The sequence below is a fragment of the Paraconexibacter sp. genome, from assembly GCF_059438195.1.
In genome coordinates, this window is sequence record NZ_JBLKKY010000001.1 from 1 (window position 1) to 55538 (window position 55538).

At 73.8% G+C, this 55538-nt stretch carries 55 protein-coding genes; 34 read left to right on the top strand and 21 right to left on the bottom strand.

Annotation, left to right across the window (positions count from 1 at the left end):
* Positions 1-183 precede the first annotated feature (183 nt).
* Positions 184-951 (top strand): enoyl-CoA hydratase/isomerase family protein, encoded by a 768-nt coding sequence (locus ACME2J_RS00005; protein WP_495542797.1) that lies wholly within the window; start codon positions 184-186, stop codon positions 949-951.
* A 22-nt stretch (positions 952-973) separates the two neighbouring features.
* On the opposite strand, the gene ACME2J_RS00010 is transcribed toward ACME2J_RS00005, so the two are convergent.
* Genes ACME2J_RS00010 through ACME2J_RS00020 form a run of 3 tightly spaced genes read right to left on the bottom strand, consistent with a single transcriptional unit; the run spans position 974 to position 4086 of the window.
* Entirely contained in the window at positions 974-1387 is a 414-nt protein-coding gene (locus tag ACME2J_RS00010; RefSeq protein WP_495542798.1) for a type II toxin-antitoxin system VapC family toxin, read from the bottom strand.
* A 7-nt stretch (positions 1388-1394) separates the two neighbouring features.
* Positions 1395-1667 carry a type II toxin-antitoxin system Phd/YefM family antitoxin gene (locus ACME2J_RS00015; RefSeq protein WP_495542799.1) on the bottom strand — a complete coding sequence of 91 codons (273 nt, stop codon included), beginning with the start codon at positions 1665-1667 and terminating at the stop codon, positions 1395-1397.
* 31 nt (positions 1668-1698) lie between these two features.
* Positions 1699-4086, bottom strand: a complete 2388-nt coding sequence (locus ACME2J_RS00020; RefSeq protein ID WP_495542800.1) for a glycoside hydrolase family 31 protein — start codon at positions 4084-4086, stop codon at positions 1699-1701.
* 215 nt (positions 4087-4301) lie between these two features.
* Between ACME2J_RS00020 and ACME2J_RS00025 the strand changes: the two genes are divergently transcribed.
* From ACME2J_RS00025 to ACME2J_RS00045, 5 genes are all read left to right on the top strand, one after another.
* Positions 4302-5468, top strand: a complete 1167-nt coding sequence (locus ACME2J_RS00025; protein ID WP_495542801.1) for a LuxR C-terminal-related transcriptional regulator — start codon at positions 4302-4304, stop codon at positions 5466-5468.
* A gap of 36 nt (positions 5469-5504) precedes the next feature.
* Positions 5505-7169: a ferritin family protein gene (locus ACME2J_RS00030; RefSeq protein WP_495542802.1), complete on the top strand. Its 1665-nt coding sequence runs from the start codon at positions 5505-5507 to the stop codon at positions 7167-7169.
* Positions 7166-8251, top strand: coding sequence for a ferritin family protein (locus tag ACME2J_RS00035; protein ID WP_495542803.1), 1086 nt, complete (start codon positions 7166-7168; stop codon positions 8249-8251). Before ACME2J_RS00030 ends, ACME2J_RS00035 begins: the two co-directional genes overlap by 4 nt.
* A 40-nt stretch (positions 8252-8291) precedes the next feature.
* The gene (locus ACME2J_RS00040; protein WP_495542804.1) at positions 8292-9872 is read left to right on the top strand and encodes a GMC family oxidoreductase; all 1581 of its coding nucleotides are present in this window, start codon (positions 8292-8294) and stop codon (positions 9870-9872) included.
* A gap of 83 nt (positions 9873-9955) precedes the next feature.
* Positions 9956-11188, top strand: a complete 1233-nt coding sequence (locus tag ACME2J_RS00045; RefSeq protein ID WP_495542805.1) for a PucR family transcriptional regulator — start codon at positions 9956-9958, stop codon at positions 11186-11188.
* A gap of 16 nt (positions 11189-11204) precedes the next feature.
* On the opposite strand, the gene ACME2J_RS00050 is transcribed toward ACME2J_RS00045, so the two are convergent.
* Both ACME2J_RS00050 and ACME2J_RS00055 read right to left on the bottom strand, forming a co-directional pair.
* Entirely contained in the window at positions 11205-11516 is a 312-nt protein-coding gene (locus ACME2J_RS00050; protein ID WP_495542806.1) for a hypothetical protein, read from the bottom strand.
* Between the two features lie 155 nt (positions 11517-11671).
* Positions 11672-12916 (bottom strand): cytochrome P450, encoded by a 1245-nt coding sequence (locus ACME2J_RS00055; RefSeq protein WP_495542807.1) that lies wholly within the window; start codon positions 12914-12916, stop codon positions 11672-11674.
* Between the two features lie 206 nt (positions 12917-13122).
* On the opposite strand from ACME2J_RS00055, the gene ACME2J_RS00060 reads away from it, so the two are divergent.
* Together ACME2J_RS00060 and ACME2J_RS00065 are read left to right on the top strand one after the other, a co-directional pair.
* The gene (locus tag ACME2J_RS00060; protein ID WP_495542808.1) at positions 13123-14001 is read left to right on the top strand and encodes an SDR family oxidoreductase; all 879 of its coding nucleotides are present in this window, start codon (positions 13123-13125) and stop codon (positions 13999-14001) included.
* Entirely contained in the window at positions 13998-15233 is a 1236-nt protein-coding gene (locus ACME2J_RS00065; protein ID WP_495542809.1) for a cytochrome P450, read from the top strand. The genes ACME2J_RS00060 and ACME2J_RS00065 overlap by 4 nt, the downstream gene beginning before the upstream one ends.
* A 39-nt stretch (positions 15234-15272) precedes the next feature.
* On the opposite strand, the gene ACME2J_RS00070 is transcribed toward ACME2J_RS00065, so the two are convergent.
* On the bottom strand, positions 15273-15956 hold the full coding sequence (locus ACME2J_RS00070; protein ID WP_495542810.1) for a TetR/AcrR family transcriptional regulator: 684 nt from the start codon (positions 15954-15956) through the stop codon (positions 15273-15275).
* A gap of 99 nt (positions 15957-16055) precedes the next feature.
* Here ACME2J_RS00070 and ACME2J_RS00075 point away from each other — a divergent pair, with 99 nt between their 5' ends.
* The 13 genes from ACME2J_RS00075 (at position 16056) to ACME2J_RS00135 (ending at position 30420) form a co-directional block, all read left to right on the top strand.
* Entirely contained in the window at positions 16056-16688 is a 633-nt protein-coding gene (locus ACME2J_RS00075) for a TetR/AcrR family transcriptional regulator (protein WP_495542811.1), read from the top strand.
* A gap of 172 nt (positions 16689-16860) precedes the next feature.
* Positions 16861-17538: a TetR/AcrR family transcriptional regulator gene (locus tag ACME2J_RS00080; RefSeq protein WP_495542812.1), complete on the top strand. Its 678-nt coding sequence runs from the start codon at positions 16861-16863 to the stop codon at positions 17536-17538.
* Complete coding sequence (locus ACME2J_RS00085) at positions 17535-18416, top strand: MlaE family ABC transporter permease (RefSeq protein WP_495542813.1); 882 nt, start codon at positions 17535-17537, stop codon at positions 18414-18416. Before ACME2J_RS00080 ends, ACME2J_RS00085 begins: the two co-directional genes overlap by 4 nt.
* Positions 18416-19216 (top strand): MlaE family ABC transporter permease, encoded by an 801-nt coding sequence (locus tag ACME2J_RS00090; RefSeq protein WP_495542814.1) that lies wholly within the window; start codon positions 18416-18418, stop codon positions 19214-19216. Before ACME2J_RS00085 ends, ACME2J_RS00090 begins: the two co-directional genes overlap by 1 nt.
* Positions 19213-20532, top strand: a complete 1320-nt coding sequence (locus tag ACME2J_RS00095) for an MlaD family protein (RefSeq protein WP_495542815.1) — start codon at positions 19213-19215, stop codon at positions 20530-20532. Before ACME2J_RS00090 ends, ACME2J_RS00095 begins: the two co-directional genes overlap by 4 nt.
* Positions 20529-21938 (top strand): MlaD family protein, encoded by a 1410-nt coding sequence (locus tag ACME2J_RS00100; protein WP_495542816.1) that lies wholly within the window; start codon positions 20529-20531, stop codon positions 21936-21938. The genes ACME2J_RS00095 and ACME2J_RS00100 overlap by 4 nt, the downstream gene beginning before the upstream one ends.
* Complete coding sequence (locus ACME2J_RS00105; protein WP_495542817.1) at positions 21935-23233, top strand: MlaD family protein; 1299 nt, start codon at positions 21935-21937, stop codon at positions 23231-23233. The genes ACME2J_RS00100 and ACME2J_RS00105 overlap by 4 nt, the downstream gene beginning before the upstream one ends.
* Positions 23230-24552, top strand: coding sequence for an MlaD family protein (locus ACME2J_RS00110; RefSeq protein ID WP_495542818.1), 1323 nt, complete (start codon positions 23230-23232; stop codon positions 24550-24552). Before ACME2J_RS00105 ends, ACME2J_RS00110 begins: the two co-directional genes overlap by 4 nt.
* Positions 24549-25814, top strand: coding sequence for an MlaD family protein (locus ACME2J_RS00115; RefSeq protein ID WP_495542819.1), 1266 nt, complete (start codon positions 24549-24551; stop codon positions 25812-25814). Before ACME2J_RS00110 ends, ACME2J_RS00115 begins: the two co-directional genes overlap by 4 nt.
* Positions 25815-25852: 38 nt before the next feature.
* Entirely contained in the window at positions 25853-27145 is a 1293-nt protein-coding gene (locus ACME2J_RS00120; RefSeq protein WP_495542820.1) for an MlaD family protein, read from the top strand.
* Between the two features lie 42 nt (positions 27146-27187).
* Positions 27188-28378: an acyl-CoA dehydrogenase family protein gene (locus ACME2J_RS00125; protein WP_495542821.1), complete on the top strand. Its 1191-nt coding sequence runs from the start codon at positions 27188-27190 to the stop codon at positions 28376-28378.
* 3 nt (positions 28379-28381) lie between these two features.
* Entirely contained in the window at positions 28382-29245 is an 864-nt protein-coding gene (locus ACME2J_RS00130) for an SDR family oxidoreductase (RefSeq protein ID WP_495542822.1), read from the top strand.
* The gene (locus ACME2J_RS00135; protein ID WP_495542823.1) at positions 29242-30420 is read left to right on the top strand and encodes an acyl-CoA dehydrogenase family protein; all 1179 of its coding nucleotides are present in this window, start codon (positions 29242-29244) and stop codon (positions 30418-30420) included. The genes ACME2J_RS00130 and ACME2J_RS00135 overlap by 4 nt, the downstream gene beginning before the upstream one ends.
* A gap of 58 nt (positions 30421-30478) precedes the next feature.
* Here the strand turns inward: ACME2J_RS00135 and ACME2J_RS00140 are convergent, their stop codons facing one another.
* The gene (locus tag ACME2J_RS00140; protein WP_495542824.1) at positions 30479-32422 is read right to left on the bottom strand and encodes an acetyl/propionyl/methylcrotonyl-CoA carboxylase subunit alpha; all 1944 of its coding nucleotides are present in this window, start codon (positions 32420-32422) and stop codon (positions 30479-30481) included.
* 11 nt (positions 32423-32433) lie between these two features.
* Positions 32434-34044 carry an acyl-CoA carboxylase subunit beta gene (locus ACME2J_RS00145; RefSeq protein WP_495542825.1) on the bottom strand — a complete coding sequence of 537 codons (1611 nt, stop codon included), beginning with the start codon at positions 34042-34044 and terminating at the stop codon, positions 32434-32436.
* A gap of 114 nt (positions 34045-34158) precedes the next feature.
* On the opposite strand from ACME2J_RS00145, the gene ACME2J_RS00150 reads away from it, so the two are divergent.
* Complete coding sequence (locus ACME2J_RS00150) at positions 34159-35340, top strand: acyl-CoA dehydrogenase family protein (RefSeq protein ID WP_495542826.1); 1182 nt, start codon at positions 34159-34161, stop codon at positions 35338-35340.
* The gene (locus ACME2J_RS00155; protein WP_495542827.1) at positions 35340-37154 is read left to right on the top strand and encodes an acyclic terpene utilization AtuA family protein; all 1815 of its coding nucleotides are present in this window, start codon (positions 35340-35342) and stop codon (positions 37152-37154) included. Before ACME2J_RS00150 ends, ACME2J_RS00155 begins: the two co-directional genes overlap by 1 nt.
* Positions 37155-37240: 86 nt before the next feature.
* Here the strand turns inward: ACME2J_RS00155 and ACME2J_RS00160 are convergent, their stop codons facing one another.
* Complete coding sequence (locus ACME2J_RS00160; RefSeq protein WP_495542828.1) at positions 37241-37672, bottom strand: hypothetical protein; 432 nt, start codon at positions 37670-37672, stop codon at positions 37241-37243.
* Between the two features lie 136 nt (positions 37673-37808).
* On the opposite strand from ACME2J_RS00160, the gene ACME2J_RS00165 reads away from it, so the two are divergent.
* From ACME2J_RS00165 to ACME2J_RS00175, 3 genes are read left to right on the top strand one after another with little or no spacing between them, the layout of a single operon-like run.
* Positions 37809-39239 (top strand): diguanylate cyclase, encoded by a 1431-nt coding sequence (locus ACME2J_RS00165; RefSeq protein WP_495542829.1) that lies wholly within the window; start codon positions 37809-37811, stop codon positions 39237-39239.
* Between the two features lie 33 nt (positions 39240-39272).
* On the top strand, positions 39273-39539 hold the full coding sequence (locus ACME2J_RS00170) for a GlsB/YeaQ/YmgE family stress response membrane protein (protein WP_495542830.1): 267 nt from the start codon (positions 39273-39275) through the stop codon (positions 39537-39539).
* A gap of 24 nt (positions 39540-39563) precedes the next feature.
* The gene (locus tag ACME2J_RS00175) at positions 39564-40769 is read left to right on the top strand and encodes an acyl-CoA dehydrogenase family protein (protein ID WP_495542831.1); all 1206 of its coding nucleotides are present in this window, start codon (positions 39564-39566) and stop codon (positions 40767-40769) included.
* Positions 40770-40771: 2 nt separating this feature from the next.
* Here the strand turns inward: ACME2J_RS00175 and ACME2J_RS00180 are convergent, their stop codons facing one another.
* Positions 40772-42322 carry a hypothetical protein gene (locus ACME2J_RS00180; protein ID WP_495542832.1) on the bottom strand — a complete coding sequence of 517 codons (1551 nt, stop codon included), beginning with the start codon at positions 42320-42322 and terminating at the stop codon, positions 40772-40774.
* Positions 42323-42796: 474 nt separating this feature from the next.
* Between ACME2J_RS00180 and ACME2J_RS00185 the strand changes: the two genes are divergently transcribed.
* Both ACME2J_RS00185 and ACME2J_RS00190 read left to right on the top strand, forming a co-directional pair.
* The gene (locus ACME2J_RS00185; RefSeq protein ID WP_495542833.1) at positions 42797-43192 is read left to right on the top strand and encodes an ATP-binding protein; all 396 of its coding nucleotides are present in this window, start codon (positions 42797-42799) and stop codon (positions 43190-43192) included.
* Positions 43193-43215: 23 nt separating this feature from the next.
* Positions 43216-43608, top strand: coding sequence for a hypothetical protein (locus ACME2J_RS00190; protein ID WP_495542834.1), 393 nt, complete (start codon positions 43216-43218; stop codon positions 43606-43608).
* 8 nt (positions 43609-43616) lie between these two features.
* On the opposite strand, the gene ACME2J_RS00195 is transcribed toward ACME2J_RS00190, so the two are convergent.
* From ACME2J_RS00195 to ACME2J_RS00205, 3 genes are all read right to left on the bottom strand, one after another.
* A complete protein-coding gene (locus ACME2J_RS00195; protein WP_495542938.1) occupies positions 43617-43790 on the bottom strand; it encodes a hypothetical protein in 174 nt (57 codons plus the stop codon).
* Positions 43720-43935, bottom strand: coding sequence for a Na-translocating system protein MpsC family protein (locus tag ACME2J_RS00200; RefSeq protein WP_495542835.1), 216 nt, complete (start codon positions 43933-43935; stop codon positions 43720-43722). The genes ACME2J_RS00195 and ACME2J_RS00200 overlap by 71 nt, the downstream gene beginning before the upstream one ends.
* A 79-nt stretch (positions 43936-44014) precedes the next feature.
* Positions 44015-44608, bottom strand: a complete 594-nt coding sequence (locus ACME2J_RS00205; protein ID WP_495542836.1) for an STAS domain-containing protein — start codon at positions 44606-44608, stop codon at positions 44015-44017.
* On the opposite strand from ACME2J_RS00205, the gene ACME2J_RS00210 reads away from it, so the two are divergent.
* Positions 44520-45704 carry a zinc-dependent alcohol dehydrogenase gene (locus ACME2J_RS00210; protein ID WP_495542837.1) on the top strand — a complete coding sequence of 395 codons (1185 nt, stop codon included), beginning with the start codon at positions 44520-44522 and terminating at the stop codon, positions 45702-45704. The genes ACME2J_RS00205 and ACME2J_RS00210 overlap by 89 nt on opposite strands.
* A gap of 4 nt (positions 45705-45708) precedes the next feature.
* On the opposite strand, the gene ACME2J_RS00215 is transcribed toward ACME2J_RS00210, so the two are convergent.
* Positions 45709-46098 carry an STAS domain-containing protein gene (locus tag ACME2J_RS00215; RefSeq protein ID WP_495542838.1) on the bottom strand — a complete coding sequence of 130 codons (390 nt, stop codon included), beginning with the start codon at positions 46096-46098 and terminating at the stop codon, positions 45709-45711.
* Positions 46099-46248: 150 nt separating this feature from the next.
* Between ACME2J_RS00215 and ACME2J_RS00220 the strand changes: the two genes are divergently transcribed.
* Positions 46249-46629, top strand: coding sequence for a hypothetical protein (locus ACME2J_RS00220; protein ID WP_495542839.1), 381 nt, complete (start codon positions 46249-46251; stop codon positions 46627-46629).
* Positions 46630-46730: 101 nt separating this feature from the next.
* Here ACME2J_RS00220 and ACME2J_RS00225 read toward each other — a convergent pair whose 3' ends face one another.
* Entirely contained in the window at positions 46731-47150 is a 420-nt protein-coding gene (locus ACME2J_RS00225; protein ID WP_495542840.1) for a hypothetical protein, read from the bottom strand.
* 99 nt (positions 47151-47249) lie between these two features.
* On the opposite strand from ACME2J_RS00225, the gene ACME2J_RS00230 reads away from it, so the two are divergent.
* The 3 genes from ACME2J_RS00230 to ACME2J_RS00240 are packed head-to-tail and all read left to right on the top strand — an operon-like array spanning position 47250 to position 49413.
* A complete protein-coding gene (locus ACME2J_RS00230; protein WP_495542841.1) occupies positions 47250-48377 on the top strand; it encodes an iron-containing redox enzyme family protein in 1128 nt (375 codons plus the stop codon).
* The gene (locus ACME2J_RS00235) at positions 48374-48712 is read left to right on the top strand and encodes a Rieske (2Fe-2S) protein (protein ID WP_495542842.1); all 339 of its coding nucleotides are present in this window, start codon (positions 48374-48376) and stop codon (positions 48710-48712) included. The genes ACME2J_RS00230 and ACME2J_RS00235 overlap by 4 nt, the downstream gene beginning before the upstream one ends.
* Complete coding sequence (locus tag ACME2J_RS00240) at positions 48709-49413, top strand: methyltransferase (RefSeq protein ID WP_495542843.1); 705 nt, start codon at positions 48709-48711, stop codon at positions 49411-49413. Before ACME2J_RS00235 ends, ACME2J_RS00240 begins: the two co-directional genes overlap by 4 nt.
* Here the strand turns inward: ACME2J_RS00240 and ACME2J_RS00245 are convergent.
* The 5 genes from ACME2J_RS00245 to ACME2J_RS00265 form a co-directional block, all read right to left on the bottom strand.
* Positions 49410-49631, bottom strand: a complete 222-nt coding sequence (locus ACME2J_RS00245) for a hypothetical protein (protein ID WP_495542844.1) — start codon at positions 49629-49631, stop codon at positions 49410-49412. The genes ACME2J_RS00240 and ACME2J_RS00245 overlap by 4 nt on opposite strands.
* A 27-nt stretch (positions 49632-49658) precedes the next feature.
* Positions 49659-51275, bottom strand: coding sequence for an FAD-dependent oxidoreductase (locus ACME2J_RS00250; RefSeq protein WP_495542845.1), 1617 nt, complete (start codon positions 51273-51275; stop codon positions 49659-49661).
* Complete coding sequence (locus tag ACME2J_RS00255; protein WP_495542846.1) at positions 51272-52087, bottom strand: SigB/SigF/SigG family RNA polymerase sigma factor; 816 nt, start codon at positions 52085-52087, stop codon at positions 51272-51274. Before ACME2J_RS00255 ends, ACME2J_RS00250 begins: the two co-directional genes overlap by 4 nt.
* A gap of 145 nt (positions 52088-52232) precedes the next feature.
* A complete protein-coding gene (locus ACME2J_RS00260; protein ID WP_495542847.1) occupies positions 52233-52904 on the bottom strand; it encodes an HAD family hydrolase in 672 nt (223 codons plus the stop codon).
* The gene (locus tag ACME2J_RS00265) at positions 52901-54121 is read right to left on the bottom strand and encodes a carboxylate-amine ligase (RefSeq protein ID WP_495542848.1); all 1221 of its coding nucleotides are present in this window, start codon (positions 54119-54121) and stop codon (positions 52901-52903) included. Before ACME2J_RS00265 ends, ACME2J_RS00260 begins: the two co-directional genes overlap by 4 nt.
* A gap of 87 nt (positions 54122-54208) precedes the next feature.
* On the opposite strand from ACME2J_RS00265, the gene ACME2J_RS00270 reads away from it, so the two are divergent.
* A complete protein-coding gene (locus tag ACME2J_RS00270; protein ID WP_495542849.1) occupies positions 54209-54412 on the top strand; it encodes a hypothetical protein in 204 nt (67 codons plus the stop codon).
* Between the two features lie 33 nt (positions 54413-54445).
* On the opposite strand, the gene ACME2J_RS00275 is transcribed toward ACME2J_RS00270, so the two are convergent.
* Positions 54446-55492: an NAD-dependent epimerase/dehydratase family protein gene (locus ACME2J_RS00275; protein WP_495542850.1), complete on the bottom strand. Its 1047-nt coding sequence runs from the start codon at positions 55490-55492 to the stop codon at positions 54446-54448.
* Positions 55493-55538 lie beyond the last annotated feature (46 nt).

A 55538-nucleotide genomic window follows, 5' to 3' on the forward strand; every position in this document is an offset into this window, starting at 1 on the left:
CGGCCGACAACCACCCGTCCAACGGCTGAACAACCTGCTCGGGACTTACACCTAGACGAGCTCGACCACGCAGCGGATCCCGGGGGCGCGGGGCCGTCTCGACCGGCCGCGGGTTGTCCATCTCTCCGACCCGCCCGCCGCGCGCGGTTGTCGCCGCCCGCCGCGCCGAGGACGATCGGCTGCATGCCTGCGCCACGTCTCGCCGACTACGCCGACCGCTTCGAGACGATCCGCCTCGAGCGCGAGGAGGGGATCCTCCAGATCACGCTGCACAGCGACGGCGCCTCGCTGCAGTGGGGCATGCTGCCCCACGAGGAGCTCGGCTACTGCTTCGAGGCGGTGGCCGCCGACCGCGAGAACGAGGTGGTGATCCTCACCGGCAGCGGCGAGGACTTCATCGCCGAGATGGCGCCGGGCAACCTCGGCGAGGTGACGCCGCAGGGCTGGGACCACGTGCTCGCCGACGGCCGCCGGCTGCTCATGCGGCTGCTCGACATCGACGTGCCGGTGATCGGCGCGGTCAACGGGCCGGCGCTCATCCACAACGAGCTCGCGGTTCTCAGCGATCTCGTCATCGCCGCCGAGCACGCGACGTTCCAAGACCTGCCGCACTACCCGTCGGGGCTCGTCCCCGGCGACGGCATGCAGGTCGTCTGGCAGGAGCTGCTGGGCCCGAACCGCGCCCGGTGGTTCCTGCTCACGGGCGAGACGCTGACGGCGCAGCGGGCGCTCGAGCTCGGCGTGGTCGGCGAGGTCCTCCCGGCGGAGGATCTGCTGCCGCGGGCGTGGGAGCTCGCGCGGATGCTCAAGGAGCGCCCTGTCCTCACCCGGCGCTACTCGCGCCTCGTCCTCACCCAGCGCTTCAAGCACCTCATGCTCGACCAGCTCTCGCTGGGGCTCGCGGTCGAGGGCCTCGCCGCGGTCGACTTCCGGCCGGAGGACACCGCCTGACGGGCGGCGTAGCCGTCGGCCCTCAGAGGCCCGGGGCGATCGTCCGCAGCCCCGCGAGTCGCGCGGCTGCCGCCTGGCGCACGTCGTAGGTGACGAACGCGTCGATCGGATGGAGGTCGAGCGCCGTGGCGACGTGGATCGCGTCGAGGGCACGGAGCGCGGGCTCGGTGAACGCTCCGGCGCCCGCGAGCACCGCGCGGTCGACGGGGCGCAGGCCGAGGGCGTCGATCAGCTGTCCGGTCCGCTCGAGCAGGAGCTCGAGAGGCAGCTCGGGGTCCGATGCCGCTGCGCGTCGCACGGCACGAGGGATCTCGGTGAGGACCAGCTCGCTGCTGACGACGTCGGCGTCCTCGAGGTAGCGCCGCAGAGACGGGGACGCGGCTTCGTCGCGGACGAGCTTGACGAGCGCCGAGGCGTCCGCGTAGAGGAGCGGCACCTCGCGCTCAGCGTTCTCCGCGGATCTCGTCGAGTGCTCGGCTCAGCGCCTGCGGGTCCCCGGGAAGCTCCAGCGGCGCCGGGAGGCCCGTCCGCGCGGGGCGGGACACCCGGCCTTCGGCGATCAGCCGGTCGAGTTCGCGGCCGGTCGTCGGCGGCGGACCGAGCTCAGCGACGGGGCGGTTGCGGTCGGTCACCACCAGCCGTTCACCGGAGGCGACGCGGCGCAGATAGAGGCTCAGGTTCTGGCGCAGCTCGGCGATGCCGACCGACTCGCTCATGTACACGAAGGTAGCAGGAGCCGGCCGTCCCTCAGCGCGACCGCGCGCGTGCCCAGCGCACGACGATGCGCGTGTCGCGGTCGGTGCGCACCCGGCCGGTGGTGAACGTCGCGGTCCGGCTCGCCGGTTCGTAGTCCGCGCGCACGCGCCGGCCGGCGACCGTCACCGCTCGCGGCCGGTCGATGCCGAGGACGGTGACGTCGTAGGTGCGGCGGGGGAGGCCGGTGAAGCGCCCGCGGCGCGCGGCGATCGTGACGACCGTCGCGCCGCGTGCCCGGCGCTGGGTCACCGTCGTCGTCGCGCTCTCGCCGTCCTCGTGGGCGAGGCCCTCGCCGGCGTCCTCGTAGATCGTCGTCGACCCGTTGCCCCGGCGGACGTGGAGGTCGAGCGTCGGTGCGGGCGCGGCCGAGGTCGTCGCGACCGGTGGCTGCAGCGCGAGGACCGAGCCGGCGCGGGCGAAGACCGGCATCCGCTCGAGCGGCACGGACAGCGTCTTCGTCGCCGGCCCGCGGTGGCGCTCGCCGGTGAAGAGGTCCTGCCAGGTGCCGGGCGGGAACCACACGCGGACCTCGGCGGGATCGCCCGGGCGCGCGACCGGGGCGACGAGGAGGTCGTCGCCGAGCGTGTACTGGGACGGGTGCTCGTAGGCCTCGTCGAGGTCGGGCCACTGCAGGTGGAGCGCGCGGACCATCGGCATGCCGGTGTCGCGGGCCTCACGGGCGAGGGCGTAGAGGTGGGGGACGAGCGCCTCGCGCAAACGGAGGAAGTCCGCCGCCGTGCGTCCGGCCTTCCCCCGGTACTCCCACGGCAGCCGGAACCCGTGGTGGGAGTGCAGGCGGTCGAGCGGCTGGAAGGTCCCGAGCTGCATCCACCGCGCGTAGAGCTCGGGGTCGAGGGCGGGCCGCTGCGGCGAGATGAACGGCGAGAGCGCGTTGCACACCGCGCCGGGTGTCTGCCCGTGGAACGTCCCGATGTCATGGCTCACGTAGGCCATGCCGATGCTGCCCGCCGCCGCCGTGAACTCGGAGGCGAAGCCGAGCTGGCGCCAGTTCGCGCACGTGTCTCCGGTGAACTGCAGCGCGTGGCGATGCTCGGCGAACGCGCCGTTGCCGACGCGGCCGTCGAAGCCGGCCTGGAAGGACCCGCCGATCCGCTGGAAGGACGGCCACCGCGAGCCGCGCGCCCGCGACCGGCGCGTGTAGGCGCGGTTGATCCAGGTGTCGGGCGTGAGCCCGGGGACGTCGAGGCGGCTGCCGTCGCAGCACCAGTCGAGCCACCAGAAGCCCACGCCGTCGCGCTCGAAGTCCTCGTGGAGCGCGAAGTACGCGTCGAGCTGCCGGGGGTCGCCCCAGTCGAAGACCTTGCACTCCCCGCGCGTGTCGGCCTGCAGGACGAGGCAGCCGGAGTCCGAGGCGAGCGGGACGCCCGCTCGCCGCTCGGTCTCCGCGTACAGCGGGTCGCTCGTGCTGATCGACGGGTGGACGTTGAGGCCCACCTCGAGGTCGGCCTCGTCGCGCGCCCACCGCAGGAACTCCGCGGGGTCGGGGTAGAGCCCGCGGTTCCAGTCCCAGCCGTTCCACGAGTAGGGGAGGCCGGGCGCCCCCGAGGCGGCGGCCGCGACCGCCGAGCCGGCCGGGTCGAGCACCCGCTTGAAGTCCGTGTCGATCGAGATCGTGTCGAGCGGCACGCGCTCGTCGCGGAACCGCTGCACGATCGCGCGCCAGTCGGCGTCGCCGTAGGGCCACCAGCGCGAGAACCACACGCCGAACGCCTTGCGCGGCAGGAGCGGCGTGGGGCCGGTGAGCGTGCGCAGGTCCCGCAGGGCACGCGGGTGGTCGTCGCCGTAGACGAAGAGGTAGAGGTCCTCGTAGGCCCCCTCGCGCCCCGGCCGCGGCGTCGCCGTCTCGCCGGCGACGAGCGCGGTGTCGGTGTCGTCGAGCAGGTACCACCCGGCCCGCGAGAGGACGCCCTCGTGCAGCGGGACCGGCCCGTCGGTGAGGTCGAGCGAGCGCCGCCAGCCGCCGAGCGGCGCGGGGTTCGGCCCCGGCCGCGGCCGCAGCAGCGTCCCGTCGTCGAGTCGGATGGTGAGGTCGCCCGCGTCGAGGGGGCCGCTCCCGCGCCGCCAGCGCAGGCGCAGCCGCGACGTGCGGATGATCCGGTCCCCGCCGCGGACGGTCGTGCGGACCTTCGGCGCCGTCGTCAGCCGGCCCTCCGTCGTCAGCGTCCGTCGGTCCTCGAAGCGCCCGTCGGCCGCGTGCTGCACGCGGATGAGCGACGGGCTGAGGACCTCGAAGCGCGTCGTGCCGTCGGTGATCGTGCGACTCGCCGCGGCGGCCGGCGGGGCGCCTGACGCGAGGGCGACCGTCAGCGCGGCCGCTGCGGCGACGATCGAAGGACGGCAGCGGCGACGTTCGGACACGGCGCAGACCGTAGTCGCACCCAGAGCGAGAGGTCGCGTCGCGCCGGCCGCTGCAGGCCCGTCTCATCCCTTCGGAGGAGAACCCTCCACCGCTCCTTGCCCGGGAGCGGGTCGCGCACTACCGTCGCCGGGACGGACACCGGCGTCGCGTCGATGCTGCGCCCGCCCGGGATGGGAGCACGAGGGGAGGCACTGTGGCGCGCGATGACGAGCGGGTGACCGAGGACATCTGGACGACCGCGCGCGAGCTGCTCGGCCGCGTCGACGAGCTGCTCGAGGCCGACGTCGACAAGACCCACGGTGAGCCGAGCCTCGAGAGGTCGCTCCGCGACGCGGAGAGGCGCCTGCTCGACGCGCTCCGCGAGGCGACGGTCCGCGACCCGACGATCGCGGATCTCTCGGCCACGCTCGCCGAGGTCTTCGAGGCGCGCGACCTCGTGCGGCGCTCGGCGATGGAGCGACGGCTCGACGCGAGCGACCGGGTCCGCCGCGCCCTCACCGAGCTGCGCGCCGCGCCGACGGCGGCGGCGGTGATGGACCGCGGCGTGAAGGTCCTCTGCACCCACTGCGGCTTCGATCGCGCGTTCCTGTTCCGCGTCGAGAACTCCGAGATGGTGTGCGAGAGCGTCTACTTCGTCGAGCGGCCGGAGTGGGCGAGGGAGTTCCACGAGCTCGCGCAGGTCGAGCGGCCGCAGCTCACCCACCAGCTCCTCGAGACCGAGATGATCCGCCGCCGGGCCCCGGTGATGATCCAGAGCCCCGCCACCGACCCGCGGACGTTCAAGCCGCTCGTCCTCCCGGTGAAGACGCGGTCCTACGTCGCGGCGCCGGTGATGCCCGACGACCGGGTGATGGGCTTCATCCACGCCGACTGCTACTTCCAGGGCCGCGATGTCGACGAGATCGACCGCGACACGCTGTGGGCGTTCGCCGAGGGCTTCGGGTTCGCCATCGACCGCGCCCTGCTCGTCGAGCGCGTGAACACGCAGCGCGCGGAGGTCGCGCGCCTCGTCGCGGCGACGAACGAGGTCCTCACCGACCTCTCGGCGGCCGAGCTGCGGATGACGCGCGAGGCGCCGGGGAACGCGAAGCTCGCCGGCGTGTCCGCCGCCTCGCTCCTGCCCCCGGGGGCCAGTCACATGAGCGGCGTGCTCACGCCGCGCGAGCACGAGGTCGTCGCGCTCCTCGCCGAGGGCGCGACGAACTCGGCGATCGCCCGCCGCCTCGTCGTGTCCGAGGCGACCGTGAAGTCGCACGTGAAGAACGTCATGCGCAAGCTGCGGGCGAACAACCGCGCGCAGGCCGTCGCGAAGTACCGGCGGATCTTCGTGGAACGCACCGCGACGGCGGGCGAGGATGAGCGATCTCATCCCTTCGACTGATTGAGGCCGCCGTGAGGGGCGACCTAGTGTCGCTGCATGTCCACCAAGGCGCGTCGACGCAGCATCACGGCGACTCACGAGCGCATCTCGCAGCTCGGCTGGGACCACACCTACCACGACCCGGTCCCGCGGTACCCGACGAGGTACCACATCCCCGCGAAGTCGAAGGACCCCATGAAGCAGATCATGCGGGAGTACCTGCCGATGGAGCTCGAGAAGGACGAGCGCGTCTTCGGCGGCCAGGACACGGCGGTGCGGGCCGACATGCCGCACAAGACGCACGAGCGCTGGATCGAGATCCTCAAGCCGTTCCTCACCGTCACCAACTACGCGGAGATCGGGGCCGGCCGCTGCATGGCCATGCTCATCGACGCGATCCCGTCGAACGAGCTGCGCAACGGCTACCACGTCCAGTACGTCGACGAGGTGCGCCACACGGGCATGCAGATGTCGCTCGGCCGCTGGTACGCCAAGAACGCCCCGGACCCCGGCGGCTGGAACCAGATGATGCGCGCGATGCCCCGGGACATCTTCACGCTCGGCGGCATGAACTTCGCCAGCCAGTTCATGGTCGGCGACCCGATCCAGTGCGCGTTCACCCTCCAGGTCGTCGCGGAGACCGCGTTCACCAACGTCGCCTTCGTCGCGCTCCCGGACGTCGCCGCGCGCAACGGCGACTTCACGCTCCCGACGACGTACCTGTCGGTCCAGTCCGACGAGGCCCGCCACATCTCCAACGGCTACGCGACGCTGCTCACGGTCCTGCAGGACGACCGGAACATCCCGTTCATCGAGCGCGACCTGCAGCAGGCGTGGTGGGTCAACCACTCGTTCCTCGACGTCTTCTCCGCGGTCGTCATGGAGTACTTCTCCAAGGACCGCTCCGACCCCGAGTCCTTCCTCGACAAGTGGGACCGCTGGATCCGCGACGACTGGTATCGCGCGTACATCCTCAAGATGGGCAAGCTCGGCCTCGACCTGCCCTCCGACATCTTCGACCGCGCGCGGGAGCGCATCACGAAGGGCCTGCACCACAAGATCGCGATGCTCGCCTTCGCGACCTGGCCCATGCACTTCTGGCGCTTCGACGGCCTCGACGAGCGCGACTTCGAGTGGTTCGAGGCGAAGTACCCGGGCTGGTACGACGAGTACGGCTTCTTCTGGGAGGCCTACAGCCAGGTCGACGACCGCGCCGACCGCTCCCTCCTGCTCTCGGGCCTCCTCGCCGAGGCGCCCCCGTTCTGCTGGACGTGCACGATGCCGTCCGTCATCGACGAGGACCAGTGCCACCGGGTCGTCGACGACCGCACGCGCTTCTACTGCTCGAAGGAGTGCCGCTGGATCGACGAGAGCAACCCCGGCCGCTACACCGGCGACCGCAACTACTTCGACCGCTTCCACGGCATGGACCTCGCCGACGTCGTGAGGGACCTCGGGTTCGTCCGCGCCGACGGCTCCACCCTCATGGGCCAGCCGCACCTCCGCGACGACAAGTGGACGCTCGACGACCTGCGTGCCGTCGGCGTCGAGGTCGAGAGCCCGAACATCAACCGGGCGAAGGCGCTCGGCCTCCCGTCCGGCGACCACGCCGCGGCCTTCCGCGAGGGCGTCAACGTCGCGACGGGCGTCAACGGCGGGCCCGGGCAGGTCTTCGCGAAGAGCCTCGACATGCCCTACCCGAGCGAGGAGGTCACGGCATGAGCACCGCACCCCCGGCCAAGAAGGTCGACGACGGCGGCGGGCGCCGCAGCAGCGACGACAGCGAGAGGACCTTCGCGTCGTTCACGCCGGCGAAGCGCCGCGCGTCGATGTACGAGGACGTGACGATGGACTCGCAGCCGTCGCTGCGCCGCCACGTCGAGCGCGGCTGGCCGCTGGCGTTCGACGGGCTGCACGGCGTCTGGAGCGACGACTCGACGCGGCTCGACGTCCACGACTGGCACGACTTCCGCGACCCCGCGCAGTGGTGGGAGCGGCCGTACTACCAGCTCGGCACCCAGTGGGAGCGGCAGATCGAGGCCGCCGTCACGCAGGGCACCTACGACCAGATGCTCACGGACTTCGACCCCGGCTGGGTCGAGTTCCTGCGCGCGAACCTCCTCGTGCCGGCGTTCGTCCAGCACGGCCTGTGGCTCGCGACCGCGGCGGCCGGGCGCGACACGCTGTCGGACACCCTCACGCACGCCGTCGTGTTCCAGGCGGCGACGAAGCAGCGCTTCGCGCAGTCCCTCGTCCTCTACTCGCTCGACCTCGAGCCGCACTTCGGCGACTTCCCCATGGAGGAGGCGAGGCAGCGCTGGCTCACGCACCCGGCCTGGCAGCCGACCCGCCGCTTCGTCGAGCGCCTGCGGACGGTCGTCGACTGGGGCGAGGGGATCGTCGCGGTCAACGTCTGCTTCGAGCCGATCCTCGGCGTGCTCATCCAGCGCGAGCTCGGCATGCGCGCCGCGGCGGCCAACGGCGACACCATCACCCCCACGCTCGGGCACGTCGCCCAGGCGGAGTGGCGCTGGGCGAGCGACTGGACCGCCGCGTTCACGAGGCTCGTCCTCGAGGACGAGGAGCACGGCGCACGCAACCGGGAGCTCGTCGGCGGCTGGATCCGCGACTGGATGCCCGAGGCCCTCGAGGCCGCCCAGGCGCTCGAGGGGATCGTCGACGAGATGCCGGTCTCGATCGACTTCGACATCGCACGCGAGCGGACGCTGCGGGACGCCGAGGCGTTCTGGACGGCCGCGGGCGTCGCCGACCTCGTCGGCACGCCGCAGTCCGCCGCCGGCTGACGCCGGCCGGCCCACACCCACCAAGAGGAGAGAGACACCGATGTACGACTACGTGATCGTGGGAGCCGGATCGTCCGGATGCGTGCTCGCCAACCGCCTGAGCGAGGACCCCGACGTCCGCGTGTGCCTCGTCGAGGCCGGCGGCGAGGACACCGACATCGAGATCCACATCCCCGCCGCGTTCGGCGCGCTCTTCAAGAGCCGGCGCGACTGGGACTACTCGACGGAGCCGGAGAAGGCGCTCGGAGGCCGTCGCATGTACCTCCCGCGCGGCCGGATGCTCGGCGGCTGCTCGTCGATGAACGCGATGATCTACATCCGCGGCAACCGCGCCGACTTCGACGAGTGGGCGGCGATGGGCGCCGAGGGCTGGTCCTACGAGGAGGTCCTCCCGTTCTTCCTCAAGTCGGAGGACAACGAGCGCGGCGAGGATGCCTTCCACGGCGTCGGCGGGCCGCTCCCGGTCCGCGAGAGCCGCTCGATGAACCCTCTCGCCACGGCGTTCGTCGAGGCGGCGAAGCAGGCGGGCCACGAGGAGAACCCGGACTTCAACGGCCCCCGGCAGGAGGGCGTGGGCCGCTACCAGGTGACGCAGCGGGACGGCATGCGCGCGAGCACGGCCGCGACCTTCCTGCATCCCGTGGAGGACCGCGAGAACCTCACGGTCATCACCGACGCGCTCGTCACCGACGTCATCATCGAGGACGGTCGCGCGCGCGGCGTCCGGCTCGACCATCCCGAGCTGGACGAGCTGCGCGCCGAGCGCGAGGTGATCCTCTCCGCCGGTGCCTACGGGTCGGCGCACCTGCTCATGCTCAGCGGCGTGGGGCCCGCCGAGCAGCTCTCGCTGCTCGGCCTGGACGTCGTCGCGGACCTCCCCGTCGGCGAGAACATGCAGGACCACTGCATGGTGCTCGTCAACTACCTCACCGCGAACACCGAGTCGCTCATGACCGCGATGAACGACGAGAACGTCGAGCTCGTCGGCAGCGAGGGGCGCGGCCCGCTCACGTCGAACATCGGCGAGGCCGGCGGCTTCATCCGCACCCGCGAGGGGCTCGAGGGTCCGGACTGCCAGTTCCACTGCGCGCCCGTCCTCTTCTACGAGGAGGGCCTCGGGCTGCCCGTCGAGCACGGCGTCGCGTTCGGCCCGGGCGTCATCAAGCCGACGAGCCGCGGGACGCTCACGCTGCGCGGCCCGAGCCCGCACGTGAAGCCGCGGATCGTCCACAACTACCTCGCCACCGAGGAGGACAAGGCGACGATCGTCGCGGGGCTGCGCACGACGCTCGAGATCGCCGAGCAGGAGGCGATGCGCGCCGTCATCACCGACGACTTCGTCACCCCGTCGGCCGACGCGACGGACGAGGAGCTGTGGGAGTTCGCGCAGAAGAACGTCCAGACGATCTACCACCCGACCTCGACGTGCGCGATCGGCGCCGTCGTCGACCCCCAGCTGCGGGTGAAGGGGATCGAGGGCCTCCGCGTCGCCGATGCGTCGATCATGCCGACGATCGTCCGCGGGAACACGAACGCGGCCTGCATCATGATCGGCGAGAAGGCCGCCGCGATGATCCGCGAGGAGTCGAAGGACGCCTCCCTGGCCTCTTCCGCCGTGTGATGAGGGGCCCGGCCGGCGCGTCGACCACAGGGCGGGAGCCCGAGGTCGGCGCGCCGCCCCGGCCGTCCACGGCGCTCTCCGCCGTGGCGGCCTCGCTCGTCGACGGGCTCGAGGCCCGCACGACGGAGACGGCGCGGGAGGCGACGGAGACGATCTTCGCCGAGATCCCCGCCTACCGCAGCGCGTACGACACCGCGTTCTTCGCCGACGTCTGCCGGCACGTGGAGCTGCACCTCGAGGCGCTCGTCCGGTCGCTGCGCAGCGGCGGGCCGCCCACGCCGGACGACCTCCACTTCGTCCGGGCGCCGACGACGCGGCGGGCGCAGCGCAGGATCGCGCTCGCCGACTTCCTCCATGCGTTCCGCATCGGTCTGCGGCACTTCTGGGGCGCGCTGCGCAGCGGCGCCCACGACGACGCCTCGCGCACGGAGGCGCTCACGCTCGTCGACCCGATCGCCGAGTACATCAACGTCGCGTCGACCCGGGTCGCGGAGGTCTACGTCGAGGTGGAGCAGCTGCTCGTCGCCGACGGCGAGCGGGTGCGTCGCGACCTGCTCGAGGACCTCCTCGGCGCGGTGCCGGTGCGACCGGGTCCACGCGCCCGCGCGCTCGAGGCCGCCGGTCTCGCGCCGAATCGGTCGTGCGTCGTCGTCACCGCGAACTGCGACGCCGCGGCGGACATGGCGCGGATCCGGCTCGCGGCCGGCGCGATCGGGCGCGTCGCCGGCCGGGCCTCGGCTCCGCTCGCGGTGCAGCGAGGCGACGAGATCGTCGCGGTCCTCCCGGTCGAGCCCGGCGACGGCGCCGCCCTGCACGACGCGCTCCGTCGCTTCGCCGCGCAGCTCCGTGACGAGGGCACGGTCCTCGAGATCGGGGCGAGCACGATCGTCGGCGGCCTGCGCGATGTTCCCGAGGCCTACTCCGAGGCGTGCGTGGCCCGGGCGACCGCGGCCGACGGGGACCGCGTCGTCAGCCTCTGCGCGATGAGCGCCTTCGAGTACCTCACGCTCACGGGGGATCCGACCGCGGCGCGGATGGTGGCGCCCGAGATCGCGCGGCTCGTCGACGAGGACCTCGAGGCGGGCGGCGCGCTCACGAGCACGCTGCTCGCCTACGCCGACGCCGACCTCAACGTGAAGGTGGCCGCGGAGCGCCTGTACGTGCACGTGAACACCGCGCACAACCGGCTCGGCCGGATCGCCGAGCGCACCGGCCGGGACCTCCGCCGGCTCGGCGACGTCATCGAGCTGCTGATCGCGATCAACCTGCGCCGCGGCCCGGCGCAGCCCGGACGGCGTCGTCCGTCCGGGCCGTGAGCGGCCGGGCCTGCGTTCAGAGCTGCTCCACGTAGGAGACCATCATCAGCGCGAAGAGCACCGTGAGGGTGAGGCCCGCGACGGTGAGCGGCAGCAGGACGATCCGCTGGATCGCCTTCACGCGCGCGTGCTGAGCGGCGCGGCGCTCGCTGGTCGCGCGGACCGCCGCCGCGATGGAGACACCGGAGGCGGCCGGTCCGTGCCCGGGGCCGGCCGGCGCGTCGACGGCGGCGTCGAGGGCCGCGAGCGTCGCGTCGGCCGCAGCGGTCACGGCCTCGGCCTCGGTCTCGGTGTCCGCGTGGTCGTCAGGGCGAGTGGCTGTGAGCATGCGGGCGACCGTACGGCGGCGCCCTCCGCGGTCCCACGGCCCTCGCCCCCAGCGTTCCGGCGGCGTCGGTGTGTGCGGATCACAACGTGACGGACCGGACGCGCGCCGGCGCTCGTGCGGCGCACCGGCGAGGTCCGTGACATGCTCTTCGGCGGCTACGCCGCGCGCGGCCCGAGGCGCACCGGGAGCGTCGTGTACTGGTTGACGAAGATCGCCGTCGCCCACGTCGGGCCGTCCTCGAGCTCCATCTCGGGGTAGCGCTTCAGCGTCTCCTCGAACATCACGCGCAGCTCGAGCCGGGCGAGGGCGGTGCCGAGGCAGAAGTGCCGGCCGCCGCCGCCGAACGCCTGGTGCTCGGGGTTGCGCGTGACGTCGAAGGCCTCGGGGTCCTCGTAGACGCTCTCGTCGCGGCCGGAGGACGGGTACCACATGAGCACCTTGTCGCCCTTCTTGATCTCGACGCCCCCGAGCTCGGTGTCCTCGGTCGCGGTGCGGCGGAAGTGGGCGAACGCCGGGAACATGCGCAGGCACTCCTCGACGGCCGAGGGGATGAGGCTCGGGTCCGCGAGCAGCTTCTCGCGCTGGTCGGGGTGGCGCAGGAGCGCGTGCGTCCCGCTCGAGAACACCGCCTTCGTCGAGTCGTTGCCCGCGGTGACGAGGAGGATGAAGCCCATGACGATCTCCCAGTCGGTGAGGCGGTCGCCGTCGATCTCCGCCTCCACGAGGATCGTCATGAGGTCGTCCTTGGGGTTCTCGCGCCGGTCGTCGATGAGGCTCTGGCAGCGCTCGACGATGAGGGGCACCCACTTCGCGGCGATCGCGTCGGGGCCGTCCGGGTTGATCGCGGGGTCGTCGCCCCCGACGAGCACGTTCATGAGCTCGGCCCACATCGCGTCGTCCTTCTCCGGGATCCCCATGAACGACCCGATGACCCGCGAGACGATCGGCTGGGCGATCTCGGTCACGACGTCGCAGGTCTCGCGGCCGTCGAGCCGGTCGAGGACCTCGACCGCGATCGCGCGGATGTCGTCCTCGTGCTCGGCGATGCGCTTCGGCGTGAACCCGCGCTGGAAGAGCGACTTGAGTCGCCCGTGCTTCGGCGGGTCCATGCCGATGAACATCCCCTGCTGGAGCGCGAGCGGCATCCACGGCATGCCGAGGAACCCGTCGACCTCCGAGGAGAAGGTCTTGTAGTCGCGGCTCACCTGGTGGATGAGGTCCTGTGTCGTCACGGACCAGAAGCCGCGCTCCTCGGGGTGCTCGCTCATCCCGCTCGACCAGTGCACGGGGCAGCTCTGCCGCATCTCGCGGAAGGCCTCGAGGGGCGGCCCCTCGGTCCAGTGCTCGGGATCGGCGACGCGGACGTGCTCGATCGGGCAGGTGTTCTCGGTGATGGCCATGGTCGCTCCCTCTCTCTCGCGACGTCTCCGTCGCCTTGCGGATCGCTCGAGACGGTAGGCCGCCTCTCGACGCCCTGAAATCGGGCGAAGGGAGGAGATGTCTCCTCCCCGACGCGGCTGCGCATCTGGACGCGGCCCCCGAGCAACTGGTACCGTCGCGTGGTCTGCTGTTACTGGCGAGTCGATAGCAAGGACTGAACGCATTCATGAGCACTCCTCCTCGATCCATCGCGGGCCGGACGGTCGCGATCACCGGCGGCGCCCGCGGCATCGGGCGCGCGACCGCGGTCGCGCTCGTCCGCGAGGGCGTGCGGGTCGCGATCGGCGACATCGACGGTGACCTCGCGCGGACGACCGCGGCCGAGCTCGGTGGGTCGGTCGTCGCCTTCGACCTCGACGTGACGGACCCCGCGTCGGTCGAGCGGTTCGTCGACGACGTGGAGGACGCGATCGGCCCGATCGACGTCTTCGTCAACAACGCGGGGATCATGCCGACCGTCCGCTTCCTCGACGAGGCCCCCGAGAGCATCCACCGCCAGTTCGACATCAACGTCCACGGCGTCATCCACGGGGCGCGCGCGGTGCTGCCGCGGATGATCGAGCGGGGCGACGGTCACCTCATCAACGTCGCGTCGACCGCAGGCAAGTTCGCGCCGCCTGGCATCGTCACCTACACGGCGACGAAGCACGCCGTCGTCGGCCTCACCGACGCGCTGCGCGCCGAGCTTCGCGACAGCCCGATCGCGCTGTCGGTAGTGATGCCCGTCATCGTCCGCACGGAGCTCACCGACGGGATCCCGGACACGCGCGGGGTGAAGGCGCTGAAGCCCGAGGACGTCGCCGACAACATCGTCGACGCGGTCCGCACGCGCCGCTACGAGGTCTGGTGTCCGCGGCAGATGAACCTTCTCCACCGGGTGACGAAGCTGCTCCCGCTGCGCGCGTCCGACGCGATGACTCGGATCCTGAAGGCCGATCAGGCGCTCCTCGCGGGGATCGACGCCCCGGAGCGCCAGGCCTACCTCGCTCGCATCAACGAGACGCCGGCGCTCTCCGCCGGCGAGACCCAGGAGGACAGCCGATGACGACCATCTCCGAGATGCCGGTCGACCAGATCGACCTCGGTGACCCCGAGCTCTGGAAGGACGGACCGCCCCACGAGGTCTTCGAGCGCCTGCGACGCGAGGCGCCCGTGCACTGGAGCGAGATGGCGGACTGGCCCGAGGAGACGGGCTTCTGGTCCATCACCCGGTGGGAGGACGTGCACGCGATCAGCCGCGACTGGGAGACGTTCTCCAACGAGAAACGCGGCTTCCTCGCCGTCGACCACGTCGTCCCCGTCCAGGTGCAGAACGCGATCTTCCTCGGCATGGACCCGCCGAGGCACGACCGCATCAAGGGGCTCTTCCAGCGCGGGTTCACCCCGAAGCGGATCGCCGAGCACGAGCAGACGGTCCGCGACGTCGCGCGCCGGGTCCTCGACCGGCTCGAGGGCCGTGAGACCTTCGACCTCGTCGGTGACCTCGCCGCACCGGTCGTCGGCCGGGTCATCGGCACCTTCCTCGGGACACCGGAGGAGGACGACGAGAGGTGGGCGGTCGTCGCGCAGCGCGCGATCGCGTTCGGCGACGACATCATCCAGCCCGACGGCGCGGACACCGTGCAAGAGACGCTCGTGGAGATCGTCCAGGGCGTCATGGCGATGGCCGCGGACCGGCGTGTGAACCCGACCGACGACCTCACGAGCATCCTCGTGCACGCCGAGGTCGACGGCGAGCGACTGTCCGACGACGAGATCGCCTTCGGCTTCGCGCTCCTCGTCGCGGCGGGGAACGACAGCACGAAGGCGACGTTCTCCAACGGCATGGTCGCGCTCATGCGGCACCCCGACCAGATGGCGACGCTGAGCGAGAACCCCTCGCTCGTCCCGGCCGCGGTCGAGGAGTTCCTGCGCTACGCGCCCGCCTTCGGGCACTTCGCCCGGGCGGCGACCCGCGACGTCGAGATGCACGGCAAGACGATCCGCGAGGGCGACAAGATCATCCTCTGGTACCCGTCGTCGAACCGCGACGAGTCCGTCCACGCGTGCCCGCACGCGCTCGACATCACCCGCAACCCCGAGCATCAGGCCTTCGGGGCGGGAGGCCGGCACTTCTGCCTCGGCACGGCGCTCGCCCGCCTCGAGCTGCGGGTGCTGTTCGAGGAGACCCTCTCCCGCTTCCCGAGCCTCGAGCTCATCGAGGAGCCCGAGGCCGTGCGTTCGATGTTCGTCAACCAGCCTCGCGCCGTCCACGTGCGCGTGCCCTCCGCCGGCTGAGGCGAGAAGCCGCGCGGGGGCTCCGGCCCTCGCGCGGCCTCAGTGCGCGGAGTCGAGCCGGCCGACGCCGCCGGCGGTCGCCGCGGCGCCTTCACCCATCACGGCGGCGAGCTCGTCCATGAGCCCGTGGGCGACGCGCTCTCCGGTCTCGATGACGAGGACGCGCACCTGCTCACGCGTGAGGCGCCCGTACTCGAGCCACTGGCAGGCGGCGGACTCGGCGAGCGACTGCCAGATCCGGATCATGCCGAGCCGCTCGGGCGAGAGCTCGTCGACCGGGCCGAGGCCCATGACGAGGGAGAGCTTGCGGGCGGCCTCCTCGCGGGACTGCTCGGCGAGCGCGGCGACGTCGGGATCCCCCATCCCCGCGGTGCGGACCGAGGCGAGCCAGATCTCGCGGTGGCGCTCGATGTTCGAGAGCCACTTTCCGATGCTCTCCTCGAGGCGGTCGCGCAGCGTCGTCCCGTGCCGGTACTCGGGGACGTGGACGCGCGAGGTGTCGAGCATGCGCCGCACGACCTCGACGTAGAGCCCGCGCTTCGTCCCGAAGTGGTGGTTGATGAGCCCGCGGGCGACGCCGGCCGCCTCGGCGATCTCGTCGGCGGAGACGTCGCCGAACGGACGGTCGCGGAAGACCTCGGCGGCGACCGCGACGAGCTGGTCCCGCCGCGCGTCGGCCGAGAGCCGCTCGCGGTCCTTCGTCGTCGCCTTCTCGGTCGTCATCTCAGCCTCCTGTATCTAAGATAACAACAGCTGTCCGACGGACAGTCCGAGGTGCCGGCGTCGAGCTCTCCCGATACCGCCCCCCGGTAGGCTCATGTGATGCCCGCCCGTCCGAAACGCGACTCGATGTCGCGCCGTGAGCGTCTCCCCGCCGAGGAGCGACGGCGGGCGATCGTCGGGGCGGCGACCCGGCTGTTCCGCACCGGGCACTACGCCGACGTCTCCCTCGACATGGTCGCGAAGGAGGCAGGCGTCACCCGCGGGCTCATCAACCACCACTTCGGGACGAAGCGGGGCCTCTACATCGAGGTCCTGCGGTCGGCCCTCGACGCCAACATCCTCCCGATCCCCGACTACGTCCACGGTCAGTCGCTCGCCGAGAGGCTCGCGTACGCGGTGCACGGCTGGGTGGACCGGGTGGGACGCAACCGCGAGCTGTACCTCGACTCGGTCCGTCCCCAGGCCGGCGGTGACGCCGACGTCCTCGCCGTCATCGAGGAGGCGAGGGACAAGGCGGCGGCGCGGCTCGCCGCCGTCATGGGCCTGCGGCCGATCGACGAGCTCGAGCCCGCGGAGGTCGCGGTGCTGCGCGTCACGGAGGCCGCCGCGGAGTCCGCGCTCGTCCAGTGGCTCGAGCACGAGCGGCTCGACCAGGAGGCGACGGAGGAGCTGGTGCTCGAGATCATCAGCTGGGCGGTCGCGCGGCTCCTCGGCGCCTCCGCGCTCGGCTGAGCGCCGCCGGCGGATCGACGGCACATCCGCTTCGCCCGGTCGTCGGGCACGACGCACCCTTCCGGCGCGCGGGGTGCGGCTGCCGCGCGCGCCGGGCCCGACCGCCCTGCCGTGATGGCTGACATATAACAGCTACTTGCATCTCGCTAGTAAGGCGGTTACGTTCGTCTGCGTGAGGGGAGGCCGCCAGCAGATGGCGTCGGGGTCGGCTCGTCGCGTCCGGCTCGCGCCGGACGAGCGACGGGAGCAGATCCTCGAGGCCGCGTCGAGGGTCCTCGGGTACCGGCCCGTCGACACGGTGTCGCTCGACGACATCGCCGCGGAGGCGGGCGTCACGCGAGCGCTCATCAGCCACCACTTCAAGACGAAGCGCGAGCTCTACCTCGAGACCGTGCGCCGCGCCGTCTCCGTCGTCGAGGTCGTCGTCCCCCCGTACGTCCACGGGGCGACCCCCGAGGATCGGCTGCGCACCGCGGTCTCGCTCCTCCTCGACGACATCGAGCGCACTCCGGACGTGTGGTTCGCGGCGCTCCGCAGCGGTGGGATGGGCGACGTCGAGGTCCACGAGATCATGGACGAGGCCCGTGGCGAGGCCGTCCGGCAGCTCGTCAACGTGCTCGGCCTCGGGCCGGTGCACGAGCTGGCAGACGACGAGCTCGCCGTGCTGCACGGGTGGGAGGCCTTCACCGAGACCCTCGTCGCCCAGAGCGTCATCCACGGGCGCCTCACGCGCGAGGACGTCATCGAGCCCGTCATCGACCTCGGCCTGCGCTGCATGGAGCGGATCCTGCTCGCGCGTGCGGGCGGTCCCGGTGTGACGGCGAAGCTCGTCGGCGGAGGCGCGCCGTGAACGCGGCCTCCGCATCGGGAACCCACCCCCGCAGCGCGCCGCCGGCGCTTCCGGGCGGCCCGGCCGACACCGCCGCTCGGCCCGGCCGCGGGGTCGCGAACCGGCTGCGCGAGGCCTTCGGTGAGCTCGGCGCGATGCTCGCCCTCGCGGCGCGCATCCCGCAGCTCGCGATCCGCGACACGCAGGCGTGGCGAGGCGAGTTCATCGCGCAGTCGCTCATCATCGTCCGCCGCTGCACGCTGCCGCTCATCCTCTCGGTGTTCGCGTTCGGGTTCGGGACGATCGGCGTGCAGGCGGGGCTCGTGCTCGACTCGCTCGGCGCATCCGACCGCACCGGCGCGATCTTCGTCGTCGGCGCGGTGCGCGAGCTCGCGACGTGGGCGACCGCGATGATCGTCGCCGGCGTCGCCGGGACCGCGGTCACCGCCGACCTCGGGGCGCGGAAGGTCCGCGAGGAGCTCGACGCGATGAGCGTCCTCGGCGTCGACACCGTGCGCCACCTCGTCGTGCCGCGCGTCCTCGCGTTCGTCGTCATCACGCCGCTGCTCAACCTCGTCGCGGTGATGTTCATCCTGCTCTCGGGCATCCTCGCGACCCTCGCCCTCTACGACACGACGGTCGCGGCCTTCACCGCGACCCTGAAGGCGAACTTCGCGGTCGCCGAGCTCCTCAGCGCAGTGCTGAAGACGGTCGCGTTCGGGCTCATCATCGGCGTCGTCTCCTGCTACAAGGGCCTGCACACGCGCGGCGGGCCGGTCGGCGTCGGCCGCGCCGTCAACCAGGCCGTCGTCATCGCCTTCGCGACGCTCTGGGTGTTCAACTACGCCTGGACGTCGCTGCTCCTCGCCTCGTTCCCGAGCCTCCTGGAGACGCGCTGATGGCGGGCACGCGAGCACGCGATCACGTCGACGAGCTCGTCGTCGAGGTCGGCGACGTCGCGACCTTCTCCGGTCAGGCGTTCCGCGCGCTGCGCAAGGTCCCGCGGTACTCGAGCGAGGTCTTCCGCCAGGCCGCGCTCCTCCTCACGGGCTCGACGCTCGTCATCGTCGCGATGCAGTTCGTCATCGGCGGCGAGTGCGGGCTCTTCACGGCCTACCAGTCGCGGACGTTCGGCGCCTCGGGTGCCACGGGTCTCTTCACGCTCATCTGCGACCAGCGGGAGATGTTCCCGTACATGTTCGGGTACATCCTCGCCGCGAAGGTCTCGTGCGGCCTCGTCGCCGAGATCGGCGCGATGCGGATCTCCGACGAGATCGACGGCCTCGAGGTCATGGGCGTCAGCTCGATGGTCTACATCGTCGCGACGCGCCTCGCCGCGGCGCTCGTCGCGCTCCCGGTCATCTACGTCCTCTCCGTCGCGGTCGGGACGCTCGGGTCGTACTCCGTCGTCGTCTTCCAGGTCGGCGACATCTCCGCCGGTGCGTGGTCGGCGGGTCACTTCGGCCCGGCCCACGGGCTCGACGAGGACCTCTTCAGCCTCCTCAAGGCGATGTGCATCGGGATCCCGATCGTCCTCACGGGCATCTACTACGGGTTCCGCGCCAGCGGGGGGCCGGTGGGCGTCGGCACGGCGACCGCGCGCTCGATGGTCGTCAACCTCGTGCTCATCCACGCGATCGGCGGGACGATGAGCCTCCTCATCTGGGGCACCGACTCGAGGATCCCGATCGGCGGATGACGATCGCGACGCCTCTCCTCGTCCGCGCGCTCATGGTGGCCCTCGCCGTCGTCGCGCTGGCCGTCCTGGCGCTCGCGGTGACGGGCGGCGACGGCGACGACCGCGTCCTCGTCGCGCGCTTCGCCGCCGCGACGAACCTGGTCGACGGCGCGAACGTCACCGCCGGCGGCCGTCCCGTGGGCCGCGTCGACGCCGTCCGCTTCGCCGACGGCCAGGCCGAGGTCGAGATGCGCATCACCGACGACGCGGTGTGGCCGCTCCCCGAGGGGACGACCGCGCAGGTGCGGTTCGGCGGCACCGTGTCGTACTCGAACCGGTACGTCGAGCTGCGCCCGGGGCCGGCCGACGCGGCCGCCCTGGATTCGGGGGCGCGACTCCCGTCCGCGGACGCGCTTTCCGCCGTCGAGATCGACGAGGTCGTCGACATGTTCGACCGCCCGACGCGCGACGAGCTCGGCCGGCTCGTCGACTCCTCCGCCCGCACGCTGGGCTCGCGCGGGCGGACGCTCGCGCGCGGCCTCGAGCGCACGGGGCCGGCGGCGTCGGCCGCGGCGGACCTCCTCGGCGAGCTCGGTGACGACCCGGACGCCCTCACGATCCTCGCGCGCGAGGGTGCGCGCACCGCCGGCGCGCTGCGCGGCGGGGCGGACGACCTCGTCGCCGTCGCGCAGGACGCCGGAGCGACGTTCGCCGAGGTCGCGCGCGCGTCCGACGGCGTCGCGCAGACGCTGCGCCAGGCCCCGGCGACGTTCGACGCCGCCCGCGGGACGCTGCAGCGCCTCGACCCGACGCTCGGCCGCCTCGACGCCGTCGCCGCGGACCTCGCCCCGGGGGCGGAGCAGCTGCGGCGGCTCACCGGGCCGGCGTCGAGCGCGCTGCGCACGCTCGACGACGTCGCGCCGCGCCTGCGCACGACGCTCCGCACGGTGGAGCGCGCCGCGCCCGGGCTCACGGGGCTCCTCGACGCGGCCCGCCCGGTCCTCGACGACGCGAAGCCCGCTCTCGAGCAGCTGCAGCCGATGCTCGCCTGCCTGCGCCCCTACGCGCCGCAGATCGCGCACTTCGGCACGAACTGGGGCGGCGCGACCGGGCACTACGACGCCGTCGGCCACGTCGGGTACGTCGCCGTCACCGAGCAGCCGCTCCCGGACCTCACTCCGCTCACGCCCGCGCAGGCGGCCGCGACGATCCCCGGGCTCGGGTACCGCTATCTCCGGCCGCCGGGCTACAACGCGGGCGACGACTGGTTCCAGCCGCAGTGCGGGGTCGGGCCCGAGGTCTTCGATCCGAAGGCCGACCCGGAGGTGACGGGGTGAGGCGGCTGCTTCCGCCCGTGATCCTCGCCGGCCTGCTCGTCGCCGCGATCGTCGTGGTCGCGAGCATGACCGCCGGTGACGACGACCTCCGCGTCTGGGTCGACCTGCCGGACGCCGCCGGCCTGCGCGAGGGCTCCCAGGTGAAGGTCGGCGGCGTCGCCGTCGGCACGGTCGACCGGCTCGAGGTGACGGCCCGCGACACGGCGCGTGCGCGGCTGCGGGTCGAGAGCGCGCGCACCGCGATCGGCCGCGACGCGGAGGTGTGGGTCCGGCCGGCGAACCTCCTCGGCGAGAAGTACGTCGACCTGCGCCCGGGTGACCGGCGGGCCCCGCTCGCCGACGGCGCGACGATCGCCGCCGAGCGCGTGAAGCTGCCGGTCGAGGTGGACCAGATCCTCCAGGTCCTCGGCCCCGCGACGCGGGACCGGCTCGCGCTGCTCCTCCGCGAGGCCGGTCTCGCGCTCGAGGGCAACGGGAAGGACCTCGCGCGCACGGTGGCGGCGCTGCCACCGTCGGCCGAGGACGTCAACGCGCTCTTCGACGAGGTGACGGCCGACACGCGCCGTCTCGAGTCGCTGCTCGACCGGGCCTCCCGAGTCGTCTCCGCCGCCGCACCGGCGCGCGAGGACCTCGCGCGACTCGTCGACCGCACGGCGCGCGTGCTGAGGACGACCGGCGATCGGCGCGCGAAGCTCGACGCGACGCTCGCGCAGGCGCCGTCGACGCTCGTCGCGCTTCGGGCGACCCTCCGAGAGCTCGACAGCGCCGCCGCCGCCCTGCGCCCCGCGGCCCGCGGCCTCGAGCGAACGGGCCCCGCGCTCACGGAGACCCTCGACGCCCTCCCGTCCTTCGCCGCCGTCGCCGATGGCGCGTTCGACGACCTCAGGGAGTCCTCCCCGGCGCTCGTGCGCGTCGCGCGCGACGTCGGGCCGCTCGCGAGCCGCCTGCGGCCGACGGCGCACGAGCTGCGCGGCGCGTCCGCCGAGAGCGAGCGCGTCACCGCGAGCCTCGACCGCGCGGCGCCGGACCTGCTCGGCCTCGTCCAGGCTTGGACCCTGGCGATCCAGAACCGGGACGGGCTCGGCCATCTCTTCCGGCTCACGCCCGGCGTGAGCGCCGACATGATCAGCGTCATCGGCGACTACCTCGTGAGCGGTGCGACGCAGCAGAAGACGGCGCCCGCTCGCAAGGCGCCGGAGCCCGCATCGACGAAGCCCGGCCCCCGTCCGCAGAAGCCGTCCACGGGTGTCGAGAAGGCGCCCGCCGCGACGCCGCGGCCGGTCCTGCCCGGACCCGTCGGGCCCATCGTCGACGGGCTCCTCGACGAGCTCCCGACGCGCGACACGCCGCCGGCGTCCCCCGACCCCGACCCCGCCTCCGGGCTCCTCGACTTCCTCCTCGGATGATGCGCGCCACCCGCACCCCGCGAGCCCGCCGCTCCGTCGATCCGACGACCCGGCCTCTCTTCGTCGCCCTCGGCGTCGCCGCGACGCTCGCCGCGCTCGCCGCGCTCGTCGTCGCCTTCCGCGCGCCGACGACAGGGGTCCCGCTCGCCTCCCACTACGAGCTCGAGCTCGAGGTCGAGAGCCTCGAGAACCTCGGCGAGAAGGGCGCCGACGTGCGGATCGCGGGCAAGCGCGTGGGGCAGACGACGAACGGGCGGCTCGTCGACGGCGTCCCGACCGTCACGCTGCGCCTCGACGGTGACGCCGGTCCGCTCTCGGCGGACACGCGGGCGCGGATCCGCCTCCGCGGCCTCCTCGGCGCGCAGTACGTCCAGCTCATCCCCGGTCGCAGCACCGAGGTCCTCGGCAGCGGCGCGACGATCCCCCGGGAGCAGAGCTCGGCCATCGTCCAGCTCGGCGACGTCCTCGAGACGTTCGACCCCGAGACGCGGCGGGCGCTCGGGCGGAGCGTGCGCGGCCTCGGGGGTGGCCTGGCCGGCCGCGGGGCGGGGCTGGGCGAGGCGCTCGACGCCGCGCCGGCGACGCTCCGCGACTTCTCGCGGGCCGTCCGGCCGCTCCTGCACCGCACGGGGGCGACGCGCAGGTTCGTCGCCGGGACGGAGAGCTTCGCCGCCGCGCTCGAGCCCGTCCGCGGCGACCTCGCGCCGGGGGTACGCTCGGTGACGCGCGTGATGGACGCCGTCCTCGACGAGCACGACGCGCTCGGGCGGACACTCGACGCCCTCCCCGGCACGCTCCGCGACCTCCGCGACGCGTCGACTCGGATCACGCCGGCGCTCGCCGCGGCGACGCGCTTCGCGACGACGACCGCGGCGTTCACCCGCGTCGCGCCCGCCGGTCTGCGCGCGACGACGCAGCTCCTCGAGGACGGCCGGGCTCCGCTGCGACGGCTCGACCCGCTGCTCGCCGCCGTCCGTGAGACGACGTCCCCGCTCACCCGGGCGGCGAAGGCGACGCGGGCGGTCCTCGGTCCGGTCGATGCGAACCTCGAGCCCGCGCGGAGCCTCCTGCGCGACATCGGGACCAGAGACTGCCGCATCGAGGCGTTCTTCCGCAACTGGCGCAGCATGCTCGGCTACGCGACGCGCGGCTCGAACGGGAGCCTCGGGCCGAACACGATGATCCGGCTCGTGCTCTACCCGCCCGTCGTCGCCTTCCCCGGCGAGAAGGGGCCCTTCGGACCACTCCCGACGAGGAACCCGACCGACCACTCCTGCCCCGGAGGTGCACGGTGAGCGGGGCCCGACATCTCGGCGCGGCGGCGCGGCGCCGGCGCCACCGGGTCCTCGGGACGGCCATCCTCGCCGCCGTCCCGCTCGTCCTGTTCATCGCGGTCAGCGGCTCGGTGCCGCTCCTCGGCGGCGACGGCGGCCGGCGCCTCAGCGTCGTCCTCCAGGAGGCACGCCAGGTGTTCGACACGACGCCGGTCCGCGTCGCCGGGGTCGAGGTCGGACGCGTCGAGAGCGTCGAGCCGGTCGACGGCGGGCGGGCGTCGCGCGTGACGTTCGAGGTCACCGACGACGGCGTCGACCTCCGCGAGGGCGCGACCGCCTCCCTGCGCTTCCGCACCCTCCTCGGAGGACGCATGCAGCTCATCCTCGATCCGGGCTCCCCGCTGCGGCCTCCGCTGCGCGGGAATGAGGTGGAACCGGGGGACCCGCCGGCCCAGACCGAGGTCGACGACGTCCTCGCCATCTACGACCCGCCGACGCGCGAGGCGCAGCGCCGCGTCCTGCGCGAGCTGCCCGAGGTCCTCGACGGCCCGGCAGCGGGACGTCTCGTCGACGCGCTGCCGGAGACCCTGCGGGACTCGCCGACCGGCTTCCGCGCGCTCTTGGGGGAGCGTCCCGGCGACGTCCGGCGCCTCGTCGACGGCGCTGCGCGCGTCGTCCGGGGGACCGGGCGCTCCTCGGAGGCGCTCGGGCGCCTCGTCGGCGGCGCCGCGCGGACGTTCGGGGCGACCGCCGCGGCCGGCCCGGCGCTGCGCTCCACGTTCCGCGTCACCCCGTCGGCACTCGCCGCGACCCGGGCCGCCACGCACGAGGTCGACGCGACCCTGCCGGCGCTCGACGCGGTCCTCGACGACGTCGCGCCCGTCGCGTCCGCCGTCGCGCCGACCGCGAGGGCCGCGCGGCCGGCCGTGCGCGAGCTCAACCTCCTCCTCCGCGACGCGCGCCCGCTCACCGCCGACCTCGAGCGCGCCGTCGACCGCGTCGCCGCCGCGGCGGGGCCCGGGCGCGAGCTCCTCGAGCGGCTCGCGCCCACGGTGCGACGCACGCGCACCGAGATCCTGCCCCTCCTCGCGAAGGTGGAGGAGGGCTCGAAGCGCCCGACCTATCAGCTGGTCGGCCCCACGCTCGAGGCGCTGACCGCGTTCACGGCCCGCTACGCGCCCTGGGGGCACTTCGCGACGTTCGGCCCGCAGGCGGGACCCAACTCGAACGGCCTGTTGCCCTGCAACCTCTTCATCTCCGACCCGACCGAGAGCCAGCTCGCGAAGTGCGACGGCCTCGAGGACGCCATCGGCGCGATCCTCGGAGGTGGCGGACGATGAGCGCGCGGATGCGACTCGAGCTCCGCCGGGCGGCCGTGCCCTTCGCCGTCGTCGTCCTCGGGATCGTCGCCGCGATCGTGGCGGGCTACTCGATCGTGTCGCGCACGAACGTCGCGGCCAACGACGGCGACCGCCAGGTGCTCCGCGTCGCGGCCGACGACGTCCAGGGCGTCGTGCCCGGCCGCAACGAGGTGCGGTGGGCAGGCGTCGTCGTCGGTCGCATCGCCGACGTCGAGCTCGAGGGACGGCGCGCCGTCCTCACCCTCGAGGTCGATCGCGACGAGGCGGGCGGCCGGAGCATCCACCGCGACGCGCGGTTCTCGCTGCGCCCGCAGACCCTCCTGCAGGACATGTACCTCGACGTCGAGAGCTCGGGGACGGCCGCCGCGGGCGAGGCGACGGAGGCGGAGATCCTCGACGCGGAGCGCACGAGGACGCCGGTCGCGGTCGCCGACGTGCTCAACGTCTTCGACGAGCCGGTCGCCGACCGGATGCGCTCGCTCGTCGCCGAGCTCTCGGTGGGGCTCGACGACCGCGGCGCGGAGCTGCGCGAGGGCCTCGCCGCGTTCGTGCCTCTCCTGCGCTCGCAGCAGCGGCTCGTCGAGGCGATCGCCGAGCGCCGGAAGGTCGTCGCGCGCCTCGTCCGCGAGAGCGGACTCCTCGTCGAGGAGCTCGGCCGCCGGGAGGACATGGTCACGACGCTCGTCGACGCCGGGGCGGACACGTTCACGGCGACCGGGGCCCGCGCTGCGGAGCTGCGCCGGACGATCAGCGAGCTCCCGGGAACGATGCGGGCGCTCGAGTCCTCGATGACCGGGCTGCGCGGCGCCGCGGACGACCTGCGACCGGCGCTCGCGGCCCTGCGGCCGGCGATCGGCGAGCTCCCCGACGCTCTGGCCTCGGTGCGTGAGCTCTCGGGCACGGCGACGCCGGCGCTGCGCGAGGCGCGCCCGCCGGTGCGGCGGCTGCGCCCGGTCGCCCGTGACCTCGTGCCTGTCGCCGACGACCTCGGCGTCACGTTCGAGAGGCTGTCGCCGCAGGCCCCGCGTCTCGAACGCGTCACCGCCGCGCTCATGCGCTGCGAGCGGTACATCCCGAAGTTCTTCGCGTGGACGGTCTCGATCTTCAAGTGGGGCGGCGTGGCGAACCGCGACGCCTCGGCCCGCGGAGACGCCGTCGTCACGCCCAGCATGCTCGGCGGCACGAAGGACCCGAACCTCGTTCCGGTTGTCGGCTGCGCGGACGGGGAGACGCCCGAATGAGACGACGCCGGTCCCACCTCGGAGGCGGTGCCGTCCTGGTGCTCTTCGCGATCGCGTGCCTGGGCTGCTTCGTCTTCCTCTTCGACCTCGCGGGCGGCCTCGGCCGACCTGGAGCTGAGCGCTATCAGGCCGTCGTCCGCGATGCCGTGCTCCTCGCCGACCGGGCGGACGTCCGCATCGCGGGCGTGACGAAGGGACGCGTCGAGAAGCTCGCGGTGCGCCGCGGCCACGCCGTCCTCGAGCTGTCGATCGACGACGACGTCGCGATCCATCGCGACGCGACCGTCCGCATCGGCACGAAGACGCCGACCGGTGAGAACTACGTCGACCTCGTCCCGGGAACGACCTCCGCGCCGCGCCTCGCGCCCGGGGAGACCCTCGGCGTGAGCCGCGCCCGCGAGGCGGTCCAGCTCGACGAGATCCTCTCCGAGTTCGACGAGCCACGGCGGCGGCGCGTCCGCCGCCTCCTGCGCGGGATCGCCACCGGCGTGAAGGACGGCGGCGGGGGTCTCAACGAGACGCTCGAGGGGCTCTCGGACCTCTTCGTGAAGGCCGGGCCGCTCGCCGAGACGCTCGCGGCGCAGCGCGAGCAGGTCGCCGGCCTCGTCGACGACCTCGGTGCGACGTTCGCCGCCCTCGGGGAGCGCGACGGCGCCGTGCGGGCGCTCGTCCACGAGGGCAGGCGGGCCGCCGATGCGGTCGCGGCGGAGGACGAGGCGCTGCGCGCGACGCTTCGCCGACTCCCGACGACCCTCGAGCAGGCGCGCTCGACCGCGACGACGCTCGGCGCGGTCGGGTCGCGGATCACGCCGGTCCTCGACGACCTGCGCGCGACGATCGGCGGCCTCACGCCGACCGTCGCCCGCCTTCCGGTGACAGCCCGCAGGACGCAGGGGGCGCTCGACGCGCTCTCCGACGCGACGCCTCCCGCCGTTCGCGCGCTCGCGGCGACGCGCCGGACGGCGCCCGGGCTCACCGCGCTCGCCGAGCCTCTCGACGACGCGCTGCGCGAGACCCTGCCGATGCTCGAGTACAACGCTCCCTACGGCGAGGATCTGGCCCGCGGGTTCTCCAACATCGGCGCGATCGCCCAGGAGCGCGACGAGGTGAGCCACTTCGTGCGGCTCACGGCCGTCATCACCGAGGGGCTCTACCAGGCCCTCCCGGTGTCTGCGCAGAACGTCGTCGACGACCTCACGAAGGTGGGTGCGCTCCGTCTCGTGAACTCGGAGTTCAACGCCTCTCCGCGACCGGGGATCCCCTTCGGCCGCTCGCCGGACGACGCGGAGAGCTTCCGGCGGCTCGAGCGAGCCGATCAATCGCTCCCATAACAGTTACTGGCGTTACGCCAGTAACTGCTATACGATCGTGGAATGAGCACGACTGCCGAGCCCACGGCCACCCTCGACCTCGTCCCGTCCGACGAGGAGACCGCGATCCGCGAGTCCGTCCGGAAGATCCTCGCCGGCTTCGGGCCGCGCTACGCACGCGAGTGCTACGACCGCGGCGAGCCGCCGACGGCTGCCTGGGCGGCGCTCGGCGAGGCCGGGTTCACCGGGATCAACGTCCCCGAAGAGTGGGGTGGCGGCGGCCTGGGGATGCGCGGCCTGCTCATCGTCCTCGAGGAGGCCGCCGCGCAGGGACTGTCCTCCCTCATGATGGTCGTCTCCTCGGCGATCGCGGGCACGGTCCTCGAGCGCCACGGCTCCGAGGAGCAGAAGGAGCGTTGGCTGCGCGGAATCGGGACGGGCAGCACGCGGCTCGCGTTCTCGATCACCGAGCCCGACGCGGGGACCAACACGCACGAGATCCGCACCGAGCTGCGGCGGGACGGCGACCGATACCGCCTCAACGGCCAGAAGTACTACATCTCCGGCGTCGAGGACGCCGACGCGATCCTCTGCATCGCGCGGATGCGCCGCGCCGACGGCACCCTCGGCAAGCCGACGCTCTGCATCGTCGACGTCGACGCCCCCGGCCTCACGCGCGAGGAGATCCCGCTGCCCTACCTGGGCGCCGACCGGCAGTGGACGATCTTCTACGACGACGTCGAGATCACCGAGGACCGCATCGTCGGCGGGGAAGAGGCGGGCCTCGCCGTCGTGTTCGACGGCCTCAACCCCGAGCGCATCGCCGTCGCCGCGGTTGGAGCCGGCATCGGCCGGCTCGCTCTCGAGAAGGCGACCGCGTACGCCAACGAGCGCGAGGTGTGGGGCACGCCGATCGGCGCCCACCAGGGCATCTCCCACCCGCTCGCGAAGGCGCGCATCGAGCTCGAGCTCTCGCGGCTCATGAACCAGAAGGCCGCCGCGCTCTTCGACGCCCGGGTGTCGGGGCAGGTCGTCGGGGAGGCCGCGAACATGGCGAAGTACTCCGCCGGCGAGGCGGTCGTGCACTGCGTCGACGCGGCGATCCAGACGCACGGCGGCAACGGCCTCGCCCTCGAGTACGGGGTCTCGGACATGTGGTGGATGGCGAGGGTGCTGCGCATCGCGCCGGTGAGCGCGGAGATGATCCTCAACCACGTCGCCCAGCACACGCTCGGCCTCCCGAAGAGCTACTGAGCGATGGCGACGCCGAACGGCGGCGGCCCCGCGAGGCCGCGCGTCCTCGCGGCGGGCTGCCTCGAGGGGCAGGTCGCGGTCGTCTCGGGCGGCGGCTCGGGCATCGGGCGCGCGACCGTCCTCGAGCTCGCGCGGCTGGGGGCGACGGTCGTCACCTGCGGGCGGCGCCTCGAGCCGCTCGAGGAGACCGCCGCCCTCGCGCAGGGCGCCGTCGACCCCGTCGTGTGCGACATCCGCGAGGAGGACGAGGTCGATGCGCTCGTCGACGGCGCGCTCTCGCGCCACGGGCGCATCGACATCCTCGTCAACAACGCCGGAGGCCAGTTCCTCTGTCCCGCGGAGGACATCACCCCGAAGGGCTTCCGCACGGTCGTGCGGCTCAACCTCGAGGGCACGTGGCTCATGACCCACGCGGTCGCGACGAAGGCGTTCATCCCCTCGGGGAACGGGGGCAGGGTCGTGAGCGTCACGCTCACGCCGCACACCGGTCTCGCGGGGATGGCGCACTCGTCCGCCGCGCGCGCCGGCGTCGAGAACCTCATGAAGGTCCTCGCGATCGAGTGGGCGAGATACGGGATCAACCTCGTCGCCGTCGCCCCGGGGGTCGTCGAGACGGACACGTTCCTCACGAAGTACCCCGCGGACTTCCGCGAGCACCACGTGCGGAGCCTGCTCGCCGACGAGCTCACGCAGCCCGAGGACCTCGCCGAGACGATCGCGTTCGTCGTCTCGCCGGCGGGCCGGGCGATCAGCGGGTCCGTCATCAACGTCGACCACGGGCACGACGTCTCGCAGCACGCCTTCCCGCCGCGGGAGATCGCGACCCAGTCGGGGCAGATCCCGCGCGAAGCGCGACGGGACGCATGACCACCGTCCACCGCCCCGATCACGCCGCGGCGCGGCGCGGGCTCTTCTTCACCGACGAGCACGACGACCTCCGCGAGAGCATCCGGCGCTTCGTCGACGGCGAGATCCGCCCGCACGTCCGCGAGTGGGAGGAGACGACGTTCCCCGACGAGCTGCTGCGCCGCATGGGCGAGCTCGGCTTCCTCGGCCTCCGGGTGCCCGAGTGCTACGGCGGTCAGGGCGGCGACCTCTTCGCGAGCATCGTCCTCGCCGAGGAGGTCCGCCGCTGCGGCTCGGAGGGCATCGCGATCGGCATCCTCGTGCAGACCGATCTCGCGATGCCGCCGATCCTCGAGTTCGGCAGCGAGGAGCAGAAGCGGGAGTGGCTCGTGCCGGCCGTCCGCGGCGAGAAGATCCTCTGCCTCGGGATCACCGAGCCCGATGCGGGGTCCGACGTCGCGGGGATCCGGACGACCGCCGTCCGCGACGGCGACGAGTGGGTCATCAACGGCTCGAAGACCTACATCACCAACGGCTACCGCGCCGACGTCATCGTGCTCGTGGCGAAGACCGATGCCTCGGCCGGGCACGACGGCATCTCGCTCTTCCTCGTCCCCATGGACGTGCCCGGCGTCGTCCGCGAGGAGAAGCTCGACAAGCTCGGCCTGCGGGCGTCGGACACCGCGCTCCTCGCCTTCCAGGACGTGCGGGTCCCCGCCGACGCGCTGCTCGGCGAGGAGGGCAAGGGCTTCTTCCACATCGGCTGGCAGCTCCAGGGCGAGCGGCTCGTCGGCGCGGCCGGGGCCGTCGGCTTCGCGCAGACGATGTTCGACGTCACGCTCGAGTACGCCCAGGAGCGGCAGGCGTTCGGGCGGCCGATCGGGAAGTTCCAGGCGATCCGCCACAAGTTCGCGACGATGGCGACCGACATCGAGCTCGCGCGTCAGCTCGTGTACGTGACGGCGCGCCGCTTCGCCGACGGCGAGTACCCCGTCCGCGAGATCTCGATGTGCAAGCTCGCGGCGGCGCAGATGATGTTCCGCGTCGCCGACGAGTGCCTGCAGATCCACGGCGGCGCGGGCTACATCCGCGAGTACGACATCGAGCGCATGTGGCGCGACGCGCGGATCGGTCGCATCGGCGGCGGGACCGACGAGATCATGCTCGACATCATCGGCCGCTCCTACGGGCTGTAGGACGACGCGGCGGCCGGGCCCTGGCTCGTGAGGCCCGGCCGCCGCGTCGCCACCCCCGTCACTCGGCGGTCGCGACGCGGGCGAGCAGCTGCTCGCTCGCGACCTGCGCGCCCTCGTCGACGATCTCCTCGAGGGTGCCGTCGACGTCGGCGATGATCTCGTGCTCCATCTTCATCGCCTCGAGCACGACGAGCCGGTCGCCCTTGGCGACCGTCGCGCCGATGGCGGCGCCGACGGAGATCACCTTGCCGTGCATGGGGGCGACGAGGACGCCGGCGCCGGCGGCGGCGTCGAGGCCGGGCGGGAGCATCGCGAGGTCGCGCAGGTCGAGGTCGAGTCCGTCGAAGGCGCAGAGGATCCGCCCCGGCTCCGGCTCGACGAGCCGCAGGGCGATCTCCGTGCCGTCGACGACGGGGCGCTCGTCGCGCGGGATGAGGAGATGGGTCTCACCGCGGAGCGTGGCGACGACGCCGTCGCGGCTCTCGCGGATGACGACGACCGCCTCCTCGCCGCCGAGCTCGAGACGCTGGCGCCACTCGACGACGCCCGTGGACGACCAGCCGGCGATGCCGTGGGCGGTGGCGCTCGCCTCGGCCCGCCGGCGGGAGTACCGGACGGCGGCGATCGCGACGAGGTGCCGTGCGGAGGGCGTCGGGGGCTGGGGCGGGTGCTCGTCGAGATAGGCGGTCGTCGCCTCGCCGGCGGCGAACGCGGGCTCGCGGAGGGTCGCGACGAGCATCGCGCGGTTCGTCGTCGTCCCGAGGGCGGTCGTCCGCTCGAGCGTCCGCGCGAGCCGCGTGCGGGCCGCGTCCCGGTCGGGGCCGTGGGCGATGAGCTTCGCGATCATCGGGTCGTAGAACGGGGTGATCTCGCTGCCCTCGCGCACGCCGGTGTCGACGCGCACGCCCGGGCCCGACGGGGTCTCCCAGCGCCGCAGGCGACCGGTCGCGGGGAGGTAGTCGTTCGCCGGGTCCTCGGCGTAGAGCCGGGCCTCGATCGCGTGTCCGTCGAGCCGGACGTCCTCCTGGCGCAGAGCGAGGCGCTCGCCCGCCGCGATGCGCAGCTGCCACTCGACGAGGTCGAGGCCGGTCACCATCTCGGTGACGGGATGCTCCACCTGGAGTCGCGTGTTCATCTCGAGGAAGAAGAACTCGCCCTCCGGGGAGAGGAGGAACTCGACCGTGCCGGCGCCGACGTAGCCGACCGCGGCCGCGGCGGCGACGCCGGCTGCGCCCATGCGCGCGCGGAGCTCGTCGTCGACCGCCGGGCTCGGCGCCTCCTCGAGGACCTTCTGATGGCGGCGCTGGACAGAGCAGTCGCGCTCCCCGAGGTGGATGACGTGGCCATGGGCGTCGGCGAGGACCTGGATCTCGACGTGCCGGGGCCGGAGGACCGCGCGCTCGAGAAGCAGGAGGTCGGAGCCGAAGGCGGCGGCCGCCTCGCGGCGCGCGGCCGCGAGGGCACCGGGCAGGTCGGCGGGGTCGCCGACGAGCCGCATGCCCTTCCCGCCGCCGCCGGCGGCGGCCTTCACCATGAGCGGGTAGCCGATCTCCTCGGCCTCGCTCACGAGCCGCGCGTCGTCCTGGTCGTCGCCGTCGTAGCCGGGCACGACGGGGACGCCGGCGTCGCGCATGCGCTGCTTCGCCGCCGCCTTGTCGCCCATCTCGGCGATCGCCGACGGCGGGGGACCGACGAACGTGATGCCCGCCTCCGCGCACGCCGTCGCGAACGCGGCGTTCTCGGAGAGGAACCCGTAGCCGGGGTGGATCGCGCCGGCGCCGGTCGCGCGGGCGGCGTCGAGGATCCGGTCGACGACGAGGTAGGACTCGGCGGCGGCCGGCGGGCCGATCTCGACCGCGACGTCGCAGGCGGCGACGTGCGGAGCGTCCCGGTCGGCGGTCGAGTGGACGGCGACCGTGCGCAGACCGAGGTCGCGGGCGGTCCGCGCGACGCGGACCGCGATCTCGCCGCGGTTGGCGATGAGCAGGGTGTCGAAGCTCACGGGGTCTCTCCTCAGATGCGGCCGACGCCGAAGGACAGGGGACGGGGCTCGGTGACGTGGCACTCCGCGGCCATGCCGAGCGAGAAGCCGATCGCGTGCCGGGTGTCGCGCGGATCGAGGATGCCGTCGTCGCACTGTCGCCCGGAGCTCACGAACGCCGACTCCTGGGCCTCGTAGAGCGCGTGGATGCGGGCGGCGTAGGCGTCGAGCTGGGCCTCGTCGATCGGCTTGCCGCTCCTGGCGGCCTTCTCCGAGGCGACGATCCGCATCGTCCCGGCGGCCTGGGCGGCGCCCATGACGCCCATCCGCGCGTTCGGCCAGGCCATGATGAGCCGCGGGTCGTAGCCGGCGCCGCACATCCCGTAGTTGCCCGCGCCGAAGCTCGCGCCGATGAGATACGTGAACTTCGGCACGTCGGCGGTCGCGACCGCCTGGATCATCTTCGCGCCGTTCTTGATCATCCCGCCGCGCTCCGACGCCGTCCCGACCATGTAGCCGTTGATGTTCTGGAGGAAGACGAGCGGCAGGCCGAGCTGGGTGCAGCGGTGGATGAAGTGCGTCGCCTTCGCCGCGCCGGCATTGTCGATCGCGCCGTTGTTCGCGATGAACCCGCACGGGTGGCCGTGGACGGTGGCCTCGACGCAGACGGTCATCGGCCCGAAGCCCGGCTTGAACTCGAGGAGCTCGGAGCCGTCGGCGAGGCGGGCGAGGACCTCGCGGCAGTCGTAGGGTCGTTTCGTGTCGACCGGGACGACGCCGGCGAGCTCGTCGGGGTCGTAGACCGGCGGCTCGGAGGGGCCGCCGACCGACGGGCGCCCCTCGGTCCAGCGCAGTCCGGCGACGACGTCGCGGCAGATGCGCAGCGCGTCCTCGTCGTCCTCGGCGAGGTGCTCGACGAGGCCCGACACGGTGCTGTGCATGTCCATGCCGCCGAGGTCCTCGGCGGTGGCGACCTCGCCCGTCGCCGCCTTGAGGAGCGGGGGGCCGGCGAGGAAGGCGAACCCGCGGTCCTTCACCCCGATGACGACGTCCGACATGCCCGGGAAGTAGGCGCCGCCCGCGGTGCCCGACCCGTGCTGGACGGCGATGACGGGGACGCCGGCCGCGCTGAGCTTCGCCTGCATCCCGAACATCCGCCCGCCGCGGTGCCAGAACTCGACGCGGTAGGTGAGGAGGTTGCCGCCGGCGGACTCGACGAGGAGGACGAAGGGCATCCGGTTCTCGAGCGCGACCTCGGCGCCGCGGATGAACTTCTCGGAGCCGGGGGTCGTGAGCGCGCCGGCGTCGATGCCGCTGTCGTTGGCGACGACGACGCAGCGCGTGCCGGCGATGTAGCCGATGACGAGGATCAGCCCGCCGCCGGGGATCGTCCCGTCGCCGTCCGGCTCGTGCCCGGCCACCGACTGCAGCTCGAGGACGGGCGCGCCGGGGTCGAGGAGGGCGGCGAGTCTCTCGCGCGGCGAGAGCTGACCGCGCTCGTGGAAGCGCGGCGCCGAGGCGTCCGAGCGGTCGCGTGCCTGCGCTTCGAGGCCGCGCAGCTCGTCGACGAGCGCGAGCATCTCCTCGCGGTTGCGGCGGAAGTCGTCGCTGGAGGGGTCGATCTTCGAGCGGAAGGGAGGCATCGGGCGGGAACCCTACCTCGTGGACTGGCGAAGCGCCAGCAGTTGCTGTATCAATGTCCGCATGGCCGTGACCAGCGACCGACCCGTGGTCTCCACCGGGTCCCAGGAGCTCCCATGACGACGACGGCGAGTCCGACCCTGTCCCTGTTCCCGAGCGACGAGGAGCGGGCGATCCGCGAAGCGGTCGCGACGATCTGCAGCCGCTACGGGCCGCGGTACGCACGCGAGTGCTACGAGCGCGACGAGCCGACGACGGAGCTCTGGCGGGAGATCTCGGAGGCCGGCTACGCGGGGATCGGCATCGCCGAGGAGCACGGCGGTGGCGGCCTCGGGATGCGCGGCCTCGCGCCTGTCGTCGAGGAGCTCGCCGCGCACGGCGTCGCCGGGATCATGCTCGTCCTCTCGTGCTCGATGGCCGGCACGATCCTCGAGCGTCACGGCACCGACGAGCAGCGCGAGCGCTGGCTGACCGGCATCGTCGACGGCTCGCGCAAGCTCGCCTTCGCGATCACCGAGCCGGACGCCGGATCGAACTCCCACAACCTCCGCACGCAGCTGCGTCGTCACGACGACGGGAGCTTCCGGCTCACCGGGCAGAAGACCTACATCTCGGGCGTCGAGGACGCGGACGCCGTTCTCGTCGTCGCCCGGGTCCGCCACGAGGACGGCGAGCTCGGTCCGCCGTCGCTCTGCATCGTCGACGTCGACGTCCCGGGCTTCACCCGCGACGTCATCCCGATGCCCTACATGGGGCCGGACAAGCAGTGGACGCTCTACCTCGACGGCGTCGTCGTCGAGCCGGAGCGGATCGTCGGCGGTGAGGACGCGGGCCTCAAGGTCATCTTCGACGCGCTCAACCCCGAGCGGATCACCGCCGCGGCGCTCCTCTGCGGCACCGCCCGGCTCGCGCTCGAGAAGGCCGTCGCCTACGCGAACGAGCGGAAGGTGTGGGCGACGCCGATCGGCGCCCACCAGGCGATCGCGCACCCGCTCGCGCGGGCGAAGGTGGAGCTCGAGCTCTCGCGGCTCATGACCCAGAAGGCGGCGGCGCTCTTCGACGCCGGCTCGCCGGAGGCCGGTGAGGCGTCGAACATGGCGAAGTTCTCGGCCGCCGAGGCCGCGACCCATGCGATCGACGCCGCGGTCCAGACCCACGGCGGCAACGGCCTCGCCCTCGAGTACGGGGTGAGCGACCTCTGGTGGATGGCGCGGCTCCTGCGGATCGCGCCGGTGAGCGAGCAGATGATCCTCAACCACATCGCCCAGCACAGCCTGGGCCTGCCAAGGAGCTACTGATGGCCGACACCTTGCGAATCGGGTGCTGGGCGGGGGCGTGGGGCGACTCTCTCGCCGCGGCCCGCCAGATCGTCGAGCGCGGCGACGTCGACTACGTCGTCGCCGACCACCTCGCGGAGATCACGATGGCGCTCCTCGCGCGCGCTCGCGCGAAGGACCCGGACGGGGGGTACGTCCCGGACGTCGTCACCGCGCTCGGGCCGCTGCTCGGGCAGATCGCCGCGCGCGGGTCGAAGATCGTGACGAACGCGGGCGGGCTCAACCCGCGCGCGTGCGCGCAGGCGCTCTCCGACGCGGCAGCGGCGGCGGGCGTCGAGATGCGGGTCGCGTGGGTCGAGGGCGACGACGTCCACGGGCGCCTCGACGAGCTTCGCGCCGCGGGCGCGACCGACATGTTCACGGGCGAGGCGCTCCCGGACAAGGTCCTCACGATGAACGCCTATCTCGGCGCGCGGCCGATCGCGGAGGCGCTGGGCCGCGGCGCCGACATCGTCGTCACCGGTCGCTGCGCGGACTCGGCGGTCGTCCTCGGCCCGCTCATGCACGAGTTCGGGTGGGGCGACGACGACCACGATCTGCTCTCGGCGGGCTCGCTCATCGGGCACATCGTCGAGTGCGGCCCGCAGAGCCTGGGCGGCATCTTCACCGACTGGGCCGACGTCCGCGGGTGGGACGACATGGGCTACCCGATCGCGGAGTGCGAGCCGGACGGCTCGGCCGTCATCACGAAGCCCGAGGGCACCGGCGGTCTCGTGAGCGTCGGGACGGTCGCCGAGCAGGTGCTCTACGAGATCGGCGACCCGACCGCCTACGTCATGCCCGACGTCGTGTGCGACTGGAGCGACGTGCGGCTCGAGCAGGTCGGGACGGACCGCGTGCGGGTGACCGGCGCGCGCGGGTCGGCGCCGACGACGACCTACAAGGCGACGACGACCGCGCCCGACGGCTGGAGGATCATCGCCACCGCGCTCGTCGCCGGGGGCGAGGCGGCGGGACGGGCGCGCAGGGCGGGGGAGGCGATCCTCGCGCGCGGCGCCCGGGAGATCGCCGCCGCCGGGTTCGCCCCGCTCACGGAGACGAGCGTCGAGGTCGTCGGGGGCGGCGACCTCCTCGAGCCCGCTGCCCAGCCGGGGCCGGGGCGCGAGGCGGTCGTGAAGTTCGCCGCACGCCACCCCGAGCGCGACGCGCTCACCCTGCTCGCGAAGGAGGTCGGCGGGTTCGGCCTCATCGCGCAGGGCATGACCGGGCTCATCGGCGGCCGGCCGAAGCCCTCCCCGGCGATCCGGCTCTTCCACGTGCTCGTCGAGAAGTCCGAGGTGCCGGTCACCGTGACGATGGGCGAGGAGTCCCTTCCCGTCGAGGTCGCGCCGGGCGTCCACGGCGAGGTCGGCAGTGCGCCGCTCGACGAGCCCGCGGCTCCGGCGCCGGCGCCCGGCGGCGGGACGGTCACGGTCCCGCTGCGGCGGATCGCGTTCGCGCGCAGCGGCGACAAGGGCAACGACGCGAACATCGGCGTCCTCGCCCGCCATCCCGACCTCTTCCCGGTCGTCCTCGAGCAGGTGACCGCGGAGCGGGTCGCGGAGCGGTTCGCCCGCTGGCTCGAGGGGGACGTGCGGCGCTGGGCGCTGCCCGGCATGGGAGCGGTGAACGTCCTGCTGCGGGACGTCCTCGGCGGCCGGGGAGGCACGACGACGCTGCGCTACGACCCGCAGGGCAAGACCTACGGCGCGATCCTCCTCGACATGCCCGTCGAGGTCCCCGCCGCCCTGCTCGAGCGGGTCGGAGCGGGCGCCCTGGACGGGGCGGCGGCCTGAGCGTCTCCCCAATCGGGTGACTCTTCGCATCTCGACAGCCACCGATGGCCGTCGAGATGCAAAGAGGGCCCGGGGGCTGGGTGAGGTCAGTCGTCCTCGAGGACGAAGGAGGAGATGCCGGTGGCGCCCGCGAGCTCGCCGGTGACGGTGACGGTCTCCCCGACGAGGGCGTCGTCCTCGTCGGCGAGGCGGTCGAACACGTCGCCGCTCTCCTCCCCCTCGCCGCCGGGGGCCTGCTCGACGGACTCGGCGACGATGACCGGCTGACCGTCGTAGTCCCCGAAGTCGTCGGCTTCGCCGATGCCGTCGAACGCTGTGAAGTCGAACACCTGGACGGTGCCGGTGACGCGCACGGTGTCGCCGGCGTCGAACTCGTCGAAGATGCGCTGCTGCGGGTCGGCGACGACGAGGACCTCGTCGTCGTCGGCGAGGATCCACCAGAGGATGAAGCCGGCGAGGACGAGCGCTCCGAGTCCGGCGATCATCAGCGCGGCGACGTTCCGGCGACGCGTGGGCACGGGGCGTGACGCTTCCATGACCTCGCGCTGCCCGTACGCCAGGCCGGCAAACGGCGTTGCCGACCGATCGACCGCCGACCGATCGACCCGGGGTCCGCGCCCTCAACCTTGAGCGCCGTCTGCCGATGATGGACATATGGACCCCTCCGGCGCGGCCGCTCCTGGGCCCGCGTCATCGCGCGGGCGCCGCGGGCTGACCGGCGCCCGGCTCCTCCTCGCGGCCGCGGGCCTCGGCCTCGGCTATGCGGCCCTCTACAAGCTCGTCGAGCTCGGGACGTCCTTCGGGAGCTCGGTCGGCGCGGCGTTCTGGCCGGCGTCGGGCCTCACCGTCTCGGTCCTCCTCCTGCGCCCGCGCCGCGAGTGGCCCGCCTACCTCGCCGCGGTCTTCTCCGTGGAGCTCCTCCTCGACCTCCGGGCCGACTTCGAGCCGGGCGTCAGCGTCGGGATGGCGGTCGCGAACACCGCCGAGCCTCTCGTCGCGGCCCTCCTCGTCTGCCGGCTCCTCGGGGGCCGGACCCCGGACCTCTCGATCCTCCGCGACCTCACGATCTTCCTCCTCGCCGCCGGTATCGCGGGTCCCGCGGTGGGGGCGATCATCGGCTCCGCAGTGCCCTGGGCCCTCGGCGTCGATCCGCTCTGGCCGCGCCTCGGGCGCTGGTTCGTCGGCGACGCGCTCGGCGCGATCTTGATCGCCCCGGCGATCGTGTCGCTCGTGCGGCGCCCGCGGAGCCTGCCGTGGCGCGTCGAGGAGACCTGGACCTTCGGCCTCCTCGCCGCGGTCGCCGCCGTCGCACTCGGGCCGTGGGAGTTCCCCGCCGAGATCGGCCTGCCGTTCCTCGTCGTCCCCGTCCTCGCCGTCGTCGCGATCCGCGGGGGGACGCAGGCTGCCGCGATCGGCGTCCTCGGAGTCGCCGTCCTCGTCGAGACCGTCACGACGCTCGGCGCCGGTCCGTTCGCCGTCGACGGGGCGTTCGACGGGCTCCTCGTCGCCCAGCTCTATCTCGCGACGTGCGCGGCGACGGCGCTCGTCGCGGCCGCCCTCATGGCGGGGCTCGTCGCACAGGAGGAGCTCGCGCTCTCCGACAGCCTCACGGGGCTCGCGAACCGCCGGCTCCTCGATGACCGGATCGCCGTCGCCTGCCGACGGCTCGCACGCCACGGCGGCCTCGTCGGCCTCCTCTTCGTCGACCTCGACGGGTTCAAAGCGGTCAACGACCGTCTCGGCCACGGCGCCGGGGACCGCGTCCTCGTCGAGACGGGCCGCCGCCTCGTCGCGACGGTCCGCGAGCAGGACACCGTGGCGCGGCTCGGCGGCGACGAGTTCGTCGTCCTCGTCGACGGGCTCGACGCGGAAGAGGACCTCCAGGCGCTCGCACGGCGTGTGGAGGACGCGATCGAGGGGCCGATGCGCGTCGGCGGCCCGGCCCCGGTCCACATCGGGGCGAGCATCGGCGCCGTCGTCACCGACCGGGCCGACGCGGAGCCCGAAGCGCTGCTCACGCGCGCCGACCGCTCGATGTACGACCTCAAGCTGGCGCGTCGAAGCCGGGCCGCGCGCAGCGCTTGAGCGAGGACGCCCGCGACCGGGTAACGAGACGTCATGGACGTCATCTTCTTCATCATCGCCCTCGTCGTCGTCGGACTCGTCGTCGGCGCCATCGCGCGGCTCCTCCTGCCCGGGCCGGACCCGATGTCGCTCGGGGAGACGATCCTCATCGGCATCGCCGGCTCGTGGGCGGCGGGCGTCGTCGTCTGGATCCTCTTCGACCGGGCCGGCGGCGGGCTCATCCTCTCGGTCGCCTTCGCGATGCTCTTCGTGTGGCTGCTGCGCCGCTCGCGCAGCGGACACCGCACGGCCGTGCACTGACCCCAGGGCATAGGGTCCTCGGACATGTCGTCCGAGGACCTCGACCCGCCCATCCCGCCGCTCGTCGTCGACGAGGACGGGCCGCGCGGCGACCTGCGCCGTCGCGCCCGTGCGGTCGCCGCCGAGGTCGCGCCCGACGCGGCCCGGTGGGACGACGACGAGGTCTTCCCCGAGGCCTCGCTCGACCGGCTCCGCGCCGCCGGCCTCACCGGCCTCACCGTGCCGGTCGCCCACGGCGGGGAGGGGCTCGGCCCCTACGAGGCGTGCCTCGTCCTCGAGGAGCTCGCGACGGGGTGCCTCTCCACCGCGATGGTCGCGCAGCTCTACCTCAACGGCCCTCCGCGCGCGATCGACGTCCTCGGCACCGAGGAGCAGCGCGCGCGCTACCTCCCCGGCGCGGTGACGGGCGAGCGCTTCTTCTCGATCGCGATCACCGAGGAGGAGGCCGGCTCGGCGGCGACCGAGATGACGACGGCGCTCGCGCCCGACGGCGACGGCTTCCGGCTCCGCGGGCGCAAGTGCTACATCACCGGCGGGGCGCGGGCGGACACGGTCCTCGTCTTCTGCCGTGCGCCCGGCACGAGCGGCGCGCGTGGGATCGGCGCGGTCGTCGTCGAGGCCGGCCAGGCGGGCTTCGCCGTCGGCGGCGAGCAGCCGAAGATGGGGAGCCGCGGCGTCGGCGAGGCCGTGCTCCTCTTCGACGACGTGCGGATCGAGCGCGACGCCGTCCTCGTGCCCGCCGACCCCGAGAGCTCGCGCGGCGCGCAGATCATGCTGCGCCAGTTCAACCCGGAGCGCTGCGGCAACGCCGCGATGGTCCTCGGGTGCGCGCGCACGGCGCTCGAGCTCTCGTTGCGACACCTCCGCACACGGCGGCAGTTCGGCCGCGAGCTGGGGGAGTTCCAGGGACTGCAGTGGAAGGTCGCCGACATGGCGACGCGGCTCGACGCCGCGCGTCTCCTCCTCCATCGCGCCGCGGACTCGTCGGTCGGAGGCTTCCCGGAGATGCGCGCGACCGCGATGGCGAAGGTGTTCGCCGGCGAGGCCGCGGAGTGGATCTGCCATCAGGCGATCCAGCTGCACGGCCACCAGGGCTTCACGCGCGACCTGCCGCTCGAGCGCCTCTACCGCGACGTGCGCGGGATGACGCTCGCCGGCGGGACGGTCGAGGTGATGCGCAACGTCCTCGCCGGCGAGGTCCTGGGCAAGCGCTACGCCCAGCGGGGCTGAGGTCAGTCCGCCGGCCGGCCCCCGGCGAGGCTCGAGCCGAAGCGGTCGTCCCCGACCGCGCCCCTCACGCCGGTCGTCGCCTGGGTGAAGAGCTGGTCGGACTCCTCGCGGAGCCCGGTCCTCGTGCCGTCGAGGACGTGGATCGTTCCGGCCTCTGCGAACCCGGCGACGCTGTCGGCGGGAACGCCGACCGCGAGGTCGAACGCGCCGTCGCCGTCGTAGTCCCCGCTCGCGAGCGCCTCGCCGAACCGGTCCTCGGCCTCGGCGACGCCCTTCACCCCGGCGGCGTCCTGCGTCCACAGCTCGTCACCGGCCTCGTCGAGGCCGCCGCCGCGATCGCCGTAGAGGACCGTCACCGCGCCGGCGTTCACGTGCGGGCCCACCTGCTCACCGGGGACGCCGATCGCGAGGTCGTCGACGCCGTTGCGCGAGAAGTCGGCGGCGGCGAGCGCGCTGCCGAAGGTCTCGCCGATCGACGCGCGGCTCTTCACGCCCGGGGTGTCCTGCGTCCAGAGGTCGTCGCCCTCCTCGCGGAGGCCGGTCCTCGTCCCGTAGAGGACGTTCACGGCGCCCGCCCCGGCGGCGTTCGAGACGTCGTCGGTCGGGGCGCCGATCGCGAGGTCGCCGATGTCGTCGCCGTCGAGATCGCCGATGGCGAGCGCGCTGCCGAGCCCGTCGCCCGGCTGGGCGACGCCCTTGATCCCGCGCGCGTCCTGCGACCAGAGGTCGTCGACGGACCCCAGTCCGCCGCCCTGGCCGTAGAGCACGGACACCGCGCCGGCGCCGTCGTGGCCGCCGATGCGCCCGCCCGGCAGCCCGACGGCGAGGTCGGCGCGGCCGTTGTCGGAGACGTCGCCCGCGGCGAGCGCGGCGCCGTAGCGGAAGTCTGTGCCGGCAATGCCCTTGACGCCGCTGCTGTCGAGGGTCCAGAGGTCGTCGCCGTCGGCGGCGACGCCGTCGGCGGTCCCGTAGAGGACGTGGACGGCCCCGGCGTTCGCGCGGCCGCTCACGCTGTCGCCGGGGGCTCCGATCGCGACGTCGGCGCGGTCGTCGCCGTCGAAGTCGCCCATCGCGAGCGCATCGCCGAACGTGTCGCCCGCCTCCGCATCGCCCTGGACGCCGATGCTGTTCTGGCTCCATCCGCTGGCTCCGGGCCGGGTCACGAGGCCGCCCGCGGAGCCGTAGAGGACGGATACGGCGCCCGAACGGGGCTTCGGGCCGAGTCCGCCCGCGTCCTCGCCGGGCGCTCCGATCGCGAGGTCGGCGTAGCCGTCACCGTCGCTGTCGCCCGCGGCGATCGCGGCGCCGAAGCGGGCGCCGGCCTGCGGGACGCCGCCGAGGCGGCTCATGGTCTTCGTGATCTGCTGGTCGTCGCGCGCGGTGAGACCGCTGCCGGACCCATACAGGACGTTGACGGCACCCGCGGCCTGCTGGCCGGAGACGGAGTCGGCGGGGGCGCCGACGGCGAGGTCGGTGCGGCCGTCGCCGTCGAAGTCGCCGCGCGCGGTCGGGGCGGCGCCCGCGATGGTCGGAAGGGCCGCGAGCGCGACCACCGCCCCGAGAAGGGATGCGGCGGCGCCGCCGGGGCGCCGGTGCGCTCGCGTGGGACGTGGCGGATGACTGCACGGCATGCGTGGGCGCTACCCACGCAGCCGTCTCGGACTCACGGCGTGCGCGGGCGGCGGAGCCTGGAGGGTCTCTGCCCGCGCCGGCGCGAGGTCGTCGCGTCGCGCTCGGGCAGCCGAGACGCGGTGGACCGCACGAGCTCGACGAAGCGCTTCTCGAGGGGGCGAGGGGCGGATCGGCGGCGGACGAGGCTCAACGGGAGGACCTCCGTGCTCCGAGGGAACGATCGGCGACGAGTGCCGCTGCTCCGACGTTGCGCGGAGCGCGCGCTTCGGAAACCGATGCGCGGCCGGCGACACGCGCCCGCGCGTATCCGCGATGATCCCCTCGCCGCCCCGCGAACCCCGTCATCGTGCCGTCCGGTGTGACCCGGTGGGGCTCCGGGGAACGGAGTACCGTCCATGTCGAACGCCTCCTTCGTGCTCACTCTCGCGGCGCGGCCCGAGTCCGCGCCGGTCGTCCGTCACGTCATCGGCGGGACCGCCGACGTCTGGCCCGTGAGCGCGGAGCTGCTTCACGACGTGCAGATCGCGGTCACGGAGGCGTGCACGAACGTCATCAAGCACGCCTACCCGCGCGACGGGGACGGCCTCCTCGCGGTGGAGGGCGACGTCGAGGACGGTCACGTGGTCGTCGCGGTCCGCGACCACGGCGACGGCATGGCGCCGCATCCCGGGTCCGGCGGCCTCGGCCTCGGCCTGCCGCTCATGGGCGCGCTCACCGAGCGCCTCGAGTTCCATCGCACGCCCGATGGCGCCCACGAGGTCCGCATGACCTTCCCCCGGGAGCCCGGATGACCGCGGGGGGCGCGCTGGCTCCGGTGGGGTCACTCGAGCGGGCGCGGCTCAGCGTCGCCTGCGGCGCGATCGCGCGACCGCTCGCCGGCCGGTTCGTCGCCGCGCTCGCCGCGGAGACCGGACTCGCTCTCGACCGGGTCGACGAGGCGATCCTCCTGGCGGAGACGATCGCCGACCGCTGCAGCGAGATCTCGCAGGACGGCCGCGTCGAGCTCTCCGTCGCCCTGCACGAGGACGGGCTCGAGATCAGGGTCGGTCCGTTCCCGCCCGGCCACGGGACGGATCTGCTCCGGCGGGATGCGGCGCAGCCGCAGGGCGGCGCGATCCACGGCCTCGCGACGTCGGCCGACGTGCGGCGCGGGCGGGAGAGCGAGATGCTCCGCGTCCTCGTGGGCGCCCGGGCCCGCGCCGGCTGACCCCCGCGTCAGGCGGGGTGGAGGACGAACGTCTCCGTCGAGACGTCCTGCTCGGCGTCGATGCCGCTGACGAACGCGCGGACGCGCCAGCCGGTCAAGCGCTCGACCGGCTCACAGATTTCCTCGACGCTCGCGTACTGGAAGAACAGCCTCGTCTCCCGCAGCCGCTGGATCTCGCCCATCTCGCGCAGGCGCTTCTCCGCGGGGCGTGAGCGTGCCCTCGAGCATGACGACGAGGACGTCGCTCCCCGCCCAGTACGCCTTCGTGCGGTCGGGGCCGCGGCCCAGCTGCTCCTTGTAGATGCGGACGAGCTCGTCGGCCCCCACTGATGGAAGGAGACGGCCTCCACCGGTCAGGAAGAGGCCGCTCTCCTCACCCTAGACCGTGCCGCGCACGGGTGCCTCGTCACGCCCCGTCCGACACACGCGCCTCGAGGCCGCACAGGTCGAGGATGCGCCTCGCCGCCGGAGAGGCGCCGACGATCGTGACCGCCGTCCCATCGCGGCTGAGCCCGTCGATCGCGTGCGCGAGGGTCGAGTCCGCGAACGAGACGCTGCTGAGGTCGAGGAGGATTCGCCGCCGTCCGTCGACCGCGCTCTGCAGCGCGGCCTGGAGATCCATGACGGACGTCATGTCGACCTCCCCGGAGGGCCGGATCAGCGTCTCGTTATGACGGTCTTCCACGGTGAGGCGGAAGGGCGGGGGACGGTCCGGCACGAGGCCTCCGTGACGATGATGGAGTTTCACCGTTCGCCCGATCTCCTCTGGCAGAGCCGGACGCCCACTGATGCGACGCCACCGCGGCTCCCTGCGGGGAACCGCTGCAGTGGGAGCACGGTAGCGCAGCGACCTGCTGCGCACCACGCAGTCCGCGGTGATTCTCACGGCCGCGCCCGGGTAGCGGCGCGCCATGCGAGCACTCACCTGGCACGGTCGGCGCGACGTCCGCGTCGACACCGTCCCCGACCCGAGGATCGAGGAGCCGACCGACGCGATCATCGAGGTCACGTCGAGCGGCCTCTGCGGCTCGGACCTCCACCTCTACGAGGTTCTCGGCCCCTTCCTCGAGGAGGGCGACGTCCTGGGCCACGAGCCGATGGGCATCGTCCGCGAGGTCGGGTCCGAGGTGACGCACATCGCCCCCGGCGACCGCGTCGTCGTCCCGTTCAACATCTCCTGCGGCCACTGCTTCATGTGCGACCACGGTCTGCAGTCCCAGTGCGAGACGACGCAGAACCACGACCAGGGCACGGGCGCCGCGCTCTTCGGCTACACGAAGCTCTACGGCGAGGTGCCGGGCGGGCAGGCCGAGCTGCTGCGCATCCCGCAGGCGCACTACGGGCCGATCAAGGTGCCCGAGGGCCCGTCCGACGACCGCTTCGTGTTCCTCTCCGACGTCCTGCCGACCGCCTGGCAGGGGGTCGAGTACGCGGACGTCCCCGACGGCGGGACGGTCGCCGTCCTCGGCCTCGGGCCGATCGGCGAGATGGCGACCCGGATCGCGCAGCACCGCGGCTACGACGTCATCGGCGTCGACCTCGTCGAGGACCGCCTCGAGCGCTCCGCCGCCCACGGCACCCGCACCGTCGACATCTCGCGGACGAACGGCGACACCGCCGACGTCATCCGCGAGATGACGGACGGGCGCGGGCCGGACTCGGTGATCGACGCGGTCGGCATGGAGGCCCACGGGTCGCCGGGCGGCAAGCTCGCGCACGCGGCGGCCGCGCTGCTCCCGGACAAGGCCGCGGAGAAGCTGATGGAGACGGCGGGGACCGATCGGGCGGCGGCGCTGCGCGCCGCGATCGACATCGTCCGCCGCGGGGGGACGATCTCGCTGTCGGGCGTGTACGGCGGGATGGCGACGCCGCTGCCGCTGCTCCAGGCGTTCGACAAGCAGGTGTCCGTCCGCATGGGCCAGGCGAACGTGAAGCGGTGGATCGACGACCTCATGCCGCTCGTCACCGCCGACGACGACCCCCTCGGGACGGAGTCGTTCGCGACGCACCACGTCTCCCTCGAGGAAGCTCCGCAGGCCTACGAGAAGTTCCAGAAGAAGGAGGACGGCACCTTCAAGGTCGTCTTCCGCCCGTAGGCGGTCAGGCCCGGCGCACGGGCTCGGCGTCCTCGTCCTTCTCGAGGAGGACGAGGGCGGCCGTCCGCGACGCGACGACCGGCAGGGTCCGCGCGATGCCGCTGAGCTCGAGCGCCCGCGTCCCGGGGTCGTCGCCGGCGATGAGGACGAGCCGGCCGCCGAGGGATCGCAGCTCACGGTCGACCGAGACGATGACCGCGAGCGCGGAGGAGTCGACGAACTCCGTCTCCAGGAGGTCGACGACGACCTCGGCGGTCGGCCCGACGGACTCGATGGCGGTCTCGCGGAGCCTCGGCGCCGAGTAGAGGTCGAGGACGCCGTCGACCGCGATGACGACCGCTCCGATCGTCGTCGGGTGGACGGTGATGGCGAAGTCGTCGAACGAGTTTCCCACGGCTTGATCCCTCGGGCTCGTCATAGCCGCTCGCGCCCGCCGGGAAACGCGCCGGCGCACCTCGGCCTCGGGGTTTCGACCCGGGGGCCCCGGGCAGTGGAGCGGTCCGTGCCCGTCCTCTGCCCACACTGCCGCACGCCGATCGAGGGGGTGTCCGCGCCCTGGCCGCCGGAGCCCCGCCGCTGCGAGAGCTGCCGGCTCGTCATCGGCACCGGGCGCGGCGTCGAGGTGACGGGCGAGGACCCCCTCGCGCGGTCGCACGCCAGCGCGGCGGGCACCCTCGCCGCGCGCGCGCGACGCGACGCCGCCGGGGTCGCGGAGGCCGACGACGTCCCGCTCGATCGGATCGCGGAGAGCATCCGCGCGGTCGCCGAAGAGGTGGGCTCGACGATCGGGCGGCTGAGGATGCTCGACTACGAGCGCATCGCGCCGGAGCGCGGGCACGTCCCGCTGGCGGTCGTCATCGCCCGCCACGGCTCGTGGAAGACCGCACGCGCTGCCGCCGCTGAACAACGGCCAGCGTCGCGTTGATGCCCCAGGCCGATCTCGCGCGGGCGCTCCCGCCGGAGCGGGCGGGCGAGCTCGGCGGCGCGATCTCCTCGCCGCACGCGCCGAACCCGTAGGCCCGGCGGTCAGTCGCCGTCGCCGTCGAGCGAGGCGGCGACGGCGGCCCGCGCCGTCTTCCACGAGCCGTGGCGGGCGATGACCGCCTGCAGCGGGACGAGGCCTTCGAGGCTCGCGTTCTCGTAGTCGAGCATGCGGAGGCGGGCGACCGGGGTGCCGACCTCGTCGGCGGCGCTCACCAGCGACTGCGCGATGCTCTCGGGCGACGCCGTGGGCGCGTCGTCGAGGCGCGCCTCGCGGCGGGCCCGGGCGGCGAGGGTGCCCGCCGCGCTCGAATGCGACCGGGCGCGCGTGTCCCGGCCGTCGACCGCGACGGCGCGGCCGGCGCCGATGACGAGCGCGCAGGCGGGGCAGCGAGTGGGGGTCGGCGGCCACGGCGCCTCTACGCCGTCGACGTCCGTTCGGCAGTGCGGGCACACGAGTGGCACGTGATGCGCGGTGCCCGTCTCGCGAGAAGCGAAACACGCTCCGCCGGTGCGCTCGCCGGAGGCGTTTCGCGGCGGCTCGGGACCGGGCACAGGGAGGGCGTGACCCCACCGACCGACACCGACCGCATCGCGTCGCCCCCGACCGGCTCCCGGGCAGGGGGTCTCGCGCCGCCGCCCGTCCGCGAGATGGGCCAGCTCACCCACGCCGTCCGCGAGGCCCTGCGCTCGGAGGACCTCGACCACCGTCTCGAGCGTGAGGGTGCGATCGTCGTCCCGCTCACCGACGCGCTCCCGGAGCTCCTCGAGCGGGCGTTCGGCGCCGGCGAGGAGGACGCGCTCGACGACGTCCACCGCGCGCTGCACGCGATCGTGAGCGAGGGCGTCGGGACCCCTGGGGCGCATCGCGGCAACGAGCACCACCCCGTGATCGTGGCGGCCCGCGACCGCATCGAGGAGGCCTTCGAGAGCGCCCTCGCCCGCACGCCGCTGCCCGAGGACCCGCCCGCGGACCCGGACGCGTTCGCGAAGTGGCTCGCCGACCTCGCCCTCGAGCGCGAGGTCCATCCGCCGTCCGGGATGGGCGAGTACCTGCGGCGCCACGCCTCCCTCGAGGAGATGCGCGAGATCGTCGCGCAGCGCTCGCTCTTCTTCCTCCGCGAGCCCGACCCGTGGATCCAGGCCCTCCCGACGCTCCACGGCCCCGCGAAGGCCGGGCTCATCGACCTGCTCCTCGACGAGTACGGCTGGGGCCGGCTCGAGCATCTCCACTCGACGATCTACGCCGAGCTCATGGAGCGCCTCGATCTCGACACGACGCCGGAGGCCTACGCCGACTCCGTCGCCTGGCCGTTCCTGGCGATCCTCAACTACCAGGCGATGGTCGGCCACCGCCACCGGCTCACCGCCCGCCTCTACGGCTACATCTACCTCCTCGAGGCCGACTCGCCGGGGTCGATGGAGGGCTATCTCGCCGCCTGGAGCCGCCTCGGGATCGACGACCCGAAGGTGCTCAAGTTCTACGAGCTGCACGCGGAGGCCGACGAGGGCCACCGCGATCTCGCGCTCCACGAGGTCGTCGTGCCCGTCGTCCGCGACCACCCCGAGCTCGCCTCCGACATCGCCCGCGGCGTCCTCGAGGGCCGGCTGCTCCATCACCGCTTCTCCGCGCACCTCGCCGGCGCGTTCTCGGAGGGGCGCTCGTCGCTGCGGCGCCCGCTCGCCGCATGACGCCTGCGGACACCGCCTGGCGGACGGTCCTCGACGCGGCGGACGTGCCGCCGGGCGCCCTGCGCCGCGTCGAGACGCCCGAGCGCGAGGACGGCATCTGCGTCGCCCGACTGCGGGACGGCGCGCTCCACGCGTTCGTCGACTCCTGCCCGCACCGGGGCGCCCCGCTCTCCGAGGGTGAGCTCGTCGACCCGCAGGAGGGCGTCCTGCGATGCCGGGCGCACACGTGGGAGTGGGACGTCCGCGACGGCTCCGTCGTCGCCCTCCGCGCCCCGCTCTGCCTCGACCTCGTCCCGGTCCGCGAACGCGACGGGTCGATCGAGATCGCACCGTGAGCCGCCACGTGCACCTCGACGGCATCGACGTCATGGTGCCCACCGGGGTCTATGCGCCGACGACCGACACCGCGCTCCTCGCGGAGGCGGCGATGGCCGAGGACGTCGCCGACGGCGGCGCGATCCTCGACCTCTGCACCGGCAGCGGCGCCCTTCCCGTCGCTCTCGGCGGTCGCGCCCGCCGGGTGCTGGCCGTCGATCGCTGCGAGCGCGCGGTGCGGGCGGCGCGGACGAACATCGCCCGCGCCGGGCTGCCGGGCGACCGGGTCCGCGTCCGTCGCGGCGACCTCTTCGACGCGCTCGTCGGGTTCGAGCGCTTCGACCTCATCACCGCGAACCCGCCCTACCTCCCCGAGGCGCCCGACGAGGGCCGTGCCGCCGGGCCCGCCGACCGCAGGGTCGACGCCGGGCCGCGCGGACGCGACGTCCTCGACCGCCTCGCGCCGGGGCTCGCCCGGCACCTGCGGCCCGGGGGCGTCGGCCTCGTCGTCCAGTCGGAGGTCGCCGACGTCGAGGCGACGCTCGCGGCGCTGCGGGACCGCGGCCTCGCGGCGACGGTCGTCGCCGAGCATCGCGGGGGCTGGGGCCCGCGCGCCGCGCCCCGGCTCGCGGCATGGGGCCGCGCCGGCCTGCCCATCGGCGACGGCACGACCGAGCGGCTCGTCGTCCTCCGGGCGGAGCAGCCCGTTCCGAGCGTCTAGGACGACTCGTCGTCGCCGCGCGGGGACTGCGCGACGGCCGCGAGGCGCTCGTCCTCGGAGACGGCGGGATGCGCCGCGGCGCACTCGTCGCGCAGCGAGCGCGTGGCGCGCTCGAGGGCGAGGAGCATCGACGTCTCGACGCTGAGGGCGCCGCAGCACGCCCCCCAGTCGAGCGGTGCGCGGGGAGACGGCAGCAGGGTCTGCGGTCGCGGAGCCACGCGTCCGGCTACCCGGACGCGCCGGCGCTATGCGACCCGGTCGCGCTCGGCGGTCTCGGCGGTGGCGCCGTCCGGGCGGGGCGCCGTGGCGTCCTCGCGAGGGGCGAGCGGGGAGGCGGCGGGCCCCTCGAGGACGCGGCCGTCGGCGCCGAACCTCGAGCCGTGGCAGGGGCAGTCCCACGAGACCTCGTCCGCGTTCCAGCGGACCTCGCAGCCGAGGTGGGTGCACGTCGCGCTCACCGTCCGCCGCACGCCGTCCGGTGTCCGGGAGATCGCGACCGGCCGGCCGCCGCGCCGGACGACGCGGCCCTCGCCCGGGGCGAGATCGTCGGCGTCGTCGCCGCCGCGCACGAGCGTCGAGAGCCGGTCGCCGGCGAGATGGGCCATGACCCCCGAGTTCACCGTCGCGAGCGAGACCGCGGACGCGCGGGGCGTGAAGCGCCCCGGGGCCATCGCGCTCGCCCACGGGTGCTCCGCGCCCGTCATCGCCGCGTCGAGGACGAGGGCGGCCGCGGTGCCGCCCGCGAGGCCCCACTTCGCGAACCCCGTCGCGACCCACAGACCGCGCGCGCCCGGGTGGTAGGCGCCGACGTACGGGAGGCCGTCGACCGGGACGAGGTCCTGCGAGGACCAGCGATGGGTCGCGGGACCCGCCGTCGCGAGGTGGGCGTGCGCCCACGCCTCGAGGGCGTCGAAGCGGCCGGGGGAGGACGCGCCGCGGCCCGAGGTGTGACCCTCGCCGCCGACGATCGCGAGGTCGACGCCGTCCGCCCGGTGGCCGCGCACAGAGCGGCTCGGTGCGTCGTCGGCGTAGAGCATCGCCTCGATCGGCCCGGCCGAGACCGGCACCGCGATCGAGTACGAGCGCTCGGCCTCCTGCCGCGCGAAGTAGAGGCCGCGATCGAGGAGAGGCGCGTGCGTGGCGACGACGACGTCGCGCGCGCGGACGCGCGGCTCCCCGCCGATGCGGACCGACCAGGCGTCGCCGTCGCGGCGCAGGCCGTCGACGCGCGCGCCCTCGTGGACCGAGCCCCCGGCCGTGCGGACGCGATCGGCGAGCCCGAGGACGTAGTGACGCGCGTGCAGCTCGGCCTGGCCGTCGAGCCTCAGCGCGGCGGCGCAGCCGTCGTCGAGCGGGATGTCCTCGGTGACGAGGACGGGGACGTCGAGCGACCAGAGCGCGTCGGCCTCGCGCGCGACGTCGTCGCGGCGGGAGGGGTCGCGGACGTACGTGTACGCGGTGCGCTCGTGCCACGAGCAGTCGATGCCGGCGGCTTCGTCGCGCATCCACGCGAGCCCGCCGCGCTGGGCGTCGGCGAAGGCCCGGACGCGCTCGGCGTCGTGCCGCGTGAGGAGGTCGGCGTAGCGGAGATGGTGGAGGGCCGTCACCTTGCCGGTCGTGGCGCCGGTGACCCCGGCGCCGACGCGATCGGCTTCGAGGACGGCGACGGTGCGACCGCGGCGCGCCGCGAGGAGCGCGGACGTCGTGCCCACGAGGCCGCCGCCGATGACGCAGACGTCGACGTCGCGGGGCCCGGATCCCTCGCTGATCGGGATCGGCGGCGCCTCGGTGGCGCCCTGCGCCCAGAGCGACCCGCCCCGGCCGCCCGTCGTCGTGGCGGGCGGCGGGGAGTCGTTCGTCACGATGCGACCTCGGAGAGGAAGTCCGAGGCGTCGAGATCGTCGCCGACCGCCTCGCGGAGCGTGCGCAGCGACGACGCGAGGAGGCGGGAGACGTGCATCTGGGAGATCCCGATGCGCTCGCCGATCTCTCGCTGCGTGAGGCCGGCGCCGAAGCGGAGCTGGACGACCTCCCGCTCGCGCTTCTGCAGGTGACGCAGGCCGTCGCCGAGGACGGGCCGCTGCTCGGCGCGCTCGAAGCCGCCGTCCTCCGCGCCGACGACCTCGGTCACGGTGCGGCCGCTGTCGGTGAACGGCTCGTCGAGGGACATCGCGTGGTGCGCGCGCGAGGCGTGGAGCGCATCGAGGACGTCGCCGGTGTCGGCGTCCAGCTCCTCGGCGATCTCGCTCACCCGGGGCTCTCGCCCGAGACGCGTCCGGAGGATGTCCTGCGCGGAGATGACCTTGGTGCCGAGGTCCTTGAGGTCGCGCGGGACGCGCATCGCCCAGCCCTGGTCGCGGAAGTGCCGCTTGATCTCGCCGGTGACGTTGGGGATGGCGAATCCGGCGAGGCGGTTCCCGCTGTCGGGGTCGTAGCGATCGATCGCCTTGAGCAGCCCGATCGAGCCGGCCTGGACGAGGTCCTCGAGCTGGACGCCGCGCCCGGCGTACCGCTGCGCGAGCCGGCGGACGAGCGGCATGAGGCGCTCGGCGAGCTCCTCCCGTGCGCGCATGTCACCCGTCTTCGCGTACCGCCTCGCGAGGATCTCCTCGCGACGCGCGTCGTAGTCGGCATCCTCTCGCGTCGAGGTCCCGTCGGGTGCTTCGGTGCGCATTCCACTCCCTCGCTGGTCGTGTGACGAAGACGCTGCAAGGTTCGGGGCGAAACCAGGCTCCGGCCCAGGTGGTCAGACCCGGTCAGTTCGGGAGAAACCTCGACGAATCGGGTCTGGGCGGCTCCGTGAGCCCGGTCAAGGGCGGTCAGATCGTCCGGGGGGCGGCCGGTCCGCGCCGGCCGCCGCAGCCGAGGTGAGCGGCGACGTCCTCGAGCGCGGACACGACGACGCGCGCGCCCGCGCGCAGGAGGACGTCTCGTCCGAAGCCCCCGGTGTCGACGCCGACGGTCGGGATGCTCGCGGCGAGCGCCGCACGGACGTCCCACGGGCTGTCTCCGACCATGACGGCCGTCTCGCGGCCGAGGATGCGCATCGCTGCGCGGATGAGGTCGGGCCTCGGCTTCGTCTCGGCGACGTCGTCGGACGTCGTCCAGCCGGCGACGAGATCCGCCGCCCCGAGAAGCTCGACGTAGCGCTCGACCTCGTCGGCCTTCGCCGACGACGAGAGGGCGACGGGGCGGTGCTCGTCGGCGAGCGACGTCAGCAGCTCACGCGCGCCCGGCAGGGGGCGGATCGCGTCGATCTCCGCGAGGTACAGCTCGTCGTGCCGCGCGCGGATGGCGTCGCCGCACCGCGCCTCGACATCGTCGCCGGCGAGGGACGGGACGAGCTGGTCGCCGCCCATCCCGATGCGGGAATGGGCCTCGGAGACGCTCACGTCGACGTCGTGGTCCTGGAAGGCGCGGTGCCAGGCGACGGCGTGCTGGTAGACGCTGTCGACGAGCGTGCCGTCGACGTCGAGGACGACGGGGATCATCGCCGCGTCCGTGCGACCGGGAGGTCCGGTCGCACGCGCGGGCCGCCCGGCGTCTGCGGCCAGGAGACCTCGAACTCGAACGCGCTGGCGAGCGCGCGCGCGACTCCCTCGACGCCTGCGGCCTCGGCGATCGCCCGCTGACGCGAGGCGCCGTCGCGGGCGAGAAGACGTCGCGGCGCGCGGCTGAGCACCTCGGCGTCGCCGAGCCGCGCCGCGGCCGGTGCGATGTCGACGAGCAGCTCGGTGAACGCGCTCGAGACGGGCACGCGACGCCCGTCGTCGAGGTCGGGGAGCGCGCCGGCGAGACCGTCGCGCGAGGCGATCGCGCGGAGGTCGCGGAGACGGTCGCTGTCCGCCACGGGGAGGGGCTCACCGGCGTCGTAGCGGTCGCAGAGGGTGCCGATGAGCGCGCGGACGACCGCCGCGAGGACCGCCCCGTCGGCGGCGAGGGTCGGCTGGTCGCAGACGCGGACCTCGATCGTGGGATGGACCGGGTGGATGCGCGCCTCCCACCAGAGCTGCGAGGCGTCGGCGAAGACGTCGCCGCGCCGGCCCCACATGAGGAGATCGACGTAGCGCTCCCACGAGACGAGAGCGGGCGGGATGCCCTGGCGCGGAAGCCCGTCGTGGAGATGGGGCCGCACCGAGGCCCTGCCGGTGTCGCGGCTCTCGAGGAACGGCGCGTTCGCCGCGACGGCGGCGAGCAGCGGGAGGAAGCTGCGCAGCGCGTCGTGGACGGCGAGCACGCGGTCGGCGCCCCGGACCCCGACGTGGATGTGCAGGCCGCTCGTGAGGACGCGATCGGCCGCCCACGGGTGGGTCGCCCGGACGTCGTCGTTCCGTCGGCCGGGGGCGCACTGCATGGGGAGGCACGCCGTGGGGTGCGTCCCCGAGGCGAGAAGCCGGAGCCCGCGCGTGCGCGCCGCGTGGAGCGCGTCACGGCGCGCCTCGACCATCGCCCGCTCGACGTCCTCAGAGCGCTCCTCGATGCGCGTCGCGTGCTCGAGCTGCGCGGCGGGGAGCTCACCGCGGAACCGGCTGTCCCCGCCGAGGTGGTCGAGGACGTCGGCGGCGCGGGGGACGAGCGACCCGTCGGGCGAGACGACGAGCAGCTCCTCCTCGACGCCGACGGTGAGATGGCGGGCGCTGTCGAACCGCTCGCGGAGGCTGCGGATGGTCTCCTCGCGCCGAGCGCGCCGGAACGGATCGGCGTCCATGGGCCGTCGGTTCCCGACGCGCGTCGGCGCCACACGTGGATCCCCGCGCTCCGGGAATGGACGGAGGTCACCGACGAAGGAGACCCCATGGAGCGCACCGATCTCAATCCCGCGCACGCCGTCTCGGGCGACGGCGCGCGGCCCGACGACGCGACCGCTCGCGCGGAGGGCGCCGTGGCCGACGTCGTCGAGGGCGGCGTCGCGGCCGGCCGCGACCGCCCGCGGGCGGCGGTGCTGCTCGCGACCGCCGCCGCCGGGGCGCTCGCCGCTCTCCTCGTGCGTCGCCGCTGAGCCGCAGCCGCCCCGGAGCCTGGACCCGAGCGCTCAGTGCGAGCGCCCGCCGACGCCGGTGCGGAGCTCGCCGAGGCGCGCGGGCCCGCCCGTGGCGGGATCGAGGGGCGGCGTCGCCGCGCCGGCGCCCGCCCGCAGGCCGTCGAGGAGCTCGCGCAGGGCGTCGGCGCCGTCGCGGTGCGGCGTCCAGCCGAGCTCGCGGCGGGCACGTGAGGAGTCGAGAAGAGGTCCGTCCACGGCGAGGTCGAGCCAGCCCGGGGACGTCGGCTGCAGCCGCGCCCGCCAGGTGAGCCCGACGACGGAGCGGAGGAGTCCGGCGGGCACGGGGATCGCGCGGGCCCCGAGCGCGCGGGCGAGCCCGCGGATGCCGATCACCGGGTCCGCGGCGAGGTTGAAGGCGCCCCGCGCATCGGGGTCGAAGAGCGCACGCGCGACCGCGTCGGCGACATCGTCGCTGTGGACGACCTGGAAGCGCAGGCCGCGGGGCAGCGGGAGGACGGGTACGCGGCCGACGAGCCTGCGGGGGAGGAAGGGCCCGGCGAAGTACCGCCGGATCTCCGACCCCGCGGAGCGCTGGAAGATGAGCGTCGGACGCAGGCGGACGACGCGCATCTCGGGATGCTTGCGTTCGACCTCGTCGAGGATCTGCTCGGCCGCCACCTTGTCGCGCGAGTAGTCCGAGGTCGGGATCCCGGTCGTCGACCAGGACTCGGCGACCGGCTCACGGGCACCCGGGGCGTAGACCGCGAGGCTCGAGAGGTGGACGAGGGTGCCGACCCCCGCCGCGGCCGCGGCCTCGAAGACCCGCCGGCTCCCCAGGACGTTCGCCCGCCGCGTCTCCGAGCGGTCGTGGGAGGGCTGGATGAGCCACGCGGCGTGCACGACGGCGTCGGCGCCCGCGAAGAGGCGCTTCAGGTCCGCCGACGTCACGTCGGCGGCGACCCACTCCACGCCCGGGACCGACTCCTCCGGGGCGCGGCGGGCGAGCCCGGCCACGGACGACACGCGGTCGTCGGGCACGAGCGCGCGCAGGACGGCGCTGCCGACGTTGCCGGTCGCTCCGGTGAGCACGATCCTCATGACGTTCCCTTCCCGGCCGCCGCCCGGCGACCGTCGTGACGCGGTC

Bases quoted from the DNA above. Each gene is read 5' to 3' on its own strand.
- ACME2J_RS00005 (WP_495542797.1), top strand. From the start codon at position 184: ATGCCTGCGCCACGTCTCGCCGACTACGCCGACCGCTTCGAGACGATC.
- ACME2J_RS00015 (WP_495542799.1), bottom strand. From the start codon at position 1,667: ATGAGCGAGTCGGTCGGCATCGCCGAGCTGCGCCAGAACCTGAGCCTC.
- ACME2J_RS00030 (WP_495542802.1), top strand. From the start codon at position 5,505: ATGTCCACCAAGGCGCGTCGACGCAGCATCACGGCGACTCACGAGCGC.
- ACME2J_RS00035 (WP_495542803.1), top strand. From the start codon at position 7,166: ATGAGCACCGCACCCCCGGCCAAGAAGGTCGACGACGGCGGCGGGCGC.
- ACME2J_RS00040 (WP_495542804.1), top strand. From the start codon at position 8,292: ATGTACGACTACGTGATCGTGGGAGCCGGATCGTCCGGATGCGTGCTC.
- ACME2J_RS00050 (WP_495542806.1), bottom strand. From the start codon at position 11,516: ATGCTCACAGCCACTCGCCCTGACGACCACGCGGACACCGAGACCGAG.
- ACME2J_RS00055 (WP_495542807.1), bottom strand. From the start codon at position 12,916: ATGGCCATCACCGAGAACACCTGCCCGATCGAGCACGTCCGCGTCGCC.
- ACME2J_RS00060 (WP_495542808.1), top strand. From the start codon at position 13,123: ATGAGCACTCCTCCTCGATCCATCGCGGGCCGGACGGTCGCGATCACC.
- ACME2J_RS00065 (WP_495542809.1), top strand. From the start codon at position 13,998: ATGACGACCATCTCCGAGATGCCGGTCGACCAGATCGACCTCGGTGAC.
- ACME2J_RS00070 (WP_495542810.1), bottom strand. From the start codon at position 15,956: ATGACGACCGAGAAGGCGACGACGAAGGACCGCGAGCGGCTCTCGGCC.
- ACME2J_RS00075 (WP_495542811.1), top strand. From the start codon at position 16,056: ATGCCCGCCCGTCCGAAACGCGACTCGATGTCGCGCCGTGAGCGTCTC.
- ACME2J_RS00090 (WP_495542814.1), top strand. From the start codon at position 18,416: ATGGCGGGCACGCGAGCACGCGATCACGTCGACGAGCTCGTCGTCGAG.
- ACME2J_RS00095 (WP_495542815.1), top strand. From the start codon at position 19,213: ATGACGATCGCGACGCCTCTCCTCGTCCGCGCGCTCATGGTGGCCCTC.
- ACME2J_RS00105 (WP_495542817.1), top strand. From the start codon at position 21,935: ATGATGCGCGCCACCCGCACCCCGCGAGCCCGCCGCTCCGTCGATCCG.
- ACME2J_RS00115 (WP_495542819.1), top strand. From the start codon at position 24,549: ATGAGCGCGCGGATGCGACTCGAGCTCCGCCGGGCGGCCGTGCCCTTC.
- ACME2J_RS00125 (WP_495542821.1), top strand. From the start codon at position 27,188: ATGAGCACGACTGCCGAGCCCACGGCCACCCTCGACCTCGTCCCGTCC.
- ACME2J_RS00130 (WP_495542822.1), top strand. From the start codon at position 28,382: ATGGCGACGCCGAACGGCGGCGGCCCCGCGAGGCCGCGCGTCCTCGCG.
- ACME2J_RS00135 (WP_495542823.1), top strand. From the start codon at position 29,242: ATGACCACCGTCCACCGCCCCGATCACGCCGCGGCGCGGCGCGGGCTC.
- ACME2J_RS00145 (WP_495542825.1), bottom strand. From the start codon at position 34,044: ATGCCTCCCTTCCGCTCGAAGATCGACCCCTCCAGCGACGACTTCCGC.
- ACME2J_RS00150 (WP_495542826.1), top strand. From the start codon at position 34,159: ATGACGACGACGGCGAGTCCGACCCTGTCCCTGTTCCCGAGCGACGAG.
- ACME2J_RS00155 (WP_495542827.1), top strand. From the start codon at position 35,340: ATGGCCGACACCTTGCGAATCGGGTGCTGGGCGGGGGCGTGGGGCGAC.
- ACME2J_RS00165 (WP_495542829.1), top strand. From the start codon at position 37,809: ATGGACCCCTCCGGCGCGGCCGCTCCTGGGCCCGCGTCATCGCGCGGG.
- ACME2J_RS00170 (WP_495542830.1), top strand. From the start codon at position 39,273: ATGGACGTCATCTTCTTCATCATCGCCCTCGTCGTCGTCGGACTCGTC.
- ACME2J_RS00175 (WP_495542831.1), top strand. From the start codon at position 39,564: ATGTCGTCCGAGGACCTCGACCCGCCCATCCCGCCGCTCGTCGTCGAC.
- ACME2J_RS00185 (WP_495542833.1), top strand. From the start codon at position 42,797: ATGTCGAACGCCTCCTTCGTGCTCACTCTCGCGGCGCGGCCCGAGTCC.
- ACME2J_RS00195 (WP_495542938.1), bottom strand. From the start codon at position 43,790: ATGGGCGAGATCCAGCGGCTGCGGGAGACGAGGCTGTTCTTCCAGTAC.
- ACME2J_RS00210 (WP_495542837.1), top strand. From the start codon at position 44,520: ATGCGAGCACTCACCTGGCACGGTCGGCGCGACGTCCGCGTCGACACC.
- ACME2J_RS00205 (WP_495542836.1), bottom strand. From the start codon at position 44,608: ATGATCGCGTCGGTCGGCTCCTCGATCCTCGGGTCGGGGACGGTGTCG.
- ACME2J_RS00235 (WP_495542842.1), top strand. From the start codon at position 48,374: ATGACGCCTGCGGACACCGCCTGGCGGACGGTCCTCGACGCGGCGGAC.
- ACME2J_RS00255 (WP_495542846.1), bottom strand. From the start codon at position 52,087: ATGCGCACCGAAGCACCCGACGGGACCTCGACGCGAGAGGATGCCGAC.
- ACME2J_RS00260 (WP_495542847.1), bottom strand. From the start codon at position 52,904: ATGATCCCCGTCGTCCTCGACGTCGACGGCACGCTCGTCGACAGCGTC.
- ACME2J_RS00265 (WP_495542848.1), bottom strand. From the start codon at position 54,121: ATGGACGCCGATCCGTTCCGGCGCGCTCGGCGCGAGGAGACCATCCGC.
- ACME2J_RS00270 (WP_495542849.1), top strand. From the start codon at position 54,209: ATGGAGCGCACCGATCTCAATCCCGCGCACGCCGTCTCGGGCGACGGC.
- ACME2J_RS00275 (WP_495542850.1), bottom strand. From the start codon at position 55,492: ATGAGGATCGTGCTCACCGGAGCGACCGGCAACGTCGGCAGCGCCGTC.